This window comes from Bacteroidota bacterium (assembly GCA_016213405.1).
Classification (GTDB): Bacteria; Bacteroidota; Bacteroidia; order Palsa-948; family Palsa-948; genus Palsa-948.
The window spans coordinates 1-57671 of the sequence record JACRAM010000071.1; the positions used below are offsets into that span (position 1 = coordinate 1).

55 protein-coding genes (1 of these 55 running past the window's edge) are annotated in these 57671 nt (G+C 39.8%); 20 read left to right on the plus strand and 35 right to left on the minus strand.

All coding sequences use genetic code 11. The features are described from left to right. Positions 1 to 135: 135 nt before the first annotated feature. The 3 genes from HY841_08910 to HY841_08920 form a co-directional block, all read right to left on the minus strand. Positions 136 to 1458 carry a UDP-N-acetylmuramoyl-tripeptide--D-alanyl-D-alanine ligase gene (locus HY841_08910; GenBank protein ID MBI4930867.1) on the minus strand — a complete coding sequence of 441 codons (1323 nt, stop codon included), beginning with the start codon at positions 1456 to 1458 and terminating at the stop codon, positions 136 to 138. Positions 1459 to 1530: 72 nt separating this feature from the next. Further along, positions 1531 to 3114 (minus strand): gliding motility lipoprotein GldJ, encoded by a 1584-nt coding sequence (gene gldJ / locus HY841_08915; GenBank protein ID MBI4930868.1) that lies wholly within the window; start codon positions 3112 to 3114, stop codon positions 1531 to 1533. Positions 3115 to 3190: 76 nt separating this feature from the next. Further along, positions 3191 to 4150, minus strand: a complete 960-nt coding sequence (locus HY841_08920; GenBank protein MBI4930869.1) for a type IX secretion system membrane protein PorP/SprF — start codon at positions 4148 to 4150, stop codon at positions 3191 to 3193. Between the two features lie 247 nt (positions 4151 to 4397). On the opposite strand from HY841_08920, the gene porU reads away from it, so the two are divergent. The 6 genes from porU to rsmA all read left to right on the plus strand — a co-directional run bounded on the left by porU (position 4398) and on the right by rsmA (position 11975). Continuing rightward, positions 4398 to 8318 carry a type IX secretion system sortase PorU gene (gene porU, locus HY841_08925; protein ID MBI4930870.1) on the plus strand — a complete coding sequence of 1307 codons (3921 nt, stop codon included), beginning with the start codon at positions 4398 to 4400 and terminating at the stop codon, positions 8316 to 8318. 254 nt (positions 8319 to 8572) lie between these two features. Beyond that, positions 8573 to 8905: a helix-turn-helix transcriptional regulator gene (locus HY841_08930; GenBank protein MBI4930871.1), complete on the plus strand. Its 333-nt coding sequence runs from the start codon at positions 8573 to 8575 to the stop codon at positions 8903 to 8905. A 122-nt stretch (positions 8906 to 9027) separates the two neighbouring features. Next, positions 9028 to 10236, plus strand: coding sequence for a type IX secretion system outer membrane channel protein PorV (gene porV / locus HY841_08935; protein ID MBI4930872.1), 1209 nt, complete (start codon positions 9028 to 9030; stop codon positions 10234 to 10236). Positions 10237 to 10263: 27 nt separating this feature from the next. Next, complete coding sequence (locus HY841_08940; GenBank protein MBI4930873.1) at positions 10264 to 10743, plus strand: 2-C-methyl-D-erythritol 2,4-cyclodiphosphate synthase; 480 nt, start codon at positions 10264 to 10266, stop codon at positions 10741 to 10743. Positions 10744 to 10863: 120 nt separating this feature from the next. Then, positions 10864 to 11160 (plus strand): DUF4286 family protein, encoded by a 297-nt coding sequence (locus tag HY841_08945; GenBank protein ID MBI4930874.1) that lies wholly within the window; start codon positions 10864 to 10866, stop codon positions 11158 to 11160. Beyond that, the gene (gene rsmA / locus HY841_08950; protein ID MBI4930875.1) at positions 11160 to 11975 is read left to right on the plus strand and encodes a 16S rRNA (adenine(1518)-N(6)/adenine(1519)-N(6))-dimethyltransferase RsmA; all 816 of its coding nucleotides are present in this window, start codon (positions 11160 to 11162) and stop codon (positions 11973 to 11975) included. The genes HY841_08945 and rsmA overlap by 1 nt, the downstream gene beginning before the upstream one ends. On the opposite strand, the gene HY841_08955 is transcribed toward rsmA, so the two are convergent. The 12 genes from HY841_08955 to HY841_09010 form a co-directional block, all read right to left on the minus strand. Then, entirely contained in the window at positions 11968 to 12429 is a 462-nt protein-coding gene (locus HY841_08955; protein MBI4930876.1) for a DUF4907 domain-containing protein, read from the minus strand. The genes rsmA and HY841_08955 overlap by 8 nt on opposite strands. A 32-nt stretch (positions 12430 to 12461) precedes the next feature. Next, a complete protein-coding gene (locus HY841_08960; protein MBI4930877.1) occupies positions 12462 to 12860 on the minus strand; it encodes an SRPBCC domain-containing protein in 399 nt (132 codons plus the stop codon). 83 nt (positions 12861 to 12943) lie between these two features. After that, positions 12944 to 13711, minus strand: coding sequence for a TPM domain-containing protein (locus HY841_08965; protein ID MBI4930878.1), 768 nt, complete (start codon positions 13709 to 13711; stop codon positions 12944 to 12946). Then, entirely contained in the window at positions 13708 to 14151 is a 444-nt protein-coding gene (locus tag HY841_08970) for a TPM domain-containing protein (GenBank protein ID MBI4930879.1), read from the minus strand. Before HY841_08970 ends, HY841_08965 begins: the two co-directional genes overlap by 4 nt. Positions 14152 to 14267: 116 nt before the next feature. After that, the gene (locus HY841_08975; GenBank protein MBI4930880.1) at positions 14268 to 14864 is read right to left on the minus strand and encodes a LemA family protein; all 597 of its coding nucleotides are present in this window, start codon (positions 14862 to 14864) and stop codon (positions 14268 to 14270) included. Between the two features lie 101 nt (positions 14865 to 14965). Next, positions 14966 to 15205 (minus strand): NifU family protein, encoded by a 240-nt coding sequence (locus HY841_08980; protein ID MBI4930881.1) that lies wholly within the window; start codon positions 15203 to 15205, stop codon positions 14966 to 14968. A gap of 52 nt (positions 15206 to 15257) precedes the next feature. Then, positions 15258 to 16349, minus strand: a complete 1092-nt coding sequence (locus tag HY841_08985) for an Mrp/NBP35 family ATP-binding protein (GenBank protein ID MBI4930882.1) — start codon at positions 16347 to 16349, stop codon at positions 15258 to 15260. A 78-nt stretch (positions 16350 to 16427) separates the two neighbouring features. Further along, positions 16428 to 16676, minus strand: a complete 249-nt coding sequence (locus HY841_08990) for a hypothetical protein (protein ID MBI4930883.1) — start codon at positions 16674 to 16676, stop codon at positions 16428 to 16430. A 266-nt stretch (positions 16677 to 16942) separates the two neighbouring features. Then, entirely contained in the window at positions 16943 to 17446 is a 504-nt protein-coding gene (locus HY841_08995; GenBank protein MBI4930884.1) for a hypothetical protein, read from the minus strand. A gap of 117 nt (positions 17447 to 17563) precedes the next feature. Continuing rightward, positions 17564 to 17770, minus strand: a complete 207-nt coding sequence (locus HY841_09000; protein ID MBI4930885.1) for a hypothetical protein — start codon at positions 17768 to 17770, stop codon at positions 17564 to 17566. Between the two features lie 118 nt (positions 17771 to 17888). After that, positions 17889 to 18041 carry a hypothetical protein gene (locus tag HY841_09005; protein ID MBI4930886.1) on the minus strand — a complete coding sequence of 51 codons (153 nt, stop codon included), beginning with the start codon at positions 18039 to 18041 and terminating at the stop codon, positions 17889 to 17891. Between the two features lie 280 nt (positions 18042 to 18321). Beyond that, a complete protein-coding gene (locus tag HY841_09010) occupies positions 18322 to 20292 on the minus strand; it encodes a T9SS type A sorting domain-containing protein (GenBank protein MBI4930887.1) in 1971 nt (656 codons plus the stop codon). 256 nt (positions 20293 to 20548) lie between these two features. Here HY841_09010 and HY841_09015 point away from each other — a divergent pair, with 256 nt between their 5' ends. Beyond that, positions 20549 to 22069: a hypothetical protein gene (locus tag HY841_09015; GenBank protein ID MBI4930888.1), complete on the plus strand. Its 1521-nt coding sequence runs from the start codon at positions 20549 to 20551 to the stop codon at positions 22067 to 22069. A gap of 3 nt (positions 22070 to 22072) precedes the next feature. Here HY841_09015 and HY841_09020 read toward each other — a convergent pair whose 3' ends face one another. Both HY841_09020 and HY841_09025 read right to left on the minus strand, forming a co-directional pair. Next, positions 22073 to 22636 (minus strand): DNA-3-methyladenine glycosylase I, encoded by a 564-nt coding sequence (locus tag HY841_09020; GenBank protein ID MBI4930889.1) that lies wholly within the window; start codon positions 22634 to 22636, stop codon positions 22073 to 22075. A gap of 9 nt (positions 22637 to 22645) precedes the next feature. Continuing rightward, on the minus strand, positions 22646 to 23599 hold the full coding sequence (locus HY841_09025; GenBank protein MBI4930890.1) for a hypothetical protein: 954 nt from the start codon (positions 23597 to 23599) through the stop codon (positions 22646 to 22648). Positions 23600 to 23681: 82 nt separating this feature from the next. Here HY841_09025 and HY841_09030 point away from each other — a divergent pair, with 82 nt between their 5' ends. The 4 genes from HY841_09030 to HY841_09045 all read left to right on the plus strand — a co-directional run bounded on the left by HY841_09030 (position 23682) and on the right by HY841_09045 (position 26686). Beyond that, positions 23682 to 24413: a hypothetical protein gene (locus HY841_09030; protein ID MBI4930891.1), complete on the plus strand. Its 732-nt coding sequence runs from the start codon at positions 23682 to 23684 to the stop codon at positions 24411 to 24413. Continuing rightward, entirely contained in the window at positions 24394 to 24852 is a 459-nt protein-coding gene (locus tag HY841_09035) for a membrane protein insertion efficiency factor YidD (GenBank protein ID MBI4930892.1), read from the plus strand. The genes HY841_09030 and HY841_09035 overlap by 20 nt, the downstream gene beginning before the upstream one ends. Next, positions 24849 to 25736: a TM2 domain-containing protein gene (locus tag HY841_09040; protein ID MBI4930893.1), complete on the plus strand. Its 888-nt coding sequence runs from the start codon at positions 24849 to 24851 to the stop codon at positions 25734 to 25736. The genes HY841_09035 and HY841_09040 overlap by 4 nt, the downstream gene beginning before the upstream one ends. A 62-nt stretch (positions 25737 to 25798) precedes the next feature. Next, positions 25799 to 26686 (plus strand): hypothetical protein, encoded by an 888-nt coding sequence (locus HY841_09045; GenBank protein MBI4930894.1) that lies wholly within the window; start codon positions 25799 to 25801, stop codon positions 26684 to 26686. A gap of 19 nt (positions 26687 to 26705) precedes the next feature. Here the strand turns inward: HY841_09045 and HY841_09050 are convergent, their stop codons facing one another. From HY841_09050 to HY841_09065, 4 genes are all read right to left on the minus strand, one after another. Then, positions 26706 to 27146 (minus strand): hypothetical protein, encoded by a 441-nt coding sequence (locus HY841_09050; GenBank protein ID MBI4930895.1) that lies wholly within the window; start codon positions 27144 to 27146, stop codon positions 26706 to 26708. 74 nt (positions 27147 to 27220) lie between these two features. After that, positions 27221 to 27643 carry a hypothetical protein gene (locus tag HY841_09055; GenBank protein MBI4930896.1) on the minus strand — a complete coding sequence of 141 codons (423 nt, stop codon included), beginning with the start codon at positions 27641 to 27643 and terminating at the stop codon, positions 27221 to 27223. A gap of 91 nt (positions 27644 to 27734) precedes the next feature. Next, complete coding sequence (locus HY841_09060; GenBank protein MBI4930897.1) at positions 27735 to 29660, minus strand: 1-deoxy-D-xylulose-5-phosphate synthase; 1926 nt, start codon at positions 29658 to 29660, stop codon at positions 27735 to 27737. Between the two features lies 1 nt (position 29661). After that, positions 29662 to 30057, minus strand: a complete 396-nt coding sequence (locus HY841_09065; GenBank protein MBI4930898.1) for a hypothetical protein — start codon at positions 30055 to 30057, stop codon at positions 29662 to 29664. 121 nt (positions 30058 to 30178) lie between these two features. Between HY841_09065 and HY841_09070 the strand changes: the two genes are divergently transcribed. The 5 genes from HY841_09070 to HY841_09090 all read left to right on the plus strand — a co-directional run bounded on the left by HY841_09070 (position 30179) and on the right by HY841_09090 (position 35536). After that, positions 30179 to 30577 (plus strand): cupin domain-containing protein, encoded by a 399-nt coding sequence (locus HY841_09070; GenBank protein MBI4930899.1) that lies wholly within the window; start codon positions 30179 to 30181, stop codon positions 30575 to 30577. A gap of 142 nt (positions 30578 to 30719) precedes the next feature. Continuing rightward, positions 30720 to 31787 (plus strand): branched-chain amino acid aminotransferase, encoded by a 1068-nt coding sequence (locus HY841_09075; GenBank protein MBI4930900.1) that lies wholly within the window; start codon positions 30720 to 30722, stop codon positions 31785 to 31787. A 127-nt stretch (positions 31788 to 31914) separates the two neighbouring features. After that, positions 31915 to 33381 (plus strand): IMP dehydrogenase, encoded by a 1467-nt coding sequence (gene guaB / locus HY841_09080; protein MBI4930901.1) that lies wholly within the window; start codon positions 31915 to 31917, stop codon positions 33379 to 33381. Positions 33382 to 33482: 101 nt separating this feature from the next. Continuing rightward, positions 33483 to 34778 (plus strand): fumarylacetoacetase, encoded by a 1296-nt coding sequence (fahA, locus tag HY841_09085; protein ID MBI4930902.1) that lies wholly within the window; start codon positions 33483 to 33485, stop codon positions 34776 to 34778. Further along, positions 34775 to 35536 carry an MBL fold metallo-hydrolase gene (locus tag HY841_09090; protein ID MBI4930903.1) on the plus strand — a complete coding sequence of 254 codons (762 nt, stop codon included), beginning with the start codon at positions 34775 to 34777 and terminating at the stop codon, positions 35534 to 35536. Before fahA ends, HY841_09090 begins: the two co-directional genes overlap by 4 nt. 51 nt (positions 35537 to 35587) lie before the next feature. Here HY841_09090 and HY841_09095 read toward each other — a convergent pair whose 3' ends face one another. The 12 genes from HY841_09095 to HY841_09150 all read right to left on the minus strand — a co-directional run bounded on the left by HY841_09095 (position 35588) and on the right by HY841_09150 (position 50715). Then, positions 35588 to 36925: an ABC transporter permease subunit gene (locus HY841_09095; protein MBI4930904.1), complete on the minus strand. Its 1338-nt coding sequence runs from the start codon at positions 36923 to 36925 to the stop codon at positions 35588 to 35590. Then, positions 36925 to 38385: an oligosaccharide flippase family protein gene (locus HY841_09100; GenBank protein ID MBI4930905.1), complete on the minus strand. Its 1461-nt coding sequence runs from the start codon at positions 38383 to 38385 to the stop codon at positions 36925 to 36927. The genes HY841_09095 and HY841_09100 overlap by 1 nt, the downstream gene beginning before the upstream one ends. Before the next feature lie 12 nt (positions 38386 to 38397). After that, positions 38398 to 39033, minus strand: a complete 636-nt coding sequence (locus tag HY841_09105; protein MBI4930906.1) for a methyltransferase domain-containing protein — start codon at positions 39031 to 39033, stop codon at positions 38398 to 38400. Positions 39034 to 39055: 22 nt separating this feature from the next. After that, positions 39056 to 41638, minus strand: coding sequence for an OmpA family protein (locus tag HY841_09110; GenBank protein MBI4930907.1), 2583 nt, complete (start codon positions 41636 to 41638; stop codon positions 39056 to 39058). Positions 41639 to 41698: 60 nt separating this feature from the next. Continuing rightward, positions 41699 to 42379, minus strand: coding sequence for a ribonuclease HII (locus HY841_09115; GenBank protein ID MBI4930908.1), 681 nt, complete (start codon positions 42377 to 42379; stop codon positions 41699 to 41701). Positions 42380 to 42385: 6 nt separating this feature from the next. Further along, the gene (locus HY841_09120) at positions 42386 to 43516 is read right to left on the minus strand and encodes a glycosyltransferase family 4 protein (GenBank protein ID MBI4930909.1); all 1131 of its coding nucleotides are present in this window, start codon (positions 43514 to 43516) and stop codon (positions 42386 to 42388) included. Between the two features lie 86 nt (positions 43517 to 43602). Next, on the minus strand, positions 43603 to 44571 hold the full coding sequence (gene hemB, locus HY841_09125) for a porphobilinogen synthase (protein MBI4930910.1): 969 nt from the start codon (positions 44569 to 44571) through the stop codon (positions 43603 to 43605). Positions 44572 to 44582: 11 nt separating this feature from the next. Continuing rightward, positions 44583 to 46163, minus strand: coding sequence for a hydroxymethylbilane synthase (gene hemC / locus HY841_09130; GenBank protein ID MBI4930911.1), 1581 nt, complete (start codon positions 46161 to 46163; stop codon positions 44583 to 44585). Between the two features lie 102 nt (positions 46164 to 46265). Then, positions 46266 to 47489, minus strand: coding sequence for a glutamyl-tRNA reductase (gene hemA / locus HY841_09135; GenBank protein MBI4930912.1), 1224 nt, complete (start codon positions 47487 to 47489; stop codon positions 46266 to 46268). An 81-nt stretch (positions 47490 to 47570) separates the two neighbouring features. Beyond that, positions 47571 to 48353: an imidazole glycerol phosphate synthase subunit HisF gene (hisF, locus tag HY841_09140; protein MBI4930913.1), complete on the minus strand. Its 783-nt coding sequence runs from the start codon at positions 48351 to 48353 to the stop codon at positions 47571 to 47573. A 9-nt stretch (positions 48354 to 48362) separates the two neighbouring features. Continuing rightward, a complete protein-coding gene (locus HY841_09145; GenBank protein ID MBI4930914.1) occupies positions 48363 to 49661 on the minus strand; it encodes a 1-acyl-sn-glycerol-3-phosphate acyltransferase in 1299 nt (432 codons plus the stop codon). 31 nt (positions 49662 to 49692) lie between these two features. Next, positions 49693 to 50715: a rhodanese-related sulfurtransferase gene (locus HY841_09150; protein MBI4930915.1), complete on the minus strand. Its 1023-nt coding sequence runs from the start codon at positions 50713 to 50715 to the stop codon at positions 49693 to 49695. A gap of 79 nt (positions 50716 to 50794) precedes the next feature. Here HY841_09150 and HY841_09155 point away from each other — a divergent pair, with 79 nt between their 5' ends. The 4 genes from HY841_09155 (at position 50795) to HY841_09170 (ending at position 55355) form a co-directional block, all read left to right on the plus strand. Then, positions 50795 to 51748 carry an NAD-dependent epimerase/dehydratase family protein gene (locus HY841_09155; GenBank protein MBI4930916.1) on the plus strand — a complete coding sequence of 318 codons (954 nt, stop codon included), beginning with the start codon at positions 50795 to 50797 and terminating at the stop codon, positions 51746 to 51748. A gap of 149 nt (positions 51749 to 51897) precedes the next feature. Beyond that, complete coding sequence (locus HY841_09160) at positions 51898 to 52776, plus strand: toxin-antitoxin system YwqK family antitoxin (protein MBI4930917.1); 879 nt, start codon at positions 51898 to 51900, stop codon at positions 52774 to 52776. Between the two features lie 90 nt (positions 52777 to 52866). Continuing rightward, on the plus strand, positions 52867 to 54342 hold the full coding sequence (locus HY841_09165; GenBank protein MBI4930918.1) for a cysteine--tRNA ligase: 1476 nt from the start codon (positions 52867 to 52869) through the stop codon (positions 54340 to 54342). Beyond that, on the plus strand, positions 54324 to 55355 hold the full coding sequence (locus tag HY841_09170; protein ID MBI4930919.1) for a M28 family peptidase: 1032 nt from the start codon (positions 54324 to 54326) through the stop codon (positions 55353 to 55355). Before HY841_09165 ends, HY841_09170 begins: the two co-directional genes overlap by 19 nt. Here the strand turns inward: HY841_09170 and HY841_09175 are convergent, their stop codons facing one another. Together HY841_09175 and HY841_09180 are read right to left on the minus strand one after the other, a co-directional pair. Next, complete coding sequence (locus HY841_09175) at positions 55356 to 57065, minus strand: tetratricopeptide repeat protein (GenBank protein MBI4930920.1); 1710 nt, start codon at positions 57063 to 57065, stop codon at positions 55356 to 55358. Then, positions 57062 to 57671 carry the 3' portion of a sigma-70 family RNA polymerase sigma factor gene (locus HY841_09180; GenBank protein MBI4930921.1) on the minus strand. 38 nt of this gene lie beyond the right edge of the window, so only the last 610 of its 648 coding nucleotides appear in the window; its start codon lies off the right edge, out of view — the gene reads right to left on this strand; its stop codon occupies positions 57062 to 57064. Before HY841_09180 ends, HY841_09175 begins: the two co-directional genes overlap by 4 nt.

A 57671-nucleotide genomic window follows, 5' to 3' on the forward strand; every position in this document is an offset into this window, starting at 1 on the left:
ACACTCCGATACATTGTGATGCCAGTACCATATCTCCTCGCTCGTGTCTACCATGAAGTAAACATACTCTTTTGCGCTTCGCGCAACGGCATTTCATCCCTGTGGCAAGACCACAGGGAGTTCATGCCGGGGTCATTAAAGAAATTCTACAATCTTCTCGAGTTTTATTCCGCGCGAACCTTTTATCAGGATTAGGGAAGAAACCCCTCCCTTTCCCTCCCCGAAGGGGAGGGTTTTTATTTTTGAAACAAGCTCATCTGAATTTTTAAAGAGGAAAAGGTTAGAAAAAGAAATTTTTAATTTTGACATCGCTTTAGAAAATCTTTCTCCAACCATGATTACATTCTGAAATTTCTTCTCATAAATCAATTTTAAAATATTTTTGTGCTCTTGTATTTCATATTCACCAAGTTCGAGCATATCACCAAGTATCAGCCACTTGTTTTCTTCTTTCATCTCATAAAAATTTTCAATGGCAGCACGCATGCTGGAGGGGTTTGCGTTATACGCATCAAGAATAAGTGTGTTATTGTTTGTTCTTACAACTTGTGAGCGATTATTGGAAGGAGTGTATGTTTCAAGCGCCTCTTTAATTTTTTTATTATCTATTCCGAAATACTTGCCTACACAAATCGCAGCTGCAACATTTTCAAAATTGTATTTGCCAATGAGCCGAGATGAAATTATTTCATTTTCATATTCTATTTTTAGAAATGGATTCGAATCTATACACTGACATGTACAAAAATCTTTTTGTAAAATTCCGTAAGTTATTTTTTCTATTCCTTTTGATTCTGACATTAATAATTCATTCTCAGAATTGATAAATAACTTTCCGTTTTTTGTTCCGACAAAATCATACATTTCTGTTTTTGCTTTCACAATGTTTTCAAAACTTCCGAACTCGCCAATGTGCGCCTTTCCGATATTGGTAATTATTCCGTAATCGGGCTGGGCTATTTCACAAAGCATTGCAATTTCTCCTATGTGATTCGCGCCAATTTCAATCACTGCAATTTCAATGTCAGGGGTAATAGAAAGAAGTGTCAGCGGTACTCCGATATGATTGTTAAGATTTCCGGAAGTGGCAAGAACTTTATACTTCTCTGATAAAATACTTTTGATTAATTCTTTAGTTGTGGTCTTTCCATTGCTACCTGTGATGGCGATGAATGGAATTTTTAATTGAGTGCGGTGATATTTTGCAAGTTCCTGCAAAGTCAAAAGGCAATCCTTTACTAAAATATAATTGCCATTATTGAAATACTTTGTTTCATCATCAATAACAGCATAACTGCATCCCTGCTGAAGAGCTGATTCAGCAAAATTGTTCCCGTTAAAATTCCCTCCTCTCAATGCAAAAAAAACAGAACCTACAGGTATTTTCCTGCTGTCAGTCGTAATATGAGAATTTGTTTTGAAACGAGAATAAATTTCTTGTATGGAGGGAAATTTCATTTGCTGTAAAAGTACGGAAACAAAAAATCCCGTCACTAAATGTGGCGGGATTTCCTGATATGCTATTTAAAATTATCTTTTCTTACTGCTGCCCATTCCCTGAGGACTTCCTATACGTGCCATTGAACAACGAAAGCCAAGCCATGCGAAATCCTGGCGCTGATCCAGAAATCTGCGTGTGCCGGGAACCATCCAATAGGCTCTGTCCTTCCAAGAAGCTCCTTTATACACATGTGCTTTATTATTGACAAGCGACATTTGATATTGTTCTTTTGGGTTTTGGTCAGGAAATTTAGTTTTATCAACCGGATACTGATACATTTCAAAATTTGCTTCTCTGTCTGTAGCGGGAGGGTCTCCATCATACATAATACTTGATTGGTGGTCGCCATCATGATAATTAATATTATCAGCGTACTTATAATTTCTGCGCTCATCAAGGTGGTCTTCCTTTTCCTTAATATCCACATTGCGCATTTTTACAAGACCAGGTCGGCTTATTAAATTGCTATCTGCATCATAAAGAAGCGAGTCGCCCTGGTCAACCATAGTGCCGTCTTCATCCTTTATTGCTGTTTGAAAAACATTGCCACGGAATGGTCGGAAATCATCCATATCCATATAAGTAAGAGGGCGGTATACGTCCATCACCCATTCGCTTACGTTGCCTGCCATGTTATATAATCCGTAATCATTGGGCCAATAAGAATAAACAGGAGCTGTAATATCGGCTGCGTCATTTAAACGACCGGCAATACCCATGTAATCGCCACCTGTTATTACAAAATTTCCCATGAAGTCACCAATAAATTTATCGTTAGGATTACGCACTGCGTGACCATTCCATGGATATAAACGTCTTTCCAAAATTCGTCCTTCTATAGTATTTCCAATCAATCCGTATGCAGCAAATTCCCACTCAGCTTCGGTGGGAAGGCGGTACTTAGGTAAAAGAATTCCATCTTCCATGCGAACTTTTCTTTCTGTTCCATCGGGACGAGGGATTAATTGTTTTACAACACCTTCATATTTTCCGGCAAAGTAAGCATCGGTATTAAAGTTGTTAGCCAAACTTTGACCAAGATCCCAATCAAGAATTCCTTCGCGGATGAGGATGTACTCATTTACACGATCAGTTCGCCATACGCAGAAATCGCTTGCCTGAAGCCAGTTTACACCCACAACGGGATAATCGCGGTAGGACGGGTGGCGAAGATAATAATCAACATATGGTTCATTGAAAGCAAGTCGTGAACGCCAAACGAGCGTATCAGGAAGAGCTCTTTTATAAATCTCAAAAAAGGTTTCATCTCCGGCATAAATCCTGCTCAGCCAATGAAGATATTCGAGATAATCAAGGTTTCGGATTTCTGTTTCATCAATGTAAAATGAAGAAACGGTTACTCTTTTTGGAATTGTGTTCCAGTCGTAATTGACATCCTGTTCAACACGCCCCATGGTAAATGTTCCGCCTTCAACAAGCACTAAACCTGGCCCGGTTTCCTGCTCTACATAAGGAAGAACTTCGAACCCGCCATTGGCGGCATCGTTGTAATTCCATCCTGTAATAGGTGAGGTTTCTTTGCCGCACGAAGCAAGAAAAACAACACTGCTTGTTAAAAGTGCTACACCTGTAATCTTGATAAGTGTTTTCATATTTTTATTTTTTTATTTACTTTCTAATTATATTATTAACTACTAACGTAAGAGTTCTAAAAATATTTTATATGAATTAAAAGGAAGGGCAACTTACTGTTCTGAACTTTTTATGTCTTGGTCTGCATTTGAAAAGCAACTGGAAAGATATTTCGTGAGAACCAGCTGTTACAATTCCTAATTTAGAAACAGTGATGTCATAACTATATCCCATTTTAACAGGGTCTTGCTGAAAACCAACAAGGGCAACAACAGCATCTTCATTTCTGTACCATAAACCTCCGACAATAGGACCTTTGGTGAGGTAAAGTCCCAGGTTTAATTCTCTGAAATCCTGCTGCTGCTGATAAATAATATTGGGAGAAATATTTGACTGACCATATCTTCCATCAAGAGGAATTACAGCGCCTGCGTGACCGGTGAATTTCATTGGCAGGGGACTATTTGAATAAAGAAAAGCTTCGTCTGGTTCTGCCAGATGAAAAACTGCAAAACCTGCGTAAAATCTTTTACTGAAACCAAGCACTCCAGCAGAAAAATCGGGATAGGAAACTACCTCCTGATTCTTGGTTTCATTTGTATTATAGATGAACCCATATTTGGGATCAATCTGGTCGCCAAAAGTAAGTTTTGACCAATCCAGTTTTTTCTGACCGTAAGTTGCCTGAAATCCAAACGCCATAGAAAATTCACGGGTAACAGCAAGTTGGTAGGCATACATTCCGCTGAAGCGTGTAATGCCCATGGTTCCCATACCCGCCTTGTCATTTAAAAAATGAATTCCCAATCCTCCGGATACAGCCTCAACCCGTGTATCAAATGAAAAACTGGTAGTAACAAAAGTTCCTGTAATATTCGGCCATTGGTTGCGATAATTGAAAATAATTCTGGGACAACGATGACTTCCAGCAAAAGCGGGATTCAAATATATAGGATTTGCATAGAATTGGGTAAAGTGAGGATCCTGTGCTTTGATTTCATTCTTAAAAGAAAAACAAGAAACCAAAAGAAAAAGAGCAGAAAGTAATTTCTTCATTGAGTGCATAAAGTTTATTTTCCCTATAACAAGCTAAAAGTCAAATAATTTTATAAAAACAAAAATAATTACAAAATATTAATATCATTCCTCCGTTAGCGACATGCAACCTAATTACTACATTTCTAATCTTATCTGAACTACAAAGGTACTAATAATATTGAAAAAGGCAAATTTGAATAAATAGAATTAACCTTTATCCTTAAACTTATAAAAAATATATTATACCTTTGATTATATCGTTTTTATGAAAAATAGAGCTTATTTATTATTTTTTGCTATTTTTTCAATGATTGTATCTTTTGCCCAAAGCAATAGGATTGCTTCATTAAATCAACCCAAACCTGAAAAAATAATTTCATGGCAAAAGTTAGTTACAGATGAAGTGCCGGGACTTGGCAAACAATCTTTTCTTACTTTCCAAAATGCGCAATATGATTTAATCAATCATTTTTTCCCTATTTATTCTGAACGGGTTGCTCTTCCTTATTATACGGTTTCTGCTGATTCCAAAATTTATAATGAAATATATCAGTTGTTAAGTGATTCGGAGAAAACGGTCGTTACCAGTTACGATAGTCAAAAGAAAAACTTTATTTCTGACGGAATAAATCCTGTTGTAACAATTTCTTTGTATAGAAAGAAACCTTATGCTTACATTCAGTTTATTCCGATAAGAAAAAATAAAACAACCGGCAATTTCGAAAAGCTTGTTTCATTTTCTCTGCAGGTAATTCCAGATAACAGTCCCAATACAATAATTAATTCTTCTTCTCAAAAAACGTATGCTTCAAACTCTGTTCTGGCAAATGGAAAATGGTATAAAGTCGCACTTTCTGCAGATGGAATTTATAAAATGGATTATTCCTTTCTGAAGAATTTAGGATTAGATGCTAATTCAATAAATCCTCAAAACATCCGCATTTATGGAAATGGAGGAGGGCAATTACCTTTTGCCAACTCAGGATTTCGATATGATGATTTACAGGAAAACGCTATATATGTTTCCGGGCAGGGAGACAGCAAATTTGACTCTACGGATTATATTTTATTCTATGGTCAGTCACAGCACCGATGGAAATATAACAGCACCGATAATAAATTCCATCACAATCTAAATGTTTATTCTGACACAACTTATTATTTTATTACAGCAGATTCAGGAATCGGAAAAAGAATTACAACACAAAATTCATTAACAACTCCTCCCACAGACACCGTTACAAGTTTTGACGATTATCAGTTTCACGAACTGGAAACCAATAATCTTCTGAAATCAGGCAGGCAATGGTTCGGAGAAACGTTTGACATTCTTACTTCTTTCAACTTCACCTTTAGTTTTGCAAATATTGAAACCTCGTCAAAAGCTTATGTGAAAGTTGAATGTGCGGCAAGGCGCGATTCACCTGGCACTGATTTTTTATGGAGCACTGCAAACGCTTCTTCTTCTTTTAATGTAATGGGCGTTGCAACTTCAAACATTACTTCCACCTATTATAAAACAAACTCGGACACGCTTAATTTTTATCCTTCTTTATCCGGTACTATTCCTGTCACCGTTTCAAAAACAACTCCTTCTCCAGCCATTGGCTGGCTGAATTACATTGAAGTGAATGTAAGAAGACAACTTACAATGAATGGCAGTCAGATGATTTTCAGAGATGTTAATTCATCAGACACAGGAAATGTTTCTCAATTCATTGTTTCAAACGCCAGTTCTGCCTTACAGATTTGGGAGGTTACAGATCCGATAAATACAAAACTTCAGCAAATAAATTTTTCCGGCAACTCTCTTGATTTTACATTGGCTACAGACACACTCAGAGAATTTATCGCTTTCAACGGGCAATCCTTCCTTATTCCAAAGCCACACGGAGAAGTTCTCAATCAGGATTTGCACGCCATGGGACAAAGCGATTTGATTATTGTTACCAATCCGCTTTTTATTGACCAGGCAAATGCACTTGCCAATTTGCACCGAACACAGGACAGCATGACGGTTTCCGTAGCCACCACCGAGCAGACGTATAATGAGTTTTCTTCCGGTACACAGGATGTTTGCGCTATTCGCGATTTTGTGAAAATGTTTTACGATCGCGCTGCGGATTCCACCCAACTTCCAAAGTATCTTCTCTTATTTGGAAGAGGCTCCTATAATTTGAAAACCACTATCAATAATACCAATTATGTTCCTGCTTATGAATCTCTTCTTTCTAATGACCCGACTGCATCTTATACTTCTGATGATTTTTATGGAATGCTGGATAATAATGAAGGCAACTGGGATTCCCCAACTGAACCCGATATGCTCGACATTGGCGTGGGGCGCCTGCCTGTAAAATCTGTGAGCGAAGCTGAACTTGTTGTGAATAAAATTATTAAATACACCAGCGTTCCCGGTTCTATTGAAACAGGAAATTCCTGTTCAACCGATGTATGTTACGGGTTGGGCGATTGGATAAATGTTATCACGTTTTGTGCAGATGATGAAGATAACTCAGACCACCTCAAACAGGCCGACCAGATTGCAGAAAAAATCAGGAACACTCATAAAAATTACAACATTGATAAGATTTATCTGGACGCTTATCAACAGGTATCCACTCCGGGTGGCGAACGGTATCCTGATGCAACCGCGGCACTCAATCGAAGAATGGAAAGAGGATGTTTGATTGTCAACTATACCGGTCACGGGGGAGAACTCGGTTGGGCGCATGAACGGTTTCTTGAGGTTTATCATATCAATTCATGGACAAACCAGTGCAAACTTCCTTTGTTTTTCACAGCCACCTGCGAATTCAGCCGTTGGGATAATCCGGAATTAATTTCTGCAGGAGAATTAACATTATTAAATCCCATCGGTGGAAGCATTGGGCTGATGTCAACCACGCGCGTGGTTTATTCAGGTCCCAACTTTACACTCAACGATAATTTTTACAACTATACTTTTAATCCTCTTCCAAATGGCGAAATGCCTCATCTCGGAGATTTGCATTTGCTTACAAAAAACAGCATGCCACCAACAGCAATCAATCAGCGCAATTTTTCTTTGCTTGCCGACCCGGCTCTTTCGCTCAACTATCCGGACTATTCTGTTGCCACCACAGACATAAATGACTCTCTGGTTAATGTATTAAAACTCGATACCGCCAGAGCCCTGAGCAAAGTATCTGTTAAAGGAGAGGTGCGCGATATGAACGGAAATCTTCTTACCAATTTCAATGGAATAATTTATCCTACTGTTTTTGATAAAGCCAGAAAAATCACTACTCTGTCAAATGACCCCACAAGTCCGCCAAAAACTTTTTACCTCCAGAAAAATATTCTCTTCAAAGGAAAGGCAAGCGTTACAAACGGAAAGTTTTCATTCTCCTTCATCGTTCCGAAAGATATTGCTTATAATTTTGATAAAGGAAGAATCAGTTATTACTCGCACAACGGATATCAGGATGCCAGCGGATATTTTGAAGACTTCATTATAGGCGGAACAGATTCAACCGCACCGCAGGATTATGCAGGCCCTGACATAAAACTTTATATGAACAATGAAAAATTTGCCTACGGAGGAATTACAGATGCCAATCCTAAAATTTATGCCTTGGTAAGCGATTCAAACGGAATCAACACCGCAGGAATAAGCATCGGTCATGACATTACAGCCGTGCTCGATGGAAACACCGTTCAGCCCATTGTGCTGAATGACTATTATGAATCTGAACTAAACAATTATAAAAAAGGAACGGTACGCTATCCGCTGAAAGATCTTGCTGAAGGAAATCATAATCTTACCGTAAAGGTTTGGGATGTTTACAATAACTCCTCTTCCACATCCACAGAATTTGTAGTGGCTTCCTCTGCCGAACTCGCACTTAAGCATGTATTGAACTATCCGAATCCCTTCACCACAAAAACTTCTTTTTACTTTGAACATAACAAATGCTGCACAAACATGGATGTGCAGATTCAGATATTTACCGTATCAGGCAAACTCATTAAAAGCATTTATCAGCTTATAAATATGGATGGCTACCGTTCTTCACCCATTGAATGGGATGGCACCGATGATTATGGCGATAAAATAGGGCGCGGAGTGTATGTTTACCGCCTGCGCGTTAAAGCTTCGGGCGAAACTGCCGAGCAGTTTGAAAAGTTGGTCATTCTTAAATAAATTTCAATAATTGATATATATATTTAAAACAATTATATGAGAACTTAAAATACTGATATGGATATTTGAAGTCCTGATACACATATTTGAAATACTTATACGGGGACTTGGAATATTGATGCGTGAACTTGAAATATTGATACGAGAACTTTAGATACTGATACGGAAACTTGAAATACTGATACGAAAACTTTATATATTGATACGGCAGTTTGAAACTTTTATCTAATTTTGCCTATCTCAAAACAAAATCTATGCTGAAATTAGACATACACACACTCTGCCGCCTGCACAACCAGCCTAATGCGCGCGCTTACCTCAATAAAAGTGGCTTTTCCTATTGGGTTTCGCACAAATTTGCCAAAAACAAAACCAATTCCATTTCGCTTCATGATTTAGAACTGCTGTGCAAAGTATTCAAGTGCACTCCCAACGATTTATTTGAATGGATTCCAGATGCTCAGGAAAAAGATACCCCCGATAACCCGCTGTCTAAACTTAAAAAATCAAAAGTTGAAATAAACCTCAACCAGATTCCTTTGGAACATCTGAAAGAAATAGCCAAACTCATCAGAGAGAAAAAGTAACGAATTTATAATGGAACAAATTCAGAACTCCTTGTTCCTTCTCAAACCTGACTACTTTCGCTATACCATACAATAAAATAATATCTTTGGCGTTCTTTTCGCAACAATATATATTATCCCTGATGAAAATAATCAAAACCCGTCAGATTCTTCCTCTTCTGTTTATTTCTGTTGCGGGAAGCATTTCTATTCCTGAAAAAACCTTTGCTCAGCAGTTAACCACCGACCAGCTTCTTGGGCAACTGAACACCATTACCACCGCTGTTCCTTTCCTTCTTATTGCTCCTGATTCGCGAGCTGGCGCCATGGGCGATGCTGGCGTTGCTTCTTCACCTGATGCAAACTCCATGCACTGGAATCCATCCAAGTATGCGTTTGTAAAAAAACAAACCGGCATTTCCATTTCTTATACTCCCTGGCTCAGGGCGCTTGTTCCCGATATAAACCTTGCTTATCTTTCCGGATATTATAAAATGAAAAAGAACGGAACTGTTGCCGCTTCGCTCCGTTATTTTTCTCTTGGAGATATTACGTTCACGGATATTGTCGGAAACACAATCGGCCAGTTTCGCCCAAATGAATTTGCAGTTGATATGGGTTATGGCACAAAATTAGGCAACCATTTTTCAGGAGGCGGTGCCATCCGATATATTCATTCGAATCTTACCGGAAACATTACTGTTCAAAATTCGGCAACACATTCAGGAAATTCTGTTGCTGCCGATGTTTCAGGATATTATCAGGGCGATGAAAAAGAAATCAGCGGAAAGCAATCCATCTGGCGCTTTGGAGCTAACATCTCCAACATAGGAGCAAAAATTTCTTACAGCGATCAGGGCGAAAAAGATTTCATCCCCATCAATATGAAACTTGGCTCTTCGCTTCACATGCAGTTGGATGATTACAACGAAGTTTCTTTTCTGCTTGACATTAATAAACTTCTGGTGCCTACACCAGACAGTACTGGAGATTCTCAAAGCAAATCTGTTGTGAGTGGCATGATCGGCTCATTCAGCGATGCTCCTGCGGGTTTCAAAGAGGAATTGCGTGAAATAAATATTGGCGGAGGATTTGAATACTGGTATGCGAAACAGTTTGCCCTGCGCGCAGGATATTTTAATGAGCCCTCCACAAAAGGCGGAAGAAAATTTATTACACTCGGGCTTGGAGTGAAGTACACCGTGTTTGGTCTTGACTTTGCGTATCTCATCCCTACCGAACAGCGCCATCCGCTTCAGAACACACTTCGATTTACTCTTTTGTTCGACTTTGATTCCTTTAAAGATAAAGACGCTTCGCCAGGAAGCGGAGATGCCGACAGAAAAAATTAATAAAGAACTGATGAAGCAATTCTTTGTATGAAGATACGCGTTGGTTTCGGTTATGATGTGCACCCGCTGAAAGAAGGAAATGATTTCTGGCTCGGAGGAATAAAAATTCCGCATACAAAAGGAGCAGTCGGACATTCAGATGCCGACACATTGATTCATGCCATTTGCGATTCGCTGCTAGGCGCTGCCAATCTGGGCGACATCGGCACGCATTTTCCAAACACTTCGGATGAATTCAAAAATATTGACAGCAAAATACTTTTGAAAAAAGTTGTTGCGCTCCTGAAAAAAGAAGGATACGAAATCGGAAATGTAGATTGCACGCTTTGCCTTGAAACGCCCAAGATAATGCCCTACGTTCCCGATATGAAAAAAATTCTTGCGGAGACGATGAAAATGCCTCTCAAGAATATTTCCATCAAAGCCACCACTACTGAAAAGCTCGGGTTTGTTGGACGTGAAGAAGGTGTTTGCGCCTATGCCGTTTGCCTGCTGATGGGTTATTGAAAGCCCATCCCCAACCCTTCCCAAAGGACAACCGTAGGTTGCTAGCGTAGCGCTGAGAAATAGTAATTTTACATTCACAAATTCCTCTCCCCTTGGGGGAGAGTTAGAGAGGGGCTTTTTATGTATATCTATAATGTAACGGTTACGATTGAATCTGACATCCATGATGCATGGCTGAAGTGGATGAAAGAAGTCCATGTGCCTGATGTGATGCGTACAGGATTTTTTGTTGAGAATAAAATCTGTAAACTGATAACTGAAGGATCAGAAATCACGTATGCAATTCAATACACGTTCCGCAAGATGGATGATTTGAATGCCTATCAACACACCCACGCTCCGCGATTACAGAAAGAACACGCTGAAAAATTCAAAGACAAGTTCGCCTCCTTCCGAACCATTCTTGAAATCATCTGATGTCGAATATTGTTTCTCCCAAAAAGCATCTCGGACAACATTTTCTAAGGGATGAGAACATCGCTAAAAAAATTGTCAGCTCACTTTCCAGAAAAGATGATTATAAAACTGTCGTAGAAGTTGGTGCGGGCACAGGCGTTCTGACAAAATATCTTCTGCAGGAAAAAGATTTTGAAACGTATGTTGTTGAAGTTGACAGAGAGTCAATTGCATTCCTTAAAAAAAACTTTCCTCAATCAGAAGGAAGAATAATTGAAAAGGATTTTTTAGACTTTATGCCTGAGTGGCTTCCATCAACCATCAACCCCGTTGGAAATATTTCCTACGGGGTCAACCATCAGCCATTAGCCATCATTGGGAATTTCCCATACAACATTTCCTCACAGATTCTTTTCAAAGTGCTGGAATATAAAAATCAGATTCCTGAAGTGGTGGGAATGTTTCAGAAAGAAGTAGCAGAACGAATCGCCTCACCGCCAGGAAATAAAACGTATGGAATCCTCAGTGTGCTGATGCAGGCGTTTTACAAAATTGAATTCCTGTTTACAGTAAACCCGCAGGTATTCAATCCTCCACCCAAAGTAAAATCGGCTGTTATTCGTCTGACAAGAAATGATGTGAAGAAATTAGATTGCGATGAAGAATTATTTTTTCAGGTAGTAAAAGCAGGATTCAATCAGCGAAGAAAAACTTTGCGAAATGCAGTCGGTGCAAAGTTTAATGTGAAAAATTTGGAATCAGAACTCCTGAACAAACGAGCCGAACAACTTTCAGTAAATGATTTTGTAGCTCTGACTCAACTAATTTCTACTTAAGAGAGCCTATGCTATCCAGTTCCTGCGGGCTCAAACTCGGAGGCATAATATTGTTCTTGATTTTATATACCACCAGTTCAGCGGCTTTGTGCGCCTGTTCTTTTGTATGAAAACCTCGCATTCCATTGATAGCCGGAATATGCGGCTGGTGATTATACACTGCATCATAGATTAAGATGTTGTAGCCGAATCCCGTAAGTTTAGGATCTTGCTTCACCGTATCATTATTGAAAACCTGTATGTCAATCTTCGCGTTCTTGTAAGGGTTGTCTGCAGGTTTTTTATTTTTCTGCGCTTCCTGCATTTCCTTCATTTCTTTTTCTTCCATTGACATGGGATTTTCTGACTTGGCTTCAGAAACAGAATCTTTGGTCTCTTTATTGGCTTCCTCTTTGCCGTTGCTGCATGAAAACAGGAAGAGGATTGCAGGGAGAAAAATAAAATATTTTTTCATATAAAGATTGTTAGTGAGCGAATATACAATTTCTATTTTTTCTTGCCGAAGTATTCTTTCATAGGATTCCAGTAATATTCTTTCCATCCCTTAATGATTGCTTGATGATCGGATTCCGGAACTCCGGAATGGGTGAACACCAGACGTGTTCCTCCTTTAATTTTACTGAACCGAAAAGTTGCTTTTGCGAAATGTCCCTTTTCCCAATTCTGCGCATGCCACGACTGAACAATTTTTTCCCCCGGCTTCAATTCAAGATTCACGCCTCCGTGATAACCGTCATAAGCATAATATTTTCCACCTACATTTTTACTGATGACTGCTTTTGCTCCAGTAAATGTGCTGTGTTTCTTTGAATCCATCAATGCATCGTATACTTCTTGTGGCGACACATTAAAAGCAACTGTTTGTTTTATTGTTTTTGTTTTCATTTTTTTAGATTACACAGATTAATAATTCATAATTACACCGATTTCATCTTTCGTATTTTTCGTTCGGTTTTGCTTTTCGAGATTTACCAACTTCCTCCTGCTCCTCCGCCTCCAAAACTTCCTCCGCCAAATCCTCCAAAACCACCGCTGCTTCCGCCACCAAAACCTCCGCCTCCAAAACTTCCCCAGCCACCGCCATAATAAGTTCTTCCTCCGCTTGTGATGGTATGTCCGCGGGAATTTTTGAATACAAAAACGAAAAGCAATATTAAAATAAATACGCCAATAAAAAACCACGGTAAGCTTTGCTGATTATTTTTTTGATAATCCTGATAATTAAATTCTTTTTTCGCCAGAGAAATCAAAACATCTGTGGCGGCATCAAGACCGTTATAAAAGTTTCCGTTTTTAAATTGCGGAATAATTTCATTTTCCACAATTCGTTTTGCTGTGGCGTCAGGAACAACTCCTTCGAGCCCGTAACCGGAAGCAATGTAGGCATCGCGCTGCCCCGAACCTCCGGTTGGTTTAATCATTATCACAATTCCATTATCAAACTTTCCCTGCCCCACTCCCCATTGTTCACCGAGGCGCGTACAAAATTCATTCGGGTCATATCCGCACAAATCATCTACAATCACAATCACAATCTGGTTGGAAGTTTCTTTACTGAATTGGACGAGCTTATTTTCCAGCATCTGTTCTTCATCAGCAGAAAGAAAATCAGGAAACTCTTGCGAAAGATTATTGACAAGCCGGGGCGGTGACGGTTTGGAAGGAATGCAATTGTCAGAAGCAAAACTAAAAGAAGCCAGAAGCCAGAAGCCGGAAGCCAGAATAAGTTTTTTCATTGCTTACCGAAGGTTACTTCATTTGAAAGCTCATCTTTATCGGTTTCGGAATGAGGAAAATATTTTTTCAACTCAGCTCCTGTCATCATAATTCCTTCGCAAAGCCCTTCGGTGAATCTTTTCTGCCTGAACTGTTCCAGCATTTTATCTCTTACTGAATCCCAGAATCCTTCAGGAACATTTTTGTGAATGCCTTCATCTCCTATCACGGCAAATTTTTTATCCTTGAGTGCGAGATAAAACAAAACACCGTTTCGCAAAAGGGTTTTATGCATGCCAAGTTTATGAAAGGCAAGCGTGGCACACTCCACTTCTTCGCCTTTGCACCGTCTTTCAATGTGCACGCGGATTTCTCCTGAAGTGTTTTCTTCAGCTGATTTAATAGCAGATTCTATCTGCTTCACCTGATCAGCTGAGAAAAAGTTTTTGGAAGAGAACATTTTTTATTTTGTATCGTCATTGCGAGAAGAAAAATGTCCAGTGGACATTTTGACAAGCAATCTTTCTGTGAGATTGCTTCCAACTTCGTTTCACTCGTTGTCGCAATGACGTATAATTATTTTGTATCAAACTTTACCGTTGGCGCTTTCTCCGCTCCTGCATCCGATTCAAAGTAGGCACGTTTTGCTATGCCGAACATTCCGGCCCAAAGGTTTTTTGGAAAGGTGCGGATGTAGGTGTTCAATTCCTGAGCTGATTCATTGAATCTCATTCGCTCGGTAGCAATTCTGTTTTCTGTTCCTTCCAATTGAGATTGGAGTTCTAAAAAGTTTTGGTTGGCTTTTAAATCAGGATATTGTTCAGCCACCACAAGCAACCTTGAAATTGCAGAGCCGAGATTGTTCTGCGCCTGCTGGAAATTTTTTATGCTTGCTTCATCTAAATGGCTGGGATCAATTTTTACTTGTCCTACACTTGCGCGCGCTTCGGTCACCGCCACAATGGTTGACTTTTCAAAGTTTGCATACCCCTGAACGGTATTCACCAGATTCGGAATCAAATCCAATCTGCGCTGGTATTGATTTTCCACCTGCTGCCAGTTGGCAGTTACGGCTTCATCCATGGTGACCATTGAATTATACGAGCCGCATCCTGAGAATCCGATCAACAAGATGATAAACAGGAATCCGCCCCAGACTAAAAATTTTCGCATTTGTGGTGTCATTGGAAAAAAGTTATTGAGTTGTTGAGTGATTGAGTGATTGAGTTATTGAATTGGAAAGCGAAGGTAAATAAATTTAGGAATGAGATTTTTTAACCAACTGCTTCAACTAAACGAATTTCAGGAACAGCATTTCTTATCGCTTCTTCAATTCCTGCCTTCATGGTGATGTGGCTGATGGAGCAACCCTTGCAGGCGCCCAGCAATCTTACTCTTACAATATTATCGTCCGTAACTTCCACTAATGAAATATCTCCTCCATCTGCTTTAAGAAAAGGACGAACCTGTTCAAGAGCGTTTTCTATTTTAGAAATTGTTGCTGAATCTTTCATGGTTACGAATAACGAATCTTTACGAATGTACTAATCTTTGCATTTCCTCCATCTAAACCTTAACCTCAACCTCTTTTTTATTCGCATTCGCAATGGCAACCTGCTGTACGGTTTTATGCACCATTTCCATTAATGCAATTGACTGTGGCGTGTTCTCCTGAAGAATGGCAGGTCTTCCGGCATCGCCCGATTCGCGGATGCTTTGCACGAGAGGAATCTGCCCCAAAAGCGGAACACCGATTTCTTCCGCAAGATTTTTTGCTCCGTCTTTTCCGAAGATGTAATACTTATTGTTTGGCAATTCCGCGGGAGTGAAATACGCCATGTTCTCCACCATGCCCAGCACCGGAACATTTATCTTATCCATTCTGAACATGGAAACCGCTTTGCGCGCATCGGCAAGCGCAACATTTTGCGGAGTGCTTACGATGACCGCACCGGTGACCGGAACCTGCGCAACAAATGAAAGATGAATGTCGCCAGTGCCGGGAGGCAGATCAACAACCATATAATCCAGCTCTCCCCACTCCGCGTCAGAAAATAATTGAATGAGCGCGCGCGATGCCATGGGTCCGCGCCAGGGCACCGCTTGCCCGGCACCTGCAAAAAATCCGAGGGAAAGAAGTTTCACTCCGTAGCTTTCCACAGGCATCATTTTATTTGCTCCGTTCACCTCTGCCATCTTTGGTTTTTCATTCAGCATATCAAACATGATGGTTTGAGAGGGACCGTAAATATCCGCGTCCACCAATCCCACTTTCGCTCCCATCTTCACCAATCCCACCGCAAGATTTGCCGCTATGGTGGATTTTCCCACCCCGCCTTTACCGGAAGCAACCGCAATTACATTTTTCACCTGCGGAAGCAGCACGCGGTCATCCACCCTGCGGGAAGAAGTATCTGCATCCATCTTCACTTTTACGATGGCTTCTTTATCCACAAAATGAATTATCGCATTCACGCAGGCGCGCTGAATCATATCTTTCATGGGGCAGGCAGGCGTGGTGAGCATCACGGTGAACGAAACATTTTTGCCGTCCACCACCACATCGCGCACCATGCCGAGCGTTACGATGTCCTTTTTCAAATCCGGATCGTCCACATTGCGGAGGGCGTCTAAAACTTTTTCTTGTGTAATATTCATAATAATAAAGATACGAAAGTTGCCCCAACCCTAAAGGGAGCAAGTATATTTTTCTCCCTTTAGGGACGGGGTATCTTCTCACTCCGCCCTTTTCACCGCCCAGCCGCTTTTATCGGGAAGCCGTCCGTAATCGTATTTCACGTGCGGATATTTTTTCATAATGTGCCGGCAAATTCGTCCGGGTGTTTTGCCCAGATTCCACTCTTCCCGGCTGATGAGCAAGCCCTCGCCTTTTTTCAGTCCGATAATAGCCATGTAAAATGGCGATGCTTTTCCTTTGCCCAAGTGCGGAGTTTCAGAAAATTCTTCTGAAGTAAGTTTTTTCATTTTTCAAAAAATAGAGGTGAACCCCGTAGGATTTTCCAAATGGAAAATATCCATCGGGGTAAATAAGGAGAATCATAACTAACAAAAGGTAAATCATAACTCATAAAAGATAAATCATAACTAACATAAAGACAATTATAACCTATAAAAGGTAAATCATAACCACCAAAAGAACAATCATAACTTATAAAAGGTGAATCATACTATTGTTTCTGACAAAAAAAATCCACCTGAAGTGGATTCTTTTTGTTTTTGAAGTTTTTCTTTTACGGTATGGGTACTGGCACCGGTGGCGGGAGCGGACCATCGTTTCCCTGCCCTGCAAACAGAGGCGCCAAATCATCTACCACTGCATCTGAGCCGGGCACCTGGTTAACAGAGGCATCGTTGGCGGTGTTGTAAAGTGCGCGAGTCCATACGTATGCTTCGCTGCCTGCCACCTGCTGTGTGTCCTTAAAAATTTCCAGCACCTGCAACAGCTGCCCGATGAAGGGTTCCATCTGGTCAAAGAAAGTTAAATCGTTGGATGCCTCCGCCTGCGTGCCGGCAAAACCGCTGACCAGACCGGGGTTGGCAGGACCATGATTTTTGATTGCCCGCTGCACATACGGATAGCGTGTGTTGTTGATGTTTTGCAGCGAGGTGCGTTCCTCCTTTGTGAGGTTGAACTGCACAGGCATGTTTGCCGGATTTTTCAGCGCGGTGATGGCTGCCTGAATGGCAGTTACCTGCGCGGCTGTGAGTGTGATGTTGATTTTTGAAAATGGCATAGATTTAATTTGTGAATTTGAAAATGTGCTGATGTGCCAGTGAAATTCATGGGCACATTCGCATATCTGCACATTTGCTCATTCTGGTTATTGTTATTTATTGATACTTGTTTTTTTTCAACCATAGAACCTGAAAAGCTTCGGATGGGCAATGATAATTTTTTCAGTTTCATTATTTATTTCATTTTTTACAATCGAAACAAACCGATCTTCAGTAATCTTATATTTTTTTCGGATTTCATATCTTCTCATACCTGAATTAAAATCTTTAATTATTTTTTGTTCTTTTTTAGCGGAAAGTTCTTTCAAATTTTTTTTCTTCATAAAAGTGTTTCCTCTTTTTTATTTATGCTTGTTTTTTGTCAACCATTGAACCCGAAAAGTCTTGGATGCGCATGCATTATTTTTTCTACTTCTTTTAATGAATAATTCCGGACAATAACTACAAACTGACAATCATTGATTTTATATTTTTTCTTAATTTCTTTTTTTTCATTCCGGAATTATAATCATATATAATCTCCTGTTCTTGTTTTGATGAAACTTGTTTCTTTAATTTTGTTTTTTTTATTTTCATAGCTGTTCCGATTTTCATTTTCTCCGCTGGAATTACTTCTTAAGGAATTTATTTACTGATAATTAGTAACTGTTTAAATTTCTAAAATAGAACGCTGAGGACGCTGGTTAAACTGATTTTCACGGATTTTATCTGCGTTTATCTGTAAAATCTGCGTCATCTGTATTCCATCTTTCTTCATAAAAACATTTCAAAATAAAATTTAAACAGTTACTTAAAATGAGCTGATAAAATCATATTATACATCTTTAATCTGAATAATGTCTAATGGGTAAAATCAATTGTTGAAACCTTCATTTTAATTTTTTATAAGTTTTAAATTTTGAATATTCTCGCCATCAATGATTCTAAGTATGTACATGCCGTTACTAAAATCATGAAGGTCTATTTTATTTCCGGTATCGACTTTTATTTTTATTGCTTTGAGAATTTTTCCTTCCACACTTAGAATTCGTACCTGATAATTTTCTGATTTAGCGCAACTGAGAATAAAGTTTCCGGATGTTTCATCATTGTAAACAAAACAAGGATTACCTGCCAGGTTATTTTTAACAGCAATGATTGGTGAATAATTATAATCACCATTATAGTCAACTTGTTTAAGGCGGTAGTAATTTATTCCGGAATAAGGATATTCATCAATGAAAGAATAATTCAGAAGTTGATTAGTGTTTCCGTGTCCGGCAACTCTTCCGATTTTTTCAAACGCTTTTCCATCAACACTGTTTTCCACATCAAAATAATCATTGTTGATTTCTGAGGCTGTGCTCCATTGTAATAACACTTCTTCTCCGCGTTGTTCTCCTGTAAAAGAAAGGAGTTCAACGGGAGAAGGAATAAGAGCGCACAAATTTCCAAGTATTGAAACAGTAGTGCCGCTTTTGGTTACAGCAATGTCAGGTTTTCCGTCTCCGTCAAAATCATCTATGCCAATAAAGTAAGCATATCCTGATGCTACATCCACTCTTGCTGCAAATGAAATGGTTCCGGGCACACTGGTGTTTCTGAATATGCTTGTGCTGTTGAGAGAAGAATTACCAACAGCAATGTCTGGTTTGCCGTCTCCATCCAAATCTCCAAAATCAAGACCATAATGTGTGAATGCTCCCCCAAGTGTAGCAAAATCCTGGCGCACAGCTAAGGTAATGGCTCCCGGTGTGCTGGTGTTCCGATAAACTGCAAGGGTGGAGGCATCCCTGGTCACTGTTGCAATGTCAGCTTTGCCATCACCATCCAAGTCCCCTATATGTATGAAATAAGGAACCGTGCCCGGTGAAAAATCCTGTCTTGCAGCAAATGAAATAGTGCCGGGCGTGCTGGTGTTTCTGAAAATTGAAAGCGTATTGCTGGTAAAAGCGGTTATCACCACATCTGGTTTACTGTCTCCGTCTAGATCACCAACATCAATTTTATGAGGTTGAGTTGTTGTTGCAAAACTGACACCAGCAGCAAAAGAAATTATTCCAGGACCAGTGCTTGTATTCCTTAATACCCATACACAGTTGCCGGACCAATGTACTGAAACGAGATCCGGTTTACCGTCTTTATCAATATCAATTATTTTGTTACCATTTCCTTGTCCGGATGAGGCAGAAAAATCCTGCCTTGCGGCAAAAGAAATACTTCCGGGAGTACTGGTGTTTCTGTAAACTGAAACAAAAGCACCACCACCATTTCCACCGAGAGCAACATCGGGTTTACCGTCACCGTCAAAATCGCCTATTGAAACTTCATTTGGCTGTCCGGCTGCAGCCCATGGAAAAGTAACTTTCGGTGCGAACGAAATACTTCCGGGCGTGCTGGTGTTTCTTGTTACAGTAAATGTGTTGTTAAAATAATCTGCAATCACAAGATCAGCTTTACCGTCTCCATCCATATCGCAGGTTTCGACATTATGCGAGCCACCCTGAACACTGATTGCGGCAGCAAAGCTTGGCGTACTGCTGCAACTGGTAGCCATATTAAATGGTTGTGCGGAATAGGCGGTTAAATATGTGTTGAGGTTTGTAACAGTAATATATTGGAAATTGGCGCCTGAAGGTACGGTAACTGTAAGTGAGATTGCTGTTGCGGCAGATACAGTTGCCATGGTAGCGCCAAAGAATACTATGTTACTGGCGGGAGTAGTGTTAAAACCGGTTCCGGTTATGGTAACGGTTGTGCCCACAGGACCTGAAGTTGGCGAAAAGGAAGTGATGGTCTGGGCATTAGAAAAGTTTGGCAACAGGCAAATTACCACAAGCAGGTTAGAGTAAATTGTTTTTTTCATATTAGACAAACCTTTTTCAAAATCCATTGATAATTTTCCTGTCATGGGACCACATAAAATTTTCTATACTCATTTGGTAAATGTCCTCATACCTCCTTGTATGAACAACTCAAAAAAAGTTTATCTTTAGGAATTGATATGGCAACATAATATAGTCATAAAATTTATTCAAAATTTTAAAATCAATTTTTCATAGGTAGAATTACGTTTGCTTGTATATTTTGATTCATTCACCTTATAAAATCCTTAGTAATCAATGAAACCAACTAAAGATCTTTTTGACCTTATAAAATCACTTACTAAAACTGAGAAAGCGTATTTCAAAAAGTATTCCTGCCTGCATGTTCGCGGAGAACAGAATAAATATATACTGCTCTTTGATGCAATTGAAAAACAAAAGATATATGATGAAGTAGAATTGCTGCGTAAATTCAGCGGCTATGATTTTGTGCGCCAATTTTCTGTAGCTAAAAATTATCTCTACCACCAGATCCTTAATGCGCTGCGTTCATATCACCACAGCATTCATTCGGAGGTAAATGAATTAGTATATGATGCGGAAATACTTTTTGAAAAGGAGTTGTTTAACCAATCATTTAAAGCGCTCAATAAAGCCAAACAAATTGCAAAAGAAAATCATTTACATGGAGAATTAATTAGAATTTATCAAAACTGGGAGTGGAATTTTGCACGGAACAAACATGATATGAATTGGATGAAAAATGTTATGCAAGAAGAAGGAGAACAATTGAATCTGTTGCAAAATCAAAAAACCTATCGTGAACTGTTCTTTAAATTTTCTGACTATGTTACTTCTTTGGGTGCCATAAGAGACCGCAAACAGTTGAAACCACTTGAAAAAATCATTCACAATAAAGCGTTCAGTAATATCTCATTCGCTAAAACCATTAATGCTAAAATAGGTTTTCTTGAATGTCATCAACTATATCATCTTATTAAAGGAGAAAATAAGGAAAGTCTCAGGTTTACAAGTGAACTAATAAAATTTCAGGAGTTATTTCCTGCAAAAATAAAACACAACCCAATTTCCTATATTACTTCCCTGCACAATGCATTGACGGTATGTATAATCGCCAGCCAATACAAAGAGATGCCAATATTTTTGTCAAAACTTGAAAGACTCTCTAGCGAAATAAAACTGCTTCCGCACAAAGCATCATGGTTTTATGTATATCATGATGGTTTGCTGCACTATTATAATCTTACAGGAAGATTCGTTTCTGCCATTGAAAAGATTCCATCAATCCTCCATGAACTGGAATCCAGCTATTTCATGTTGAAGGATTGGGACAAAACATCTCTTTTTTCGGATATAGCTTTTTCTTATTTTGGCGTAGAAGATTTCAAGAAATGTATTCATTGGCTTAATCGTATTCGCGATAAATTTCCAGCCAGCACACCACCCGATTATGAAAGTTTTTTCCGACTTTTTTATCTCCTTGTTCATTATGAAGCGGGAAACTTCAACCTGCTTCCCTACTTGATTCAGTCTGCATACCGATTTCTTCTGAAAAAACAACAACTCTATAAATTTGAAACCATTATGATTCATTTTTTCCGCAACGAATTACCAAAAACGAATACGAAAAAAGAAATTATTATTGCATTTCATAAACTGAATGTAAAAATTATTCCTCTTGCAAAAGATGCTTTTGAGAAAAATGCATTTATCTACTTTAATTACATCAGTTGGCTCGAAAGCAAAATTACGAACCGCCCGTTTGCGGAGGTGGTGAGGGAGAAAGCGAATAAATAAATTTTACTTGTTTTTGCATTCGCATCCAACCAAATGGTCGTCCACCATTCCCACCGCCTGCATAAAGGCATAGCAAATGGTTGAACCGCGGAATTTAAAACCCCGCTTGCCCATGTCTTCGCTCATTTTATCGCTGATAGAAGTTTTTGCGGGAAGGTCTTTCAGGGTTTTCGGTTTGTTAATGATGGATGTATGATTCACAAAACCCCACACGTAATTATCAAATGAGCCAAACTCTTTTTGCAGCAGCAAAAAACATTTTGCATTATTGATGGCGGCTGCAACCTTCAACCGGTTGCGGATGATGCCGGCATCTTTCAGCAGGGAAGCCACTTTCTTCTTGTCGAACTTTGAAACTTTTTTCGCGTCAAACCTGGCAAACGCCATGCGGAAGTTCTCGCGCTTGTGCAAAACCGTCCTCCAGCTCAGTCCGGCCTGGAACGATTCAAGAATGAGAAACTCAAAAAGTTTATTATCATCGTGCAATGGCTTCCCCCATTCTTCATCATGATATTTTATCATGAGCGGATCGTTGGATGGCCAAGGGCAGCGGTTTGCTGTTTTCATAAAACAAAATTAGTTTTTAGATTCTTCGGAGGAATGTTTTTTATAGTATTCTTCCAGATCCTTTTGTGCGAGGGATATAAAATGTTTTCGCTGAAGTTCAGTAAGTTCTTTATTCGCCAAACTGGATTGATAAAGCAGTTTATATTGTTTCATGGCAAGTTCTTTTTTATTGTCCTGCAAGAGGAGTCGAAATAAATAATACCGGTAAAGAAGATTCTGGGGATAACGGCTGCTGAGTTTTTCCGCATACGCTTCGGAAAGTGTGTAATTGACATCTCCCTCGCCATAAATAATCATCAGGAAATACTGTCCTTCAGTTTGAATAATATTATCTGATGATTCGCTGCATTTAGCAAGCAACTTAATGCCCAGCGTTTTATCGGCAGAGGGAAGCATCAATAAGAAAGGAATAAGAGGCGGGTATTTTTTCCTGGCGGCAATCATATTGTAACTGTACAAGCCGGTGGTGAGATTGAATGGCTCATAAAACTGTTCCTTGCCAAAGGACGCAAACAGATATTTGCCGCATTTATTAATGAATGAAAAGGCTTTAAAATAATTATCTCCCAAAAGCTCCAGCCGAGCCATGTAAGAATATACATTAATGTAATTAAACAAATCTTCATAGCTCAGTTCGTTTTTCTTTTTTTTATCCAGCATGGATTCAACGGTGGTGAGCGCTGACATGAATTGCTTCCGGTTAGCTGCGTTATCTTCGCCTGACCGGATTTTCCACCAGCAGGAATTTGCAATCAGCAAATAGATTTTTCTTTCTTCAGGGTATTTCTTTTTCAACTCATCAGCCAAAGAATCTGCTTTACTAAATTTAAAATTGTAGATATTTTCAAAACCAAGGGCAATGGATTTTCCTAATTCAGAAGTGTCGGCAGGTGAAACGGGAGCGCCAAAACTTCTCTCAAAGGAGAAAAGAAAAAGAAAACATATGATAATGTATTTGCTCATCGGAGAGATGCAAAAGTATATTATTTCTCCTGCGTGATTCTCCCATCGGGATAGATAAATAATTACCTTTATGTTTCAAAAAATGGCAGTAAAAAAACATATGAAGAAAGTCGTTGTATCGGTGGCTTCCCTGTGCATGCTGCTCATGTTCGCTTCATTCCTTATGTACGCTCCCATTCAGCGCATCAGCATGAACCTTGTTTCAAAAGCGCTTCAAAACGGAAAATCAATCACTACGCAGGCAGAAGTTTATTACCGCGTTTCGGGCGGACTGCTTGTAACGCACATCACTGCGCCAGTGGAATATTTAGTGATAACAAATGATAAAGGAGAATTTAAAATGTACGACATAAAAGAAAACACTGTGTCGCAAATGCAGGCGGCTGATTTCAGCAGCGAGAACAGTTTTGTTCACGATTTTCTGAACGGCAACACAAACGACATGGGCTTGCGGAGCATCGGCTTCCAGCTTAAGAGCACAAAAATGGAAGAGAATATGGTTATCACCGATTGGATTCCGCCCGTAAATCTTTTATCTAAGATGAGCCATGTAGAACTTGTGCATGAAGGATATTCTCCCATCTACATGGCTTTCTACGGAAAAAAAGAAAAACTTCTTTCAAAAATATTTTATTACAACTATCAGAAGGCGGGAGACCTCAGCATTCCCAACACCATCACAGAATTTCAATACCTGCCAAACGGAGATTCAACCATCACCAAAAGAATTTATTCCGACATAAAACTGAATGAACAAGTGGATGAAAAATGGCTTAACTACAAAATACCAGATAATGCGAAGATTGTTAAGTAAACAGTTTGTCGTTTGTAGTTTCTGGTTTGTGGTGAGCAGCCCTCTACTTGCCCAGCCGAAACTGAGCGACAAAGATTTACTGCTGAAACAAAATTTTTACGAACAGAAATTTGAAACTAAACGAAAAGTTTCTTTTCTGCTTGCAAGAAAAAAAAAACCTATCATACGTTACAACCCTGTCAGTCTGACTTTTGGGGGATTGCTTTTTGTCTATCAAAAATTTCTTTCAGCCCAGATCTCTAACAATTGTCCCTATAACCCCAGTTGCTCCGGATTCAGTAAAAACTCTATTCTCAGGTACGGATTCGTCAAAGGAATCGCACTTTCTGCCGACCGCCTTACCCGCTGCAATAATCTTGCTGCACATGATATTTCTTTTCTTGATTTTAAAGATGGAAAAATTGAAGACAATCCTGAAAAATACAGATTGAAGAAATGAAATTATGTATTAAGTATTTAGGATTTAGGATTTGTGTATTTGTCTTTTGTTTTTTGCCCTCTCTCTTCTGCCCTGCTCAACAGTATTCTGTTTCGGAAGATCTTCGCTTTGCTCAATATCTTATTGATAACAACCAATACCATGATGCAATTTATATTCTGAAAAAGCAAGCTGTTCAAAACATAATTCCTGCAAATGCAGACAGCATCAATTACTATATCGGATGGAGCTACTATAACCTTAAAATTCTTGATTCGTCAGCATTTTATTTCAGCAAAGTGAATTCAAAACCATTTTATCAGAAGTCGGCTTTCTATAATGCATTTGACCAATCCTATTTGAAAAAAACTGGTGATGCAAAAAATTCGTTAAGCAGCATCCGCATTGAAAATGATTCGTCTCTTACAAAACTCCGCAATCTCCAATATGCAGGAATTGCTTTGCTTGAACGTGATTATCAGCAATACGAAGATTGTTCAAAGAATTTTTCATACAATTATTTTCCGCTTTCATCCGAAGAAAAAAACTTTTCGGATTATTATTTCCGTTTAAAAAAAATTAAAAAAAAATCTCCATTGCTTGCAGGAGTGATGTCAGCGGTGCTTCCTGGATCCGGAAAATTTTATGCCGGATATAAAGGACAAGGGCTGGCAGCGCTGATGACCGTTGGAGTTCTTGGCATTTCAGCAGCAGAAAGCTATTACAGGATGGGATATAAAAGCCCACACTTTATCACGTTGGGAAGTTTGTTTACCATTTTTTATGTAGGAAATATCTGGGGAAGCGCGGTGAGCGTAAAACTTGCTCGAGAACACCAATTACATGAACTCGATGATGAAATATTATTTGACATGCATATTCCTCTTCGCAGGATTTTTAATTAATCAGCGTCCCGCCAAGTCGGGATGAAACAAAAAACGGATTTGTACGAACATACGAACTACGAATGAAAAAAATATACTTCAAAATATTTTCTACCTGTTGCTTTTTATTTTTTTCCTGTGCCCTCTCCTTGGGAGAGGGAGGGAGAGAGGCAGCCGATAGTTTATTCCTTGCCGGCAATTACTATCCTGCCGCGGTGGAATACGAACGCGCTGCATTCTTGTCCTTAAATAATTCCACCCGCACATTTGCTCTTCTGAAAAAATCAGAATGTTTTTTGCAGATGGGAAATTATGCTGATGCTGAAAAAATTACTGGGCGGATTATCTATACTGATTTAAGCGACACGCTGATTGCAAAAGCTCGCTATCAAAATGCTCTCTGCGCATACCTTTCAGGTAATTTCGCCAATGCTGAAAATCATCTGTTACAGATGAACTCCTTCATTAAAGACAGCTCTCTCACAAAAAATTCTTTGCCTTTGTATGCGCTTGTCCTGAATGAACTCCAGCGCTGGCCCGAAGCAAAAGAAAAAATTCTCCAATCAATTAATTTGTCGGAAATAAATTCTGCAGAAAAAGATTCTCTCAGAAAAAAAATAAATGAGCTGTATGTTTCGAAAAATTATCCGCATTTGAAAAATCTTTTGAAGGCGCAGAAGATGTCTGCCTTTCTTCCCGGACTGGGACAATTGTACGCAGGATATTTCTGGGAAGGTGCCGCAAGCGCTTTTCTGAACACCGCTTCGCTTGGATTGATGATTTATTTAGTCTATCCCCCGATGCAACTTTATTTTACCTCTGCAACCGTAGGAACCGCTGTGTTTTCCAAATTTTATCTGGGAGGCTCCAACCGTCTGGAATATTTAGTTGGAAAGAAAAATTATAAACTCTTAAGAGGGTACAACAACGATTTAAAAAATGCCATTGTAAAAATTGAAAATGAAAAATAAAAAAATACGTGAGATACAATCACCACATGATGAACTTGGAGTTGTTGACGTATTTTGAACCGCTGTCATCCAGCAGCAAATTAATACCGTCAATCAGCAGAACAAATCCGCATCCGCTTATCGTTATGCAATAAAGGCTGAATATTTTAAAATCATTACCACCGGTTCCAAGTATGAATCGGTGAATAGGAACCAGCCACCCAATGCCCATTACCCATGATGCCAGCGCAACAATTCCGGCAATCGTTTGCGTATCATCGCCCCGGCTAATGTTATCAGAGGGTAATTTTGAAAAATTAATTTCGTATAAATCTGCTTTAACAGAAGCGCTTACATCCTCTGATGTTGCAAACAATTTATCTATTGCAGCGTCATCAATTTTATAAGAAGCCGAATTCGCCAGCGAGAAATAATTTCCTGCAAACAGCAGGAAAATAAAAAACGTTATTTCTTTCTTCATGATATAGTATTGAATAGCAAAAAAAAATCCCTTCAACCATTTGGCAAAAGGGATTCTAATTTAGTGTAGTTTTATTACGCCCACACAAACCATTTGTCGCTTCCTTTGTACTTGCTCAGCGCGGAATTACCTTTAAACAACACCCAGCAAAAATCACCTAAGTTGGCAACTCCTCCTGCAACGGGGATACAGAAATATTTCCACCACAAACTTCCCAAATCGCTTCCCATGTATTTTCTGTGAATTGCAATGAATCCGCAGAAAAAACTTCTGAGAAGGAAGCCTCCCACTGTCTGTCCGCCACCAACAACCTGTGTTGAGGGCTGATTTAAATTCACTAATGTCATATCTCCATCAGCAAGTGCTGAAGAAACATCCTGCGATTGAGCGAAGAGTTGGTCAACCGCTGCATCGTTCACTTTGTACTTTTCACCGTTACCGGCAAAAGAAAACAACGTGATTCCGAAAAAACCTAATGCGAATAATAGTTTTTTCATATTAGTTGGTTTTAATTATTAATGTTTGTATTTGATTTTCTTATGACAAATGTAAATAAATATTGATATGTGCAACATGATATAAAAAGAATTATCCCGCCATCGCTTTCTTAATACCTACTAGCTCCACAGCAGTTTTTACAATTGCGTTCATATCGTATTCGCATTCGGCATAAAGTTCTTTCTGCTCACCGTGCTCAATAACTTTATCGGGAATGCCGAGGCGTTTCACCTGTGCGCTGTAATTATTTTCCGCCATGAACTCCAGCACCGCGCTTCCCATTCCGCCAATGATGCAACCGTCTTCCACCGTAATTATTTTTTCATGTTTGCTGAACACTTCGTGCAGGAGTTCTTCATCCAGTGGTTTTACAAATCTTAAATCATAATGTGCGGCATCAATGCCTTGTCTTTCTAATTCAGCGCAGGCGGTAACGGCAAAGTTACCTACTGTTCCTATAGTGAGAATTGCCACATCTTCACCGTCTTTTATTTTTCTTCCTGTGCCGACTTCGATTTTTGAAAAGGGGGTTTCCCATTCCGGCAGTACTCCGTTTCCCCTCGGATAACGAATAGAGAAAGGAAGTTTCACTTCATCCAATTGTGCGGTGTACATTAAGTTTCTTAATTCCACTTCATTCATCGGAGCGCTCACAATCATGTTCGGAATCAAGCGGAAGTACGCAAGGTCATACGCTCCGTGATGCGTGGGACCGTCAGCGCCCGCAACTCCTCCCCTATCCAGACAAAAAATAACTTTCAGTTTTTGAATCGCCACATCGTGAATCACCTGGTCGTATGCACGCTGCATGAAAGAGGAATAAATATTACAGAATGGAACCAGTCCCTGAGAAGCAAGACCTGCAGAAAAAGTCACTGCATGCTGTTCGGCAATTCCCACATCAAAGGCGCGGTCGGGCATTGCCTTCATCATAATGTTGAGCGAAGAACCTGAAGGCATTGCAGGCGTGATTCCTACAATCTTCGGATTTTTTTCCGCGAGTTCCACCATCGTATGCCCGAATACATCCTGGTATCTCGGGGGCTGAGGCGAAGTGGATGTTGATTTTATAATTTCTCCTGTTTCTTTATTAAACAATCCCGGTGCGTGCCACACGGTAGGATTTCCTTCTTCAGAAAATTTATATCCTTTTCCTTTTTGTGTGAGCGCGTGAAGAATTTTTGGACCGGGAATATCTTTTAAGTCACGTAGAATTTTTACAAGACGAATCACATCATGTCCGTCAATCGGGCCGAAGTAGCGGAACTTCAGCGCTTCAAATAAATTACTTTGCTTGAGAAGAAAAGATTTTGTGGAACTGTCAATTTTTGAAACGATATCCTGAACGCTGTGTCCGAAGTTGCTGAGTTTGCCAAGCAATTGCCATATCTCATCCTTGAATTTATTGTACGTGTGCGAAGTGGTGATGTCGGTGAGATATTCTTTCATCGCTCCCACATTCGGGTCAATGCTCATGCAATTATCATTGAGGATGACGAGCAGATCGGCATTTTCTGAGCCTGCATTGTTCAGTCCTTCAAACGCAAGCCCAGCGGTTATGGCTCCATCGCCAATTACAGCAATAACTTTTTTATTTTCCTTATTATGCCGGTTCGCCACAGCCATTCCCAGCCCAGCGGAAACAGAAGTGGAAGAATGTCCTACGCCAAACGTATCGTATTCACTTTCGCTTCTTTTCGGAAATCCGCTGATGCCTTTGTAAATCCGATTGGTATGAAAAAATTTTCTTCTTCCCGTGAGGATTTTATGTCCGTATGCCTGATGTCCAACATCCCAGATAAGTTGGTCATCGGGCGTATTGAAAACATAATGAACGGCAACCGTAAGTTCTACCACTCCGAGCGAAGCGCCAAAGTGCCCGCCTTTTTCTGAAACCACATCAATAATGAATTGACGAAGCTCTTTGCAAAGCTGCGGCAATTCTTCTTCTTTCAGCTTGCGAAGGTCTGAAGGATAATTTATTTTTTCTAAAAGCGGACCGGCTGGATAGGGCATTTTATTTTTTCAGAGATTCAAGTTCTTGTTTGTATCGGTCAGATTTTTCAAATTCATTCATTGCAAAATAAGAACCTTGCAGAGCGGTAAGAATTTTTTCATTTTTCGAATTTATTGAATATGCTTTTTCAAGAAAAGGCAGTGCGGTTTTTAACTCTGTAATTGCATCTTCCTGAATTTTATTCACTGTTTCATCTTTCCCAGTTTCAGCTTTATTGATAATATCAACTGCTTTATTATAAAATGCTATCCCTTGTTTGTAATTTGAATAGAACTCTTTATTGCTGCCATCTTCTTTAAGTGGAATGGATTCAAACTTAAATTTTCCAGCGTTGTCATCTTGCGCATATAATGCAAATGGAAGACAAACAAAAATTGAGAATAAAATCTTTTTCATCTTTTTTCTTATTAGTTAATGTACGCAAATTTAATCATTATTCGCTATTGAGAATGCCTGTTCCAACGGAGACAAGATTGGAATATTTTCAAAGTTTTTACCTTTAACGAAAATTAACAACATGAAAACTCTTCTCACTCTCTGCTTTCTGCTGGCATCTTTCCCTTTTTCCTTCAGCCAGAATTATCAATCGCTCGATACAGTAAAAACGTATGGCGATTACGAAAATATTTACCTGCGCAAACTCAATTCTGATTCGCTCGTAAGTAGTTTTATCATCTTCATCAAGAAAGAAGTGAAAGCTCATAAACACGTTACGCATTCGGAACACGTTTATATTTTGGATGGCGAAGGCGAAATGATGTTAGGAGATAAAATCATGAAAGTGAAAAAAGGCGATATGATTTTCATTCCGAAAGGAACGGTTCACTCGCTGAAAGTGACTTCCACAACTCCTATGAAAGTTCTGTCTGTTCAAGCACCCATGTTTGACGGCAAAGACAGAGTAGTGGTGGAATAACGTGCCCCAGACCTAAAGGAGAGAAGAAAATACGTTTTATCATCTTTTAAGGGAATAAGGGTTGAAAATATTTTTCTCTAAACCCTTTGATTTATTCAATAATAATTTCACCTTTGTCATCCTTAAAAAACCAAACTTTATGATTGCAACCGACACTATGCACATTGATGTAAGAAAAACAAAACAGTCCCGCTTATCAGAAGTAGACTGGAAAAAACTTGGTTTTGGAAATATCTTCTCTGACCATATGTTCATTTCTGAATTTGCCGGTGGTCAATGGAAAAATCCGAGAATACAACCTTACGGAAATTTTGCAATAAGCCCTGCCCTATCGGCATTGCATTACGGGCAATCCATCTTTGAAGGCATGAAAGCATACCGCTATGCAAATGGCGACATCTACATGTTCCGTCCGCTGGAAAATTACAAACGCTTTAATGTTTCTGCCGATCGAATGGCAATGGCTGCTGTTCCGGAAGAACTTTTCATGGAAGGATTAACACAGCTTATCCGCCTTGATTCAAACTGGGTTCCGAAAGAGGAAGGGCACTCTCTTTACATCCGTCCGCTTCTTTTCGCTACTGAAGAACATATCGGAGTGAAGATTTCTGACACGTACAGCTTCATCATCATGACCTCTCCTGTTGGTATGTATTATTCCCAGCCGATTAAAGTTCTGATTGAAACAAAATATACAAGAGCCGTTCCCGGAGGAGTAGGTTTCGCAAAAACAGCAGGTAACTACGGTCGCTCACATTTTCCTACCCGACTGGCTATGCAAAAAGGTTACAACCAATTAATCTGGACAGACGGTTACGAGCACAAATACCTAGAGGAATCAGGAACCATGAATTTAATGTGTGTGATAAATGATACACTGGTAACTCCTGAATTAACCGATACTATTCTTGCCGGCATTACCCGCAACAGTGTAATCCATATTGCAAAAGATTTAGGAATCAAAGTAGAAGAGCGTAAAATCACGGTTAATGAACTGGTGGAGGGTCATAAGAAAGGCAACCTTCAGGAACTTTTCGGAGTGGGAACAGCAGCTACCATTGCGCCCATTTGCTTATTCGGATATAACGGAAAGGATTTTGAACTGCCTCCGGTTCATGAAAAGAATTTTGGCAGCAGACTCAAAAAAGAATTAGACAACATACGCACCGGCAAATCTGCCGATAAGCATGGATGGATGTATAAGGTGTAAAGCCCATTCTACATCCCCAATAGAATGCAGGGAATTTTTCTCTGCATTTTTTATTTCTCCTTCTTCTTTGGAGCGGACAGGGGTGAGGTAATTTTTTTATCTTTGTGCGCATATATTCCTATAATATATGTCAGACGCAGGAGATAGATTCAACAAGGAAGGTTTAACGTACGATGATGTCCTGCTCGTGCCTGCATATTCCGAAATCCTTCCGAAAGAAACTGACACTTCCTCTTACTTCACGAAAGAAATAAAACTGAAAGTTCCTGTTGTTTCCGCAGCCATGGATACGGTTACGGAATCACAACTCGCCATCACTATCGCACAGGAAGGTGGTATTGGCGTCATTCACAAAAACATGACGATTGCCGAGCAGGCGGAACAAGTCCGCAAAGTGAAACGTTCCGAAAGCGGAATGATTACTGATCCTGTCACGCTTACCGAAAGCGCTACGGTTCAGGACGCTCTCCGTCTTATGAAAGAAAATAAGATTGGCGGCATTCCCATTGTGAAAAAAAATAAAGAGCTGGCCGGAATTGTAACTAACAGAGATTTGCGTTTTGAAAAAGAAATGTCCCGCCACATTGTTGAAGTAATGAGCAAGGATAACCTTATCACAGCAAAGATGGGCACGGATCTGAAGAAAGCTGAAATTATCCTGCGGGAAAATAAAATTGAGAAGCTTCCCATTCTGGATTCACATCATAAATTAGTCGGGCTAATTACTTTTAAGGATATCATGAAAGTAAAATCGCGCCCCAATTCAACGAAAGATGAATTCGGGCGGTTGCGCGTTGCTGCTGCTGTGGGAGCAAATACCGAAACGCTTGAACGCGTGGAAGCATTGGTAAAAGCAGGAGTGGATGCTGTGGTGGTTGACACTGCACACGGACATTCAAAAGGCGTGATTGACGCTGTGAAAAAAATAAAGTCCCAGTTTCCTGATTTGCAAGTGGTGGCAGGAAATATTGCTACTGCCGATGCTGCGCTTGCGCTGATGAAAGCCGGAGCAGATGCTGTTAAAGTAGGGATTGGTCCAGGTGCAATTTGTACCACACGCGTGATTGCAGGTGTTGGCGTTCCGCAACTTACCGCCATTTATGATGTGGCAAATGCTGTGAGAGGAAAAATCGCTGTGATTGCTGATGGAGGAATCCGATATTCAGGCGATGTGGTGAAAGCGATTGCGACCGGAGCTTCATGCGTTATGATGGGTTCTGTGTTCGCAGGCGTGGAAGAATCTCCTGGTGAAACTGTAATTCTTGAAGGAAGAAAATTCAAAACATATCGCGGCATGGGTTCGCTTGAAGCGATGCAGAAAGGAAGTAAAGACAGGTATTTTCAAGAGGGAGAAGACGATCTTGCTAAGCTTGTTCCGGAAGGAATATCAGGAAGAGTTCCCTATAAAGGATCTCTTGCTGAAGTAATGTATCAGATCATTGGAGGACTCAGAGCCGGCATGGGTTATTGCGGAGCAAAAACAGTTTCTGATTTGCAAAAAGCAAAATTCATCCGCATCACTTCTTCCGGCATCCGCGAAAGCCACCCTCACGATATCACTATTACAAGTGAGTCTCCGAATTACAGTCGGTGATGTCATTTCGACCAAAGGGAGAAATCTCATAATAGTATGTAATAAGGTTAAGGGGATTCCTCACATGCGTTCGGAATGACAATTCGTATATTCGTAATCCTATGGCAAAACAAAATTTAAAATCATGGATTCCTGTTGAAGAGAACAGCGACTTCCCTATACAAAATCTTCCTTTTGGAATTTTCTCTCCGCCAAAAGAAGTAATTGCAAAACATGATAAAGCAAAAGATATTTTACCCCGCATTGGCGTTGCGATAGGAGAGTATGTGCTGGACCTTCTTGAACTGAAAAAAACAGGTGTGTTCAACGCGCTGAAATTTGATACGAATGTTTTCGCGAAATCCTCTCTGAACGATTTTATTGCGCTCGGAAAGAAAACCACGAGTGCGGTTCGCGAAAGGATATCAAAACTGCTTGAAGAAAGAAATCCCGAACTGCGGGATGATGAAAAAACAAAAGCTAAAGTTCTTCACAAAATGAGTGAAGTGGAAATGTTGTTACCTGTCGAAATTGGCGACTACACTGATTTTTATTCAAGCATGGAGCATGCGAAAAATGTCGGAACGATGTTCCGCGATCCAGCGAATGCAATTTTACCAAACTGGAAACATCTGCCTGTTGGCTATCACGGAAGAGCATCATCTATCGTTGTCAGCGGAACAGATTTCCACCGACCGAAGGGACAAATAAAACCTGCGGATTCCGAAACTCCCATCTTCTCGCCCACTCGTTCACTTGATTTTGAACTTGAGATGGCTTTCATCATCGGAAAAGAAACAAAACTCGGAGAAAGTATTTCTACAAAAGATGCTGAAGATTATATTTTCGGAATGGTTCTGCTTAACGACTGGAGCGCGCGTGATATTCAGCAATGGGAATATGTTCCGCTTGGTCCCTTTCTCGGAAAAAATTTCTGCTCTTCCATTTCTCCCTGGGTGGTAACAATGGATGCATTGGAAAACTTTCGCGTTGCAGGGCCAAAACAAGAACCGAAAGTTCTTCCTTATTTAGAGTATGAAGGAAACAAACATTACGATATTAATCTTGAAGTTCTTCTCCAAACCCCGAACTCCGAACCCCAAACTATTTCCAAATCCAATTTCAAATACATGTACTGGAATATGGCTCAGCAACTCGCGCATCACACCGTAAACGGATGCAACATAAAAATTGGCGACCTGATGGCAAGCGGCACTATCAGCGGTGCAACTCCTGATTCGTACGGGAGCCTGCTTGAACTCACATGGAAAGGAACCAAGCCAATAAAACTTTCTGACGGCACGGAAAGAAAATTCATAAACGATAATGATACGGTTATCGTGCGCGGATTTTCCGAGAAAGATGGAGTGAGAATTGGATTTGGAGAAGTGAAAGGAAAAGTTTTACCAGCAAAATGAAAATCACTTTTCTCGGCACCGGCACCTCTCAAGGCGTTCCCATCATCGGGTGCAAATGCAGGGTTTGCGATTCGCTTAATCCGAAAGACAAACGCTTGCGTTCATCGGTAATGATTGAAGTTAATAAGAAAAGATTTGTGATTGATACAGGTCCTGATTTCCGCCAGCAGATGATTAGAGAAAGAGTGGACAGAATTGACGCAGTCATTTACACGCACGAACACCGCGACCATGTGGCGGGGTTGGATGATTTACGCGCATTCAATTATATCATGAAAAAGAAAATGGATTTGTATGCAAGCGAACTAACACAACAGGCAATCCACGAACAGTTTGGCTATGTATTCAATGAAAAAAAATATCCCGGCATTCCCGAAGTGAATTTTCACACCATAGAAAATAAATCCTTCACGATTGAAGGTGTTGAATTCATTCCCATTCTTGTAAAACACATGCATTTGGATGTGCTGGGTTTTCGAGTAGGAAATTTCACATACATTACCGATGCAAATTTTATATCTGAAAAAGAGAAGAAGAAAATTTACGGCTCAGAAATCCTCGTGCTGAACGCTCTGAGAAAAGAAAAACATATTTCTCATTTCAATCTTGAAGAAGCGATAAAACTTGCCCAAGAATTAAATTGCAAAAGAACTTTCTTGGTTCACATCAGCCATCAAATGGGGTTGCATGAAGAAGTGGAAGATGAGTTGCCGGAGAATATTCATTTGGCGTTTGATGGGCTGCATATTAATATGTAAGATGTAACATGGCAGATGGCAGATGGAAACAGCCGCTGCAACTGCTGCTGCCTACTTTTTTTGTCTTGGGTCCAGTGCATCCGTCAGCGCTTCTCCAATCAAATTAAAAATTGTAACGGTAAGAAAAATCGCTGTTCCGGGGAGGATAGCGAGCCACCATGCTGAAGGTGTCTGCCGCGCTTCAGCAAGCAATGAACCCCATGTAACCGTTTCAGGAGAAACGCCCACGCCTAAAAAAGAAAGCGTTGATTCAATTAAGATGGCAGCTGCAATGCCGAAAGCAATGGTGATGAGCACGGGAGAAAGTGCGTTGGGAATTGCGTGGCGGAGAATCACTCTTCCTTCTGAATAACCGAGCGCGTGTGCGGCTTCAATATATTCCAATGAACGAATGCGAAGCATCTCAGCGCGAATGAAACGGGCAATGGTTGGCCAGGAAGTAAGTCCGATGATGGTCATCACAATGTAAATGGAAGGATGAGATACGATAGCAGAAATGGAAATGATGAGAAACAAAGTGGGAACTGAAACCATTATTTCAATGAATCTGGAAAGAATAATATCAACAGGAATAAAAATTTTCTTTTTGAGAAACGGGATAAACTTAAATGGAATAGCGAGAATATTTCCGACAAGCATTGTTACTGCCATGATGAAAACAGAAAACAATATCTGCAGGAAGAATTTTCCGAAAGAAACGGAAAGCGCATCGGTGATTTCATAGGAGCGGGCGATGAATGCCCAGAAAATGGCGAGAAAGAAAAACAAAACATTCATTACAACACCTGCTCTTGAAATTTTTAACCTTTCATCTCCGAAATATCCGGCAAGCGCTCCAATCAAAATTCCGAAGAGCGAAGCGATACCCATGGAAACCAATCCGACAGTGAGCGCAGTTCTTGTTCCGTGAATCATTCCTGATAACACATCTCTTCCCAGTTCATCCGTGCCAAGCCAGTGCCTCCAACGCAGCGATGCGACATGCTGTTCTCCGAAAGGGGAAACTGAATGCACATTATTCCTATCCATGTTTTGCGGAAGATACGGAATGGGAGGGAAAACTTTCCAGTCATAATTCAGATGGTTCCATTCTATGTTTTGAAACTCTTTTTGCCATTGTGCCATTCCTAAATCAACAGCATACGAACGGAAGACAGGAAAATAAATGTTGCCTTCGTATTTTGCAATAAGTGGTTTTTCATTCGCAAGAATATCCGCCAGCAGGGAAATGAGAATAAAAAAATAAAGAAAGCGAAGTGAAAAAACTCCAAGACGGTTGTGAGTGAATTGTTTTTTAATGTTGCTCCAGAAATTTCCGGAGGAAGAAATGTCAGGAATTCTTTTGGAGCGAAAGAGCGGATTAACTATGAATTGAAAAACCTTTCGCATTATCCATATTTCATAATTCTGACCATGGATTTTATGCTGACCAGGCGGATGGCAAACGCCCATGCACCGCAACCCGCCACCATGACAATAAAATTCACCATCCAGCGATGATTTTCAGACAACAAGCCGTGATGAATCTTCAGCGAGAAATAATTTATCAGAATCACTCCTGTGATAAATACAATCAGTGTAAGTATAAGCCGGTAATTGATTCTGAATTTGAAAACACTTTGCGCGATGATAATCTGAATAAGGGCAGTGAGAAATTGCGTTGTCAAACTTGAAACGGCAGAGCCGGCTGCCTGGAACTTTGGAATCAGAAATAAATTCATGGCAACATTAATCAGTATGCCGCTTGCCGCCATGAGGTTGAGTTCGCGGAGGTTTCCGTTTGCGGTGAGGAGCGTTCCGAAAATATAGGAAGTAGAGATAGCAACAAAGCAGGACATGAGGATAGGAAAAATAACGGATGCTGATTCAATGTGCTCTTTATAGAGCAATGACATTAATTCTGTTGAATAAAACCAGCAGCCCACGGCAACAACAATTCCCGGGGTGATGAGAAGAATAAATGCTGTTTTCACCAGCGCTTCAACAGGTTCCTTCAACTTCAACATGCGTGAAAAAATCGGAAGCAATAATCCGGCAAAAAGAAAGGCAATCATGTTTGCTGCATCTAAAAGCCGGTATCCCTGGGCGTAAATGCCTGCCTGTTCGGCTCCGTTGGGAAGCATGCGCTCTACCATTACGGTATCGAGGCGGTTGTAGCATGCCATGAGCATCATCAGCACAGCAAAGGGAAAACTTTTTTTCAGTATCATCATGGCAAAGGCGCGTGTGAGTTTGAATTTTGCGAACTGTGCCTTGCGGAATACAATAATAAAAGCTATGACAGCGGTGATTGAATAGGAAATGGTTTGAGCGTAAACATAATCCATGATGTCGAGTTCTCTATCCAGTATGTGTCCCCAGAGCAATAGGCAGCTAATCGTAATGAGAATGACTCTGTCAAGAACCGACACAATGCTATCTACCCAGAAAAGAAGAAGCCCTGCAATGTTTGAGCGCAGGTAGGCAATAAATGAAATGAGAAACTGGTTGAAGCCGAGCAGGAGCATGAGTTTCATGAGGCGGTAGTCGTATTGAATGACAAGCCCAACGATGAATGCAAGCAAAATGTAAAGGAGGGCTAACAGCAGTTTCAGGACAACAAGAGAAGAGAAGTGTTTTGTAAGGAGGTGATTGTTCTGGGCAATGTTTTTATTGTTGAAGTTGGTGATGCCGAAATCGAGAATGATGTTGAGGACGAATGAAAAGTTGAAAAGGGCGAAATAGAGTCCGAAGTTTTCGGCATGGACGGTATTTTGCCAGTTGACATCAATGAAGAGTACGTGAAAAGGCTTGATGAGCAGGTTGAGGAGGAGAAGAAAGGCGAGGTTGGTGACGAATTTTTTCTGCATGAAATTCTCTTATTACTTTCTGGCGCAAACATACTCAGCAAATCCGTAATAATCCCAATAAACTCCTGCGCGGACGTATCCTTTTGTTATGGATTGATAAATTATTTTGAAGGGCATGAGGATGATATTGATAAGTTGCTTTCTGATTCCGGCAGATAAAATACTCATTTGGTTTTGTACAAGAATTTCACTCACTTCCTTCACTGAGAAAATCCGGCAATGGGTGGGGTCGTCATAAAAATTAAGTGTTTCGGGTTTGGAAGGAAAGTTTACGCTTCGCTCTGATGGAAATTCGAGATAGATGATTCCGCCTTTTTTGAGTTTAGGGATTAAGCCGGCAATTACTTTATCGCCATTGTGGAGGTGTTCGATTACGTGGCTCATCACTATCAGGTGGTAGTTATTTTCGGGGATGATACCGAATTCGAGTTTGGTTAAATCCATTTCGATGAATTCGTCCATTGCGTTGAAATCGGATTGATCGTTGTTATAACTTTTAGAAATATCTATTGCTGTGTAATGGCATTTGGGGAGCCATTGTTTTGTGATGGTGGGAGAGTGGCTGCCTGCTCCGACATCGAGAATATTTATATCCTCTTTCGTCAGATACTTTTCGGCTAATTTTATTTTGAAGGGTTTAACAAGCATACATTTAATGAAAGCAGCGCAGTTACTTTATTATCAGAAATTCCACTCTGCGATTTTTCTGTTTGCCTTCTTCTGTATCATTTGTTGCAATGGGTTTGGACGGTCCGAACCATTTGAGAACAATGCGGTCTGAGGCGATTCCTTTTTTGCTTACGAGGTATTTTTTAACTGCCTCTACGCGTTTTTCAGAAAGTTTCATATTAAACTGCATGGATGCTACATTATCGGTATGCCCTGAAAGTTTCAATCTCCATTCGGAATTTTGCTGCAGCAGTTCAGCGAGCAAATCAAGCCCGTCCATAGAGGAAGGGCGGATAGCGTCTTTTCCGAAATCAAACTCGAGTGATTCCATTGCCTTCTGCACTTTTTCCGCTTCGGCTTTCTTGAGTTGAATCTGGGTATCGGGAATATCAAGTTTGCCGATTTTGTTTTCATCGGCCGATAATTGTTCGAAATGGAAATATCCGTCAACTCCTCTGCGGGCAACACGAATAATTTTTCCTAACGTAACGCTCACTTCATTGACTATAAGCACATCGTAGGATTCAAGTTTGAGCAGCGCCAACTCATCAGAAGGGAGTTGTATAAAATTAAACTTGCCTTCTTTGTCAATAATTGCAGTGGCTATGATATTTCCTTGTTTGTCGAGTAAATGAAGTCTGGCGAGGGGGCATCCATCATTTTCTTTTGGTCCGGGTTTATCGGGGCAGCGGTCTTCTTTATCGGTGATGCCGTCAAAATCTTTATCGGGGCAACCGAAGAGTTCTACGGTTCCGGAATCATCGGGGCATAAATCATTCTTATCAATAATTCTGTCGAAGTCCCTATCGGGGCAGCCGTTGTATTCAGCCAAGCCCGCATCGTCAGGACAAGAATCGCGTTTATCGGTAATTTTATCTCCGTCTTTATCGGGGCATCCGTTGAGTTCTGCAAGACCGGCAACATCCGGGCATGAATCGTTTTTGTCTATGATTTTATCTCCATCGCGGTCTGGACATCCGTTGAACTCAGGCAAACCTGGATCATCGGGGCACTCATCAATATTATCGGGAATGTGATCCAAATCTCTGTCAGGACAGCCGGCAAATTCCCATGTGCCGGGCACATCTTTGCATTTGTCTTTTTTATTGGAAACGTGGTCTTTGTCCTTGTCTTTCGGTTTTCTATACATGATTGGAATCTTCAGCAGGAAATGAAAATCGGCACTGAAAATATCCCGGTTTCCGAGAAAAGGCGCAAGATTATTTGTACCAATGATTAGTGGACCGAGACGGGCAGATAAACCCAAATGCAAATTACGGTATGCGTTAAACGAAAGAGGCATAAACACGCCAAACCATTTCCAATCCCATCGGGGAGTAATGCTGAAGGCGGTGATTTCATGAACTTTGTCTTTGTTCTTCGAAAACTTAAATGCGTAATAGGCGGTGAAGTTTGCGTAAACGTTTTTCCAGATATTATAATCCACTTGTGCGCTGAGAGCGGTGGGCAGATTCATTTTGAAATCTGCAATTGCTTCTGTTTGTTGAAAACGGGATTTAAGTATGCTGTCGATGTTAACCATTGGCGCTTTGGAAGTATCCATTTTTAAGGTGTCAATCCACCAGTTCTGAACATCGGCAGTGAAATCGCCAATGGTGGATTTTTCAAACTTGATGCTTCCTATGTCAAGAATGGAAAATCCTGCGCGGAGTTTGTACTTATTCGCATAGCGCATGTCTAATCCTGTTTTGCCATCCATGTCATAGCGGAATTTTTCCCTATCCGGCCTCCACTCATACACTGCTCCCAAATCAAAGCCAAAGGATGGCTTTGAGCCGAACTGATATTTAACCATATTGTCAGCAAGGGAAAAAGAATTGGAGTGCCCGTAATTAACACCTGTATTGTAAACAGAAAGGGTGCTGTCGCTCTCAAAATTGTAATCAAAATTATTTATGTACACGTACGAAGCCCAAAGTCCCTGTAAAAATTTCACACGCGCTCCTGCCTTAATGAATTTATCTCCATCATCTTTAAGCACGCGCGCATACGTTGCTCCGTATTCAATCCATGTCATCATATCAATACTCACTCGCTCATTTTGAAAACGCTGCTTATAATTCAAACTGTCCCCGAGCGCTTCATACAACTGGTGAGCGAGGGGCTGGTCAATGCCGTCAATGTTCAGAAAAGTTCTTTCTCTTACATTGAGTGCAATGGCGTGTTTGGGAGAAAGAGTAATCATGAACGAGGGAAGAACAAGTTGCTGTCCGAGGAAAACAGATTTGCGGTCGGAATTTATTCTCTCGGTGAGATATTTTTCTTTTTTGAATTCGCTTGAGTCTCCCGAAAGAAGATATTTGCGCCCATCTTTATTCAGACCAATGTAATTATTCGCAATGTTAAAACTGAAACCGACCAGCGTCATGTCAAACTTGTAACGGCTGTCGGCAATGGTGGCAGGATTCAAATCTATTCCGCTCACACCCGCGTAGTTGCTATTGGAATAGCCGAGAAAATCCTGAGAGAAAAGATGCCCACCCCCAACCCCTCCCATTAGGAGGGGAAAGCAAAAGCAAAGCAGGTTAATTGGCTTGAAAATTTTCAACAAAAAACTTTTCACAAAGATAACATTTTAGTTTTTCAAAGCTCTTTCCCCAATGGGGAAGGTTGGGATGGGGCTTTAGAAATCCAGTTCATATTGGGAGGGCAGGAGCGTAAAACTTTTTCTGTGATGCTCGGTTGCTCCAAATTGCTCTATGGCGAAACGGTGCGCGCGGGTAGCATAGCCCTTATTCTGATTCCAGATGTAGTTCGGAAATTTTTCATGCAGCTCATTCATGTAATCATCACGATAGGTTTTGGCAAGAATGGAAGCGCAGGCAATGGAAAGATATTTTCCGTCACCCTCAATGATGCACTGATGAGCAATTTTTTTTCCGGATGTGGAATTATATTTTGTGAAGCGGTTGCCGTCAATCAAAAGAAGTTCGGGTTCAAACTCAAGTTTCGCAATGGCGCGGTGCATGGCAAGAAAAGAAGCGTTGAGAATATTTATTTCGTCAATTTCTTCCACGCTCACCTTTTCAACAACATAGGACAAAGCAATTTTTTCAATGATGGGGCGAAGTTCCATCCTGACTTCATGTGTAAGTTTTTTGGAATCATTAACTTTTTCAAGAAAAGTCCAAGCCCCTCTTCCGTCTCCCCGAAGGGGAGAAACTCCCTTCCCTTCGGGAAGGGATAGGGATGGGCTTTTTGGTAATATCACAGCAGCAGCAAATACAGGACCAGCAAGGCAACCTCTTCCTGCTTCATCGCAACCGGCTTCTAAAAGTGATTTATCGAAATAGGGTTTGAGCATTTATTTTTACGAAAGTACTTTTTCCATACAACTCCAAAGTTTCTCCGCTGTTTTATTCCAGGAAAAATTTTCTCTTTGTTTTCTTCCGTTTGTTATCAGTTGATTGCGTACTGATTCATCTTTATAAATTTTCATCATTCCGTTTTTTATTGAATCAACTGAAAAGGGATCAACCAACAGTCCCGCATTTCCTGCGACTTCGGGCATGGAGGTTACATTTGAAGTTATCACAGGCACATCGCAATACATGGCTTCCGCAATAGGAATTCCAAAACCTTCAAAGTAGGGAACAAAAACCAGTGCAAACGCAGAAGCCATCACATCTTTCAAATCATTTGTGCCTAATCTTCCTGTGAAAATAACATCGCTCTTAAACTTCATGGAAGAATAAACATTTTCTATTTCGCTTGTCATAAATAGTTTTTCTCCAACAACAAGCAATTTCATTTCTGATGTTTCTGTTTTTTTGAATTCATCGAATGCCTTAAGCAAACGTGCAATGTTTTTGCGTGGAGAAAGAGCGCCTACAAAAAGAAAATAGGAAGCCCCTCCTAAATCCTCCCCATTGGGTAGGACTTTCAATCCGCTAGATTCAGAAACGGGTTTGAATGCTTCATTCGCTCCATCATACACCACATCAATTTTCTCAGGAGAGACCTTGTAGAGTTTTGATATATCCCGTTTTGAATATTCCGAAACGGTGGCAATGCGGTCTGCTTTCTTCGCGTACTTTGGAAAATATATTTTAAAAAACTTTCTTGCTAGTAAGGGAATATCCTGAGGATAATATTCAAAATTCAAATCGTGAATAACAGGAATTTGTTTCAGCGAAGAACTCAATGAAAGAAAACCATCAGGAGAAAGAAATAAATCCGGCTCGTGCTTGTGAAAGATTTTGGGGATTGATTGCTCAAACCACCAATACCAGAGAAAAGGATGGCGCGCTTGAGGGCTAATTACTATCGGTAAAATATTATCTGAAAAAATAAATTCTTCGGAGAAAGGGCGATCAAACAGAAAAAGAAATTTATGTTCCGGATGATTTTTTGTAATCCGCTTCAGCGATTCATAGGTGAACCAGCCGATACCTTCGAGCTTGTCTTTGAGTAAGAGGCGGGTGTTAACTGCGATGATCATCTACAAATACGAATTTTTGCGAATGTACGAATTACGAAAAGATTGTATTCCTTCGCAAATTCGTATTTATCCGCATTCGCTGATATCTACAGCCATTTTTTCTCCATAATATCCCTTGTGTGATACGAAATAATAATATCCGCTCCAGCGCGCGCGAAAGCGTGCATATTTTCCATCACAATTTTCTGTTCGTCAATCCATCCGTTTTTAGCAGCTGCTTTCACCATGGAATATTCTCCGGAAACATTATAGCAAGCAACGGGCAATAATGTATTTGCACGCAAATTTGAAATCACATCCATGTAAGCCATCGCGGGTTTTACCATTAATATGTCTGCGCCTTCCTGTTCATCGAGCAATGCTTCTTTCAAAGCTTCGCGCCCGTTACGAAAATCCATCTGGTAAGTCTTTCTATCGCCCTTTTGCGGAGCCGAATCTGCCGCTTCGCGGAACGGACCATAATAAGAGGAAGAAAATTTTATCGCGTAAGACATGATAGCGGTGTTCTCTGATTTTTTTTCATCCAGTAAATTTCTGATCGCTCCTACTCTGCCGTCCATCATATCCGAAGGCGCAACCATATCTGCACCTGCCTGCGCATGAGCCAGCGCCATTTTCGCCAAAACTTCCACCGAAGAATCATTATGCACATAATCATTGTGCAGAATTCCGCAATGCCCGTGTGTGGTGTAAGCACACACGCAAACATCCGTAATCACGTACAAATCATCTCCGAATTTTTTCTTCAGTTCTTTCACGGCTTTCACTACAACAGAATTATTGCTGAACGATGAGCTCGCGTCTTTTGTTTTTTCCTCTCCAACACCGAACAGTAAAATTTTATTTACTCCAAGTTTTAATCCTTTCTCTGCATCTTTTAATAATTCATCAACAGAAAAATGATTTATGCCCGGCATCGCATTAATCTTGTGGACGATTTTTTTTCCGGGAACAATAAAATACGGATAGATGAACATGTCCTTGCACAATCTCGTTTCTGCAATCATCTCGCGGATGATTGGGTTTTTACGGAGTCTTCTGGGGCGTTGTATCATAGTATAAAATTTTATAATGACATCACTGCTTGCACTAATCCCAAATCATCAAAGGAAGCAGGTTGTTTATTTGTTTTTACTCCTTTCTTTTTCAAAGCATTTGCCGTAGCGTCTCCCATTGCAATTACTTTTTGCTCTGAGCTGATTTTATTTTTTTCGAAGAATGCCTCCACATTGCTAGGACTGGTAAAAATTAATAGTTGGCAGCCAGCAGGCGGCAAACGAGAATCGTTGTGTTTAATAGTTTCGTAAACAACAACATCTTTTACATTTTCTTTCTTCGGCAATTGAAGCTGAATTGTTTTCATGCTCGCTTTTGCTTGAGGAAACAAAACAGTTTTACTTCCGACAAGTGCAGAGAATTTTTTTCCTGTCATTTTCGTGTTGTCCGAATCTCCTATGAAATCAGCCCGCTTGCCAAACTTTCGGATTTCATCTGCCGTAGATTTTCCTACAGCTCCAAACTTTGTTCCTTCCACATCCGGTTTCTGTTCAAAGAAATGTTTCACAGCATTTTTGCTGGAGAAAAATATCCAATCTGTTTTCACAAATTTTCTCATCGCGATTTGTTTTATCTCGATTAGCGATTGCGCGAAAACTTGATATCCGTTTGCTTCCAGACAATTTTTGAAGAAATCATTCTTTCGAAAATCCCTGCTGATGAAAACAGAACAGGGTTTTATGTTTTTTATTTTCTCGACTACTTTTTCTGCCAATCCTTCTGACTTCTTCGATTGCACATAGATATATTTCGGAAACTTATCCCATGAATCTGCTTTAGCTGCACGTACTTTATAAATCGTTTCACCGTCTTCATTTTCATCTTTCTCGCAATGAACTCCCAGCGGAAGTTGACAACCGCCATCAAACAAGTTTAGAACTTTTCTTTCCACCGAAATAGTTTCTGAAACATAAGGATGATTTAATTTCTGAAGTCTTGCAAATAATTCTTTATCACTTTCACGAATCTGCAAAGCAAGAACACCTTGTGCAGGAGCAGGAATAAATTCTTTCACATCTAATTTTTCGCAATGAAATTCATTTAAATCAATTTCCAATCTTGAAATTCCGGCATTCGCAATCAGAATCGCATCGTATTTTTTATCTCTTAGTTTTTGAATTCGCGTGGGAACATTTCCCCGTAAGTCTTCCAGCTTCACATCGTTTCTCCACGCAAGCATCTGAGATTTTCTTCTTGCCGATGAAGTTCCGACAATGGCGTTTTTTTTTAGAGAAAATTTTTCCTTTTCATCTACAGAATTTTTATTTATCAGCAACAATTCGCTTGGATCTTCTCGTTCAGAAACTGCAGCAATGATTAATCCAGGAACTAAATCGGTTGGCAAATCTTTATGCGAATGCACTGCTAAGTCAATTTCTTTTTTTAGTAAAGCGCCTTCAATTTCTTTGGTAAAAAAACCTTTGCCTTCCATTTTATCCCAGCTCAGATTTTGTTCTATGTCTCCTTTTGTTTTTATGATTTTTATTTCTGCGTCAATTTTTATTCTCTTCAATTCACTCAAAACAAAATTCGCCTGCCAGAGAGCAAGTTCGCTGCCGCGAGAGCCGATTATTATGGAGCCCCTCTCCAACTCTCCCCCAAGGGGAGAGAGATTCTTTTTCTTTTTGCTTCTTGATTTAGGCACGTGGAATTTGAATTATTCACCTTCCCTTGGGGAAGGGTTAGGGATTGGCTACTTCTCCATCATTACTTCCTTTGCCATTTTCATTGGCATGCTGATGTATTTTTTTTCGAGGTAGGCAATCACTTTGTCGAACGTTTCTTTTGATTGAGTGTCAAGTTTTTCAATGTCTTTGAAAAATACTTCATTCACAGCCGTGTCGTAAATTTCTTTCACTTTCTTCGGCACATCACTCATGGCAATCTCCACCCTTCTTTCTTTTAATTCCTGACGGAAGGATTCAATATGGAAAGAAATAATTTTTTCACAAGAAGCCAATTCGTTTTCGCGTTCCTGTAAATTTTTACGGGCAATCTCCTGTAAATTATTTACTGCTATAAGATTCACATCATAGTTTTTCAGAATCTCTTCATCCAAATCATTCGGAACTGCCAGATCAATCACCACTTTCTTGCCTTTGTCATCGCCTATAAGAGCTGTGTAGATTTCTTTCGTGATGATGTGCTCCCTGGATCCCGTGCAGGTAACAATCACATCAAAACCATTTTTATAATTCTTCAAATCAGAAAGAGGAAAAGATTTTCCGCTGAGTTCGTTGGCAAGTTTTTCTGCGTTAGAAAGAGTTCTGTTAAATACAACAAAATTTGTGAAGCCATGTTTTTTTAAATACTTCGTCATGGTTGTGTTTGTCACTCCTGAACCGATAATCAAAAACTGCGCATCCAATTTTACATTCAATTCTTTCAACTTACGATAAGCCAGCGAAACAACAGAAACCGGATTTTTCGCAATATTTGTTTTTGTATAAACTTCTTTGGCACACTCAATGGTATTTTGAACAACTAAACGGATAACATCTCCGGTCAAACCAAACTTCCGGCATATTTCATAGGAGTTGCGCACCTGCGTGATAATTTCCCGCTCGCCTACTACCAAAGAATCAAGCGAAGAAGCAACATGGAAAAGATGTCGGAGTGCTTCTTCTCCTTCAAAAACAGAAGCTGAAGAAACAGATTTTTTGAGATGTTCAATATTTATTTCAGAATAAATGGAAAGAATAAATTTCTTCACGAAATCAGCATCAATTTGCAGAGAAGTGCTCAGTAAAAATTCAACGCGATTGCAGGTGGAAAGGAACATCAACTCATCAACCCCCATTTTTGTTTTCAGTTCAGAAAGGCGGTTCTTCCACTCTTTCTCGTCAATATGAAATTTTCCAATATCAGAAATATCGAAATGCTTGTGCGTGACGGCTATGATTTTGAAACGATTCATATTTGTTATACAAATCTCTAAAAAGAGTCAAGTTAAACTGTCATGGAATTGTCAAAAGGGATATGATATAGGTCAGGAATATCAGAATCTGACCGAAATGTTTTTCTTCTTAAGAAATTTTTTCAATACGTCAATTTCAATTTCCTTAAAGTGAAAAATGCTCGCTGCAAGGGCGGCATCTGCTTTTCCTTTGGTGAAAACTTCTGCAAAATGTTCCATGGTTCCTGCACCGCCTGAAGCAATCACAGGAATATTTACTGATTCAGAAATTATTTTTGTGAGTTCAATAGCAAATCCGTTTTTTGTTCCATCGTGATTCATCGAAGTGAGAAGAATTTCTCCCGCTCCTCTTTGCTCGGCTTCTTTTGCCCAGAAGAATGCTTTAATGTCGGTTGGAACTTTGCCTCCGTTCAGGAAAACTTTCCAGTTTTTTCCTCCCCCTGCCTCCTCCAAAGGTGGATAAACTGCCTTAGCGTCAATTGCAACCACCACGCACTGGCTTCCAAACCTTTTTGCCAGATCAGAAATCAGGTTTGGATTTTTTACTGCGGAAGTATTGATGGAAATTTTATCCGCACCGGAATTGAGCAAAACAGAAACATCTTCAACAGATGAAATTCCTCCGCCAACCGTGAAAGGAATATTTACATGCAATGCAATTTTTTTTACCAGTGCTGAGAGTGTTTTTCTTTTTTCATTCGTTGCGGTGATATCCAGAAAAACTAATTCATCCGCTCCGTTCTTTGCATAATATTCTCCCAACTCAACCGCATCGCCAGCATCACGGAGGTTTTCAAAGTTCACGCCTTTTACGGTGCGACCATCTTTAATATCGAGGCATGGGATGATGCGTTTGGCAAGCACGAAAAAAAATTAAAGTTTAAAGTATAATGCTAATTCGCTTACTAATTCATTTCTCATTCTGATAATTTCTTCGCGTTTTTTATTTTCAAGAGAAAAAAATCTCCATTGCCCGAAAGTTTTTTTCAGAAAAGTATAATACTTCAGCGAAAACAATCCGCTGAGCGGAAGTAGAATTATGTATGCTCCAAGTATCCACCAATTCCTGAAAATCAACGCAACAGAAAGAATTTGTATAAGATAAAAAATCAAATACAACATGGCGCTTACGTACATATTTACCGATGCATGAAATTCAACCTGCTTTACAATGCGATTGGCGGTAGCATATCCTATTTTATACGGAAGATAATTATTAATAAGACCGAACAAATGAAAGGGGAAGCAGAGCAACAGCCAGAAGCCAGAGGCCAGAAGCCGGAAACCAGAAACTTTTTCCTTTTTCACAACCCAATCGCGCACATGGATGTTTTCAATCTGTGCTAGATAATTTCTTACTTTCTTTCTGAAAGAATTTACTGTTTCATGGTTTTGCCTGCTCAAATTATTTACAGCTTGAACTATTTTTTGTGTAGTGATGAATTTTTCTTTTTTAACCCCTGTAATTTGATTCCCATATATCTCTTCCATATCTGAAACAAGCTGGTCATTTTGCACATCATCAATATGCACAACCAGTTTTGATAATTCTTTCTGAAGATGTTTTGTAAATTCATTAATCGCAATCGCTTTATCTTTTACATAAACTTCCTGGAAATCTTTCATGACAATCGGTTTTCCATAGTTAAATACTAAATCGCTCCGGAATTTTTTCGGGTTTGTGTAATTCATTCCAAGAGGAATAACTTTTAGTCCCAGTTTCCAATCTGCAGATTCCTCAGAAGCAAAAGCAATACGGGCAGTACCTTTTTTAAGTTTTCGCAACCGCCTTTCCTGTATGCAAATCCCTTCTGAAAACATGAGGATTGTTTTTTTCTGTTTTAACTTTTCAGTACTTATGCGAAATGTCTCTTCATTTTTGTGAAGGTTTTCTGCACCTTCCAACAGCCGATAGATGGGAACCATCCCAAGTTGCCTGACAAAAATCCAATACAGGATTTTATTTTGAAACACGTCTCCGCGCGCCAGAAAATGAATCCGTTGTTTTGAAAATACCGCGATGGAACAGGGATCGCACAAAGCATTCGGATGATTGGATGCGATGATAAGCGGTTCATTCAGCGGAACATTCGTTCTTCCCAACACAAGTGGATTGCGATAAAAAATCCGTGTGGAAATACCCACAACTATTTTCAGAAAATAATACAGCATAATTGATGGCAAAGATAGTCACACAAAGGAATCAGCTATGTGTGCGTTGTTTGGCGCGCTTGCGGCTGGAAAAAATACTTGCGGGAACGTTTCTCGCGGTCTCGCGCTGAATTTTTTTCTGCTCGTCAATCGGAAGATGAATTATTTTCCGGCATTCATCCGAACAGCATGCTTCAAATTTTTCACGACAGGATTCGCATTGAATAAAAAGAAGATGGCATCCATCGTTCGCACAATTATAATGCGTGTCGCAAAGTTTACTGCATTGATAACATTTTGAAATAATATCTTCAGTTATTCTTTCGCCCATACGCTCGTCAAACACAAAATTTTTTCCTTTGAATTTAGATTCAAGTCCGTTTAGTTTTACTTGTCGGGCATATTCTATGATGCCGCCATAGAGTTGGTTTACGTCTTTGAAACCATAATGCTTCAGATAAGCGCTTGCTTTCTCACAGCGGATTCCACCCGTGCAATACAATAATATTTTTTCGTTTTCTTTTCCCTGAAGAATTTCTTTTACCATTGGAAGTTCCTGGCGGAAGCTGTGCGCATCAGGACAAATGGCATTTTGAAAATGCCCGACTTCGCTTTCGTAAAAATTACGCATGTCAACAACGACAGCGTTGTTCATTTGTTTATTCCATTCTTCAGCGGAAAGATGCGTGCCAACATTGGTCACATCAAATGAGTCATCTTTCAGACCATCTGCTACAATTTTTTTTCTGACTTTAATTGTAAGTTTATAAAAGGATTTGCCGTTATCTTCAATAGCAACCTTAAAAGGAACATCTGAAAATCTTTTATCGGAATATAATTGCTTTTGAAACTTTTGGAAATTCTCCTCCGGAATGCTCATCTGTGCATTGATGCCTTCGCGCGCGATGTAAATCCTTCCGAAGGCATTTAACACTTTCCATTTCTTCAAAAGTTCTCCACGAAGATTTTCAACATCTTCAATAATCACGTATCGGTAAAATGAAAATGTAAACCGTTTGGAGGATTCTTCATGAAGCTGTTTCAATAATTCTTTGCGGGAAGGAAATCTTTGCACGGTTTAGAAGAGTAATATTAATGTAAATATTGCCCCTTCTCAAAGTTAAGATTTTTATACTTTAGCAACGATTCACCATATGACATCTTCTGAAAAAATACTTGTAATCGGCTCCTCCGGTCAGATTGGAACTGAACTTACTGAAAAGTTACAGGAGATTTACGGAACAGGTAATGTGATTGCTTCAGATATAAAGAAGCCATTCAATTACAAAGGTGTTTTTGAAGAGTTAGATATTCTTGATGAAGCAAGGCTAAAGGAAGTTGTTGCCGACCACTCCATCACACAGGTTTATCTTCTTGCAGCCCTTCTCTCTGCCACTGCAGAAAAAAATCCGCAGTTCGCATGGAAACTGAATATGAACAGTTTATTTAATGTTCTTGAACTAGCTAAAGAAAAAAAAATAAAAAAAATTTACTGGCCAAGTTCTATTGCTGTATTTGGACCCTCAACCCCAAAAGAAAACGTTCCTCAGTATTCGATAATGGAACCGGCAACTGTTTACGGCATCAGCAAACTGGCAGGAGAAAGATGGTGCGAATATTATTTTAAGAAATACGGAGTTGACGTTAGAAGTTTGCGCTATCCCGGTTTGATTAGTTATAAATCTCCTCCCGGTGGCGGAACAACCGATTATGCGGTGGACATTTTTTACCAAGCAACACTTAAGGGAAGGTACGAATGCTTTCTGTCTGAAAATAGTTACCTGCCTATGATGTATATGCCAGATGCCATTCGGGCTGCCATTGAACTTATGGAAACTGATTCATCAAATGTTGAAGTCCGCTCTTCTTATAATATTTCCGCAATGAGTTTTTCTCCAAAGGAAATCGCATCAGAAATTAAAAAACATTTTCCTGAATTCTCTATCGGCTATACTCCTGATTTCCGCCAGAAGATTGCTGACTCATGGCCTAAAAGTATTGATGATTCGAAGGCAAGAAATGATTGGAAATGGTCTCATAAATATTCACTAAACGAAACCGTAAAAGATATGCTGGAAAATTTATCAGTTTCAATATCCAAAAAATAATATTCTTATCTTGAAAATTCGCTTAAAATAAGCGATAAAACAACCTAGCTTATCGTCAAAAACCCAACACTCGTCTAAAAGTCATGTTTAACCCTTGTATGAACCCAAATATTGATGTACATTTACCTATAGAACATAAAGAAAATTTTATGAAGCAATTTCTACTCCTGATTTTCACCTGCCAGGTTGCTCTCGCCCAATCTGTAAATAGCGACACGCTTAACCAGATTGATCCTTCTACAGGATTTAAGCAGGGTTATTGGATTGTATATAATAGCGTAAAAAAATTGCCCGCCTATCCAGCTGAAGCTAAAGTTGAAGAAGGAAAATTTACTGACAGTAAAAAAATAGGTATCTGGAAAATGTACTTTCCAAGCGGAATACTTAAAAGTGAAATCACATATACAGATAATCGACCGAAAGGATATGCGAAAATGTATTATGAGAGCGGAAAACTTCAGGAAGAAGGAAATTGGGAAAACAATAGGTGGGTTGGAGATTACAAGTCATACTATGATAATGGACAAACATTTTATAATTTCAAATATACTAACACAGGCAAACGCGAAGGAAAGCAGGAATATTTTTATGATAATGGGCAAGTAATGATGACAGGGGAAATGAAAGACGGCAAAGAAGCTGGTATATGGGAAGAGCATTATGAAAACGGAGACTTAAGAGCAAAAAAATCATTTAATGATGGCACTTTGGATGCTGAGAATACTGAAGTGTATGCACCAAAACAACCTCTTCCTCCCAAGAAAGAAGAAGTTTCAAAAGAACCGCCTAAAATTGCTGATGCTAATACTGAAAAACCAAACGCAGCACAAAAACCATTTGATGGTAATGGATACTCAAAACTCTTCTTTACAGGAGGAAGAATTTCTAAAGATGGGGAGTTTAAAAATTATCGCCTGATTGACGGAAAAGATTATGTATACAATACAGATGGAATTCTAGAACGCATTGCAGTTTATAAGGCAGGAAAATATGTTGGCGATGCGCCCATAGAAGAAAAAGATAAGTAAAGGTCAGCCCTAAACCTAACTTTGATTCTCAGATTAGTCCCGGCAAGAAATTATCGGGACTAATTTTTTTATCTACTTTCGTCTGCAATTATGGCACTTCAGCAAATAGAAATATACAACACGCTTACACGCAAGAAGGAAAAATTCACTCCTCTTAATCCGCCATTTGTCGGAATGTACGTTTGTGGACCGACCGTTTATGATTATGTGCACCTGGGAAATTGCCGAACATTCATGTCTTTCGATTTAATTTATCGTTACCTGGTTTATTCAGGATATAAAGTACGTTATGTGCGCAACATCACCGATGCAGGGCATTTAGAAGGCGACCGTGATGAGGGCGGTGATAAGTTTACCAAGATGGCAAAACTTGAACAGGTTGAGCCAATGGAAATCGTACAGAAATACACACTCGGATTTCATGAAGTGATGAGGTTGTTTAACACACGTTCGCCAAGCATTGAACCAACTGCGACTGGACATATTTCTGAGCAGATTGAAATGACAAAACAAATTATTGAATCAGGATTAGGATATGAATCGAATGGAACAGTTTATTTCGATGTAGAAAAATATTCTACGAAAAATAATTATGGAGCTCTTTCAAACAGAAAACAGGAAGAATTGCTGGAAGGCACACGTGAGCTTGGAGGACAGGATGAAAAAAAAGGACGGCTTGATTTCGCACTCTGGATAAAAGCAAAACCCGAACACATCATGCGATGGCCATCACCGTGGGGTTGGGGTTTTCCGGGATGGCATATTGAATGTTCAGCGATGAGCGCAAAATATTTAGGAACTACTTTCGATATTCACGGAGGAGGAATGGATCTTATAGCCACACATCACACCAATGAAATTGCTCAGTCGCAGGCATGCAATCATTGCGAACCCGTGAAATACTGGATGCACACGAATATGTTAACTGTAAATGGAGTTCGAATGTCAAAGTCAGCTGGCAATGGATTTTTACCAATGGAACTTTTTACTGGCAATCATCGGCTTCTCACAAGAGGGTATTCTCCTATGACCGTTCGCTTTTTCATGCTGCAAACACATTATCGAAGTACGCTTGATTTTTCCAATGAAGCATTGCAGGCATCTGAAAAGGGTTTTGATAAACTGATGAATGCAATCAAAACTCTTGACACACTGAAACCATCAGATAAATCTACATCTGATATAAAAGCGCTTCAGACAAAATGTTACGAAGCAATGAACGATGATTTTAATTCTCCTATTCTTATTGCGAATTTATTTGAAGGAGTAAGGATTATTAATTCAGTAAATGACGGCAAAGAAGAAATTTCAAAATCTGATTTGGAATTACTTAAGAAAATTTTTAATGAATTTGTTTTTGATGTGATGGGATTACAGCAGGAACAAAGCTCAACAAATAATGACGAACTGACAAAAAACCTGATGGGTCTAATCGTTGAAATACGAAACGAAGCAAAAGCAAAAAAAGATTTCCAAACATCTGACAAACTGCGTGACGGGCTTGCCAAAAGCAAAATCATCATCAAGGATACTAAGTACGGCACTACATGGGAAAAAGAAAAATAATTTCCGTGAAACAAATTATCCGCTTTACTGCTTACTTATTATTTCTTACTTCTTGTTTCTTTTCGGCTTGTTCAGGAGATACAACTATTGACGACAACAATCACACGGATGCGAATAATAATACTTCTGTTTTTCCTCCCGCTCCGATATTTAATGAAGATTCTGCTTATGCTTTTGTGAAAGAACAAGTAGATTTTGGTCCTCGTGTTCCCGGAACTGCTTCTCATGCAAAATGCGCTGAATATCTAGTTTCAAAACTAAAATCTTACGGATTGGAAACTCAAATCCAAAACGGAAACATTACAACATATGACGGGAAAAAATTCAACCTGAAAAATATTATCGCGTCTTACAAACCTGAAATTACAAATCGTATTTTACTTCTTTCTCACTGGGATACGCGCCCGTTTGCTGACCAGGATTCGATAAATAAAGATAAACCCGCAGACGGTGCTGATGATGGTGCAAGCGGTGTGGGTGTGCTTTTGGAAATCGCACACCAATTCAGTATTTCAAAACCCGATGTGGGAATTGATATTCTGCTGGACGATTTGGAAGATTATGGAAAAGAAAATGACAATGGAGAAAATACCTGGGCGCTCGGTACACAGTATTGGACGAAAAACCCTCATAAGATCGGGTATAAAGCTGAATATGGAATTCTGCTTGATATGGTTGGTGCAAAGAATGCAACATTTCCGAGAGAAGGACTTTCACGCGAATCTGCACCCTATGTTGTAAAAAAAATCTGGAACAAAGCATCACGCCTTAACTACTTAAAATATTTTGTCTTTGACGATATCCATGAGATCACCGATGACCACACTTATATTATTTCTGGTGCGAATATTCCATGCGTAGATATTGTGAACTGGGATTTTAATATTGGAAATTTTCCCTATTACCATCACCGCCACAGCGACAACATGAACATCATTGACAAAGGCACTTTGAAAGCGGTGGGGCAAACTGTTCTGGAAGTTTTGTGGGAGGAGCAAAAACCAAAACCCTGATTACTTCATAATTTCCCTGAGAGTTTCATCCGCCTGTTTCTGATATTTACTTTTGGAATTATTCTGAAGCGGTATCAGATTCATGCGCGCGTTCTTCGTATCATTATTTTTAATGTAGGCAAGCGATGAATACCACTGCGCGTCCTCATAGTATTTGCTGTTTTTGTTTGCAAGGATTTTGTTGAGATTCACAAGCGCTTTGTCCGTCTGACCTAAACTCATATAAGAAACCGCAGAATAAAACAATGCTTTCTCATCATTCGGATTTTGTTTGAGCGTTTGCTCAAAATCGTTTACGGCACCACCGTAATCCTGTTTGTCATATTTAATCATTGCACTGTCAATAGCAATTAGTCCATCTGCACTCAGAATTGTTCCGAATGTTCCACCTACTGCGACAGAATCAAGTTTTCCGTTTATTTCTGCTCCAACTTCTGTTTTTGTGGCTTTTGTTTGGGATTGTGTTTCAGGCATGGGAGCCGAAGTAGAAGTTTTCATATCATAATAACCGCTTGAAATTTTTTTCTTTGGCGATTTATCTTCTTTGCCTTTGCCTCCGGATTTTTCTTCTTTTGTTTTCTTTCCTGATTCATACGCAAGCACATCTCCTTGCCCTTCTTGAGCGCGGTTCACAGCATTGGCGTCATTGCGTTCGCGGTCATCCATTGTTTTTTTATTGTCCTGCATAAGCGCACTTGATTTATCCTGAACAGGCTGATTAGCAGAAACCGATGAAGCTCCCGTTGCTGTTACAACTTCAGTGTTGACCGTTGTTGACTGCGGTTTTTTTGTTTCATCCGCTTTCTTGTCTTTTTCCTTCAGCGATTCAAATTCATTTTGATTTTTTGAGACTTCTTTACTTAAAAGAATGGTTTGGTCTTTTTCATCTTTAACTCCGTCTTCATCACGCGTTTGAACAGTAACTTCCGATTTGGTTGTGACATTTCCCTTAGGAGTTGTTTCTGCTTCTTTATAGCGCCAGTAATTTTTGTCTTCTTTTTCCTCGCTTTTCTTCGCAACAATCCCCTTACGAAGTTGGTCTGCATTTTGCACAGGAACATCTTCCATCTTGTTTTCCGCCAAGCCCAAATGTTTTTCTTCAGCAATATCTTTTCCTGATTTTGCTCCTTCAACAGATGAAAAGGATGGAGATTCCGCAGGCAACGATTTCTTTTGTGCTTCCTCTAGCGAAATATTGTTCAGCGGAGTTGGGTCCTGCGCAGTAGTAACTGGATTTTTAGAATCGGGTTCTGATTGTTCTTTTCCGGTTGTTGCCTCGTTGTCCAAATCTGCAGGAGGAGGTGAAAATTTTTCTGCAAACATTTTTTCTGCTTCTGCATTATCCATTTCCTTCATGGACACATTGCTCTTGAAAAACCAAACGAGCCCGACAACCAGTAAGATGGAAGCCGCAACAGCCAGTTGAGTGCGGTATTGCCGGAGGAAAATTATTTTCACTTCTTTCTTTTCTTCCTTCGCGTCAATTCGTGTCTGAATTTTCTGATTGAGTTCCGAAGTGATATTAGAAATCTTTTTTTTATCATAAATCATTTGCCATCCTTCCACAGCATCTGAGCACATTTCGCAGTCAATCAAATGCTTTTCCACCTCGTGTTTTTCGGCAGAAGAAAGTTTATCAGAAATATACTTCGTAAGCATTTCTTCTGAAAGACAATCTGTGTGTGCGAATATGTTAGTTCCCTCTTTCACTTTTTATTTTTTTGCCAATTGCCTACTGATTTTGTCGTCATAAGAATTTTCAAGTTCCGTTTTCCGTTCTGTATATAACTCTTCACTTCTTTCATCGTATATCCGGTCATCTTCGCCACTTCTTCATATGATTTCTCCTGCAAATAAAAGAGTTCTATGCATATCTTTTGTCCTTCTTTCAATTCTTTAATGGCAGATTCCATCAAAGTAAGTTGTTTTTCTTTGTCTTCCCCGTTATGATGCAAACTGGATGTTAATTCCACAGGCACCCCGTCATCATTCCCGAAAGAAGTTTCATCATCCGAATGATTATCGCCAAAATCTCCGGTCAAATGCCTCGGCAGTTCAACATGAATTTTTTTACTTCGGAAATACATAAGGCAGTGATTCTTTGCCACCATGTAAAGCCAGCCCTTGAAATTTTCTACCTTATGCCTGTGCAAATCAGTCAGAATCTTTTCAAAGATCTGCATGACACCGTCCTTCGCCTCATCCTCATCTTTTAAATATTTCATACACACGCCAAACACCAGATGCGTGTAACGCTGAAACAATTCGCCCACAATCGCATTGTCGCGTGAATCCCGAAATTTCTGAACGAGTTCG

Bases quoted from the DNA above. Each gene is read 5' to 3' on its own strand.
- porU (MBI4930870.1), top strand. From the start codon at position 4,398: ATGAAAAATAGAGCTTATTTATTATTTTTTGCTATTTTTTCAATGATT.
- HY841_08945 (MBI4930874.1), top strand. From the start codon at position 10,864: ATGTATATCTATAATGTAACGGTTACGATTGAATCTGACATCCATGAT.
- hemA (MBI4930912.1), bottom strand. From the start codon at position 47,489: ATGAATCGTTTCAAAATCATAGCCGTCACGCACAAGCATTTCGATATT.
- porV (MBI4930872.1), top strand. From the start codon at position 9,028: ATGAAAATAATCAAAACCCGTCAGATTCTTCCTCTTCTGTTTATTTCT.
- HY841_08940 (MBI4930873.1), top strand. From the start codon at position 10,264: ATGAAGATACGCGTTGGTTTCGGTTATGATGTGCACCCGCTGAAAGAA.
- HY841_08995 (MBI4930884.1), bottom strand. From the start codon at position 17,446: ATGCCATTTTCAAAAATCAACATCACACTCACAGCCGCGCAGGTAACT.
- HY841_09120 (MBI4930909.1), bottom strand. From the start codon at position 43,516: ATGATCATCGCAGTTAACACCCGCCTCTTACTCAAAGACAAGCTCGAA.
- HY841_08910 (MBI4930867.1), bottom strand. From the start codon at position 1,458: ATGAAATTTCCCTCCATACAAGAAATTTATTCTCGTTTCAAAACAAAT.
- HY841_09070 (MBI4930899.1), top strand. From the start codon at position 30,179: ATGAAAACTCTTCTCACTCTCTGCTTTCTGCTGGCATCTTTCCCTTTT.
- HY841_09040 (MBI4930893.1), top strand. From the start codon at position 24,849: ATGAAATTATGTATTAAGTATTTAGGATTTAGGATTTGTGTATTTGTC.
- HY841_09020 (MBI4930889.1), bottom strand. From the start codon at position 22,636: ATGAAAACAGCAAACCGCTGCCCTTGGCCATCCAACGATCCGCTCATG.
- hemB (MBI4930910.1), bottom strand. From the start codon at position 44,571: ATGATACAACGCCCCAGAAGACTCCGTAAAAACCCAATCATCCGCGAG.
- HY841_09035 (MBI4930892.1), top strand. From the start codon at position 24,394: ATGCGAAGATTGTTAAGTAAACAGTTTGTCGTTTGTAGTTTCTGGTTT.
- gldJ (MBI4930868.1), bottom strand. From the start codon at position 3,114: ATGAAAACACTTATCAAGATTACAGGTGTAGCACTTTTAACAAGCAGT.
- HY841_09025 (MBI4930890.1), bottom strand. From the start codon at position 23,599: ATGAGCAAATACATTATCATATGTTTTCTTTTTCTTTTCTCCTTTGAG.
- HY841_09010 (MBI4930887.1), bottom strand. From the start codon at position 20,292: ATGAAAAAAACAATTTACTCTAACCTGCTTGTGGTAATTTGCCTGTTG.
- rsmA (MBI4930875.1), top strand. From the start codon at position 11,160: ATGTCGAATATTGTTTCTCCCAAAAAGCATCTCGGACAACATTTTCTA.
- HY841_09015 (MBI4930888.1), top strand. From the start codon at position 20,549: ATGAAACCAACTAAAGATCTTTTTGACCTTATAAAATCACTTACTAAA.
- guaB (MBI4930901.1), top strand. From the start codon at position 31,915: ATGTCAGACGCAGGAGATAGATTCAACAAGGAAGGTTTAACGTACGAT.
- HY841_09155 (MBI4930916.1), top strand. From the start codon at position 50,795: ATGACATCTTCTGAAAAAATACTTGTAATCGGCTCCTCCGGTCAGATT.
- HY841_08985 (MBI4930882.1), bottom strand. From the start codon at position 16,349: ATGAATATTACACAAGAAAAAGTTTTAGACGCCCTCCGCAATGTGGAC.
- HY841_09000 (MBI4930885.1), bottom strand. From the start codon at position 17,770: ATGAAGAAAAAAAATTTGAAAGAACTTTCCGCTAAAAAAGAACAAAAA.
- HY841_08955 (MBI4930876.1), bottom strand. From the start codon at position 12,429: ATGAAAAAATATTTTATTTTTCTCCCTGCAATCCTCTTCCTGTTTTCA.
- HY841_08980 (MBI4930881.1), bottom strand. From the start codon at position 15,205: ATGAAAGATTCAGCAACAATTTCTAAAATAGAAAACGCTCTTGAACAG.
- HY841_09060 (MBI4930897.1), bottom strand. From the start codon at position 29,660: ATGCCCTATCCAGCCGGTCCGCTTTTAGAAAAAATAAATTATCCTTCA.
- HY841_09050 (MBI4930895.1), bottom strand. From the start codon at position 27,146: ATGAAGAAAGAAATAACGTTTTTTATTTTCCTGCTGTTTGCAGGAAAT.
- HY841_09055 (MBI4930896.1), bottom strand. From the start codon at position 27,643: ATGAAAAAACTATTATTCGCATTAGGTTTTTTCGGAATCACGTTGTTT.
- HY841_09115 (MBI4930908.1), bottom strand. From the start codon at position 42,379: ATGCTCAAACCCTATTTCGATAAATCACTTTTAGAAGCCGGTTGCGAT.
- HY841_09065 (MBI4930898.1), bottom strand. From the start codon at position 30,057: ATGAAAAAGATTTTATTCTCAATTTTTGTTTGTCTTCCATTTGCATTA.
- HY841_08970 (MBI4930879.1), bottom strand. From the start codon at position 14,151: ATGTTCTCTTCCAAAAACTTTTTCTCAGCTGATCAGGTGAAGCAGATA.
- HY841_09090 (MBI4930903.1), top strand. From the start codon at position 34,775: ATGAAAATCACTTTTCTCGGCACCGGCACCTCTCAAGGCGTTCCCATC.
- HY841_09160 (MBI4930917.1), top strand. From the start codon at position 51,898: ATGAAGCAATTTCTACTCCTGATTTTCACCTGCCAGGTTGCTCTCGCC.
- HY841_09045 (MBI4930894.1), top strand. From the start codon at position 25,799: ATGAAAAAAATATACTTCAAAATATTTTCTACCTGTTGCTTTTTATTT.
- HY841_09100 (MBI4930905.1), bottom strand. From the start codon at position 38,385: ATGCAGAAAAAATTCGTCACCAACCTCGCCTTTCTTCTCCTCCTCAAC.
- HY841_08975 (MBI4930880.1), bottom strand. From the start codon at position 14,864: ATGCGAAAATTTTTAGTCTGGGGCGGATTCCTGTTTATCATCTTGTTG.
- HY841_09030 (MBI4930891.1), top strand. From the start codon at position 23,682: ATGGCAGTAAAAAAACATATGAAGAAAGTCGTTGTATCGGTGGCTTCC.
- HY841_09145 (MBI4930914.1), bottom strand. From the start codon at position 49,661: ATGCTGTATTATTTTCTGAAAATAGTTGTGGGTATTTCCACACGGATT.
- HY841_09105 (MBI4930906.1), bottom strand. From the start codon at position 39,033: ATGCTTGTTAAACCCTTCAAAATAAAATTAGCCGAAAAGTATCTGACG.
- HY841_09165 (MBI4930918.1), top strand. From the start codon at position 52,867: ATGGCACTTCAGCAAATAGAAATATACAACACGCTTACACGCAAGAAG.
- fahA (MBI4930902.1), top strand. From the start codon at position 33,483: ATGGCAAAACAAAATTTAAAATCATGGATTCCTGTTGAAGAGAACAGC.
- HY841_08960 (MBI4930877.1), bottom strand. From the start codon at position 12,860: ATGAAAACAAAAACAATAAAACAAACAGTTGCTTTTAATGTGTCGCCA.
- HY841_09005 (MBI4930886.1), bottom strand. From the start codon at position 18,041: ATGAAAATCGGAACAGCTATGAAAATAAAAAAAACAAAATTAAAGAAA.
- HY841_08930 (MBI4930871.1), top strand. From the start codon at position 8,573: ATGCTGAAATTAGACATACACACACTCTGCCGCCTGCACAACCAGCCT.
- HY841_09095 (MBI4930904.1), bottom strand. From the start codon at position 36,925: ATGCGAAAGGTTTTTCAATTCATAGTTAATCCGCTCTTTCGCTCCAAA.
- HY841_08965 (MBI4930878.1), bottom strand. From the start codon at position 13,711: ATGAAAAAACTTATTCTGGCTTCCGGCTTCTGGCTTCTGGCTTCTTTT.
- HY841_09170 (MBI4930919.1), top strand. From the start codon at position 54,324: ATGGGAAAAAGAAAAATAATTTCCGTGAAACAAATTATCCGCTTTACT.
- HY841_08920 (MBI4930869.1), bottom strand. From the start codon at position 4,150: ATGAAGAAATTACTTTCTGCTCTTTTTCTTTTGGTTTCTTGTTTTTCT.
- HY841_08990 (MBI4930883.1), bottom strand. From the start codon at position 16,676: ATGAAAAAACTTACTTCAGAAGAATTTTCTGAAACTCCGCACTTGGGC.